Source organism: Pantoea sp. FN0302 (genome assembly GCF_050113775.1).
Classification (GTDB): domain Bacteria; phylum Pseudomonadota; class Gammaproteobacteria; order Enterobacterales; family Enterobacteriaceae; genus Mixta; species Mixta alhagi.
Window position 1 is genome coordinate 56,862 of record NZ_JBNJSM010000007.1, and the last position, 57,671, is coordinate 114,532.

Annotated in this window: 55 protein-coding genes (2 of these 55 cut by a window edge); 33 read left to right on the plus strand and 22 right to left on the minus strand. The window is 51.7% G+C overall.

Annotated elements, in window-relative coordinates:
- Positions 1–263, plus strand: partial view of a hypothetical protein gene (locus ACQE32_RS18280; RefSeq protein WP_427022215.1) — the 3' end only. It extends 646 nt beyond the left edge of the window; 263 of the gene's 909 nt are visible here — the last part of the coding sequence; its start codon lies beyond the left edge, outside the window; it ends in the stop codon at positions 261–263.
- A gap of 45 nt (positions 264–308) precedes the next feature.
- On the opposite strand, the gene tdh is transcribed toward ACQE32_RS18280, so the two are convergent.
- A complete protein-coding gene (gene tdh, locus ACQE32_RS18285) occupies positions 309–1,337 on the minus strand; it encodes an L-threonine 3-dehydrogenase (RefSeq protein ID WP_427022216.1) in 1,029 nt (342 codons plus the stop codon).
- A gap of 11 nt (positions 1,338–1,348) precedes the next feature.
- The gene (locus ACQE32_RS18290) at positions 1,349–2,545 is read right to left on the minus strand and encodes a glycine C-acetyltransferase (RefSeq protein ID WP_426982189.1); all 1,197 of its coding nucleotides are present in this window, start codon (positions 2,543–2,545) and stop codon (positions 1,349–1,351) included.
- Positions 2,546–2,773: 228 nt separating this feature from the next.
- On the opposite strand from ACQE32_RS18290, the gene rfaD reads away from it, so the two are divergent.
- From rfaD to ACQE32_RS18310, 4 genes are read left to right on the plus strand one after another with little or no spacing between them, the layout of a single operon-like run.
- Positions 2,774–3,706 carry an ADP-glyceromanno-heptose 6-epimerase gene (gene rfaD, locus ACQE32_RS18295; RefSeq protein WP_426974931.1) on the plus strand — a complete coding sequence of 311 codons (933 nt, stop codon included), beginning with the start codon at positions 2,774–2,776 and terminating at the stop codon, positions 3,704–3,706.
- 16 nt (positions 3,707–3,722) lie between these two features.
- A complete protein-coding gene (gene rfaF / locus ACQE32_RS18300; protein ID WP_426982190.1) occupies positions 3,723–4,772 on the plus strand; it encodes an ADP-heptose--LPS heptosyltransferase RfaF in 1,050 nt (349 codons plus the stop codon).
- A complete protein-coding gene (rfaC, locus tag ACQE32_RS18305) occupies positions 4,769–5,749 on the plus strand; it encodes a lipopolysaccharide heptosyltransferase RfaC (protein WP_427022217.1) in 981 nt (326 codons plus the stop codon). The genes rfaF and rfaC overlap by 4 nt, the downstream gene beginning before the upstream one ends.
- Positions 5,746–6,669 carry a glycosyltransferase family 2 protein gene (locus ACQE32_RS18310; RefSeq protein WP_427022218.1) on the plus strand — a complete coding sequence of 308 codons (924 nt, stop codon included), beginning with the start codon at positions 5,746–5,748 and terminating at the stop codon, positions 6,667–6,669. The genes rfaC and ACQE32_RS18310 overlap by 4 nt, the downstream gene beginning before the upstream one ends.
- Positions 6,670–6,684: 15 nt before the next feature.
- On the opposite strand, the gene ACQE32_RS18315 is transcribed toward ACQE32_RS18310, so the two are convergent.
- Both ACQE32_RS18315 and ACQE32_RS18320 read right to left on the minus strand, forming a co-directional pair.
- Positions 6,685–7,854 (minus strand): O-antigen ligase family protein, encoded by a 1,170-nt coding sequence (locus ACQE32_RS18315; RefSeq protein ID WP_427022219.1) that lies wholly within the window; start codon positions 7,852–7,854, stop codon positions 6,685–6,687.
- A gap of 104 nt (positions 7,855–7,958) precedes the next feature.
- Entirely contained in the window at positions 7,959–8,924 is a 966-nt protein-coding gene (locus ACQE32_RS18320) for a polysaccharide deacetylase family protein (RefSeq protein WP_427022220.1), read from the minus strand.
- A gap of 275 nt (positions 8,925–9,199) precedes the next feature.
- Here ACQE32_RS18320 and ACQE32_RS18325 point away from each other — a divergent pair, with 275 nt between their 5' ends.
- The 8 genes from ACQE32_RS18325 (at position 9,200) to coaD (ending at position 17,395) form a co-directional block, all read left to right on the plus strand.
- Positions 9,200–10,285: a glycosyltransferase gene (locus ACQE32_RS18325; protein WP_427022238.1), complete on the plus strand. Its 1,086-nt coding sequence runs from the start codon at positions 9,200–9,202 to the stop codon at positions 10,283–10,285.
- Between the two features lie 83 nt (positions 10,286–10,368).
- Positions 10,369–11,469, plus strand: a complete 1,101-nt coding sequence (locus ACQE32_RS18330; protein ID WP_427022221.1) for a glycosyltransferase family 9 protein — start codon at positions 10,369–10,371, stop codon at positions 11,467–11,469.
- A 2-nt stretch (positions 11,470–11,471) separates the two neighbouring features.
- Entirely contained in the window at positions 11,472–12,473 is a 1,002-nt protein-coding gene (locus ACQE32_RS18335) for a glycosyltransferase (RefSeq protein WP_427022239.1), read from the plus strand.
- A 93-nt stretch (positions 12,474–12,566) separates the two neighbouring features.
- On the plus strand, positions 12,567–13,643 hold the full coding sequence (rfaQ, locus tag ACQE32_RS18340; protein ID WP_427022222.1) for a putative lipopolysaccharide heptosyltransferase III: 1,077 nt from the start codon (positions 12,567–12,569) through the stop codon (positions 13,641–13,643).
- Positions 13,636–14,781, plus strand: a complete 1,146-nt coding sequence (locus tag ACQE32_RS18345) for a glycosyltransferase family 4 protein (protein WP_427022223.1) — start codon at positions 13,636–13,638, stop codon at positions 14,779–14,781. Before rfaQ ends, ACQE32_RS18345 begins: the two co-directional genes overlap by 8 nt.
- 80 nt (positions 14,782–14,861) lie before the next feature.
- Complete coding sequence (gene waaA, locus ACQE32_RS18350) at positions 14,862–16,136, plus strand: lipid IV(A) 3-deoxy-D-manno-octulosonic acid transferase (RefSeq protein WP_426982194.1); 1,275 nt, start codon at positions 14,862–14,864, stop codon at positions 16,134–16,136.
- On the plus strand, positions 16,137–16,916 hold the full coding sequence (locus tag ACQE32_RS18355; RefSeq protein ID WP_426974917.1) for a glycosyltransferase family 2 protein: 780 nt from the start codon (positions 16,137–16,139) through the stop codon (positions 16,914–16,916).
- Positions 16,913–17,395: a pantetheine-phosphate adenylyltransferase gene (gene coaD / locus ACQE32_RS18360; RefSeq protein ID WP_250651213.1), complete on the plus strand. Its 483-nt coding sequence runs from the start codon at positions 16,913–16,915 to the stop codon at positions 17,393–17,395. The genes ACQE32_RS18355 and coaD overlap by 4 nt, the downstream gene beginning before the upstream one ends.
- A gap of 10 nt (positions 17,396–17,405) precedes the next feature.
- Here the strand turns inward: coaD and mutM are convergent, their stop codons facing one another.
- From mutM to radC, 4 genes are all read right to left on the minus strand, one after another.
- On the minus strand, positions 17,406–18,215 hold the full coding sequence (gene mutM, locus ACQE32_RS18365; RefSeq protein ID WP_250651214.1) for a bifunctional DNA-formamidopyrimidine glycosylase/DNA-(apurinic or apyrimidinic site) lyase: 810 nt from the start codon (positions 18,213–18,215) through the stop codon (positions 17,406–17,408).
- Between the two features lie 75 nt (positions 18,216–18,290).
- Positions 18,291–18,458: a 50S ribosomal protein L33 gene (gene rpmG / locus ACQE32_RS18370; protein ID WP_013094893.1), complete on the minus strand. Its 168-nt coding sequence runs from the start codon at positions 18,456–18,458 to the stop codon at positions 18,291–18,293.
- 11 nt (positions 18,459–18,469) lie between these two features.
- Positions 18,470–18,706: a 50S ribosomal protein L28 gene (gene rpmB / locus ACQE32_RS18375; protein ID WP_038629143.1), complete on the minus strand. Its 237-nt coding sequence runs from the start codon at positions 18,704–18,706 to the stop codon at positions 18,470–18,472.
- Positions 18,707–18,945: 239 nt separating this feature from the next.
- A complete protein-coding gene (radC, locus tag ACQE32_RS18380) occupies positions 18,946–19,596 on the minus strand; it encodes a RadC family protein (protein WP_426974916.1) in 651 nt (216 codons plus the stop codon).
- A gap of 202 nt (positions 19,597–19,798) precedes the next feature.
- Here radC and coaBC point away from each other — a divergent pair, with 202 nt between their 5' ends.
- From coaBC to slmA, 3 genes are all read left to right on the plus strand, one after another.
- Positions 19,799–21,013: a bifunctional phosphopantothenoylcysteine decarboxylase/phosphopantothenate--cysteine ligase CoaBC gene (gene coaBC / locus ACQE32_RS18385; protein WP_427022224.1), complete on the plus strand. Its 1,215-nt coding sequence runs from the start codon at positions 19,799–19,801 to the stop codon at positions 21,011–21,013.
- Positions 20,991–21,449 (plus strand): dUTP diphosphatase, encoded by a 459-nt coding sequence (gene dut, locus ACQE32_RS18390; protein WP_426974914.1) that lies wholly within the window; start codon positions 20,991–20,993, stop codon positions 21,447–21,449. The genes coaBC and dut overlap by 23 nt, the downstream gene beginning before the upstream one ends.
- Positions 21,450–21,569: 120 nt before the next feature.
- The gene (slmA, locus tag ACQE32_RS18395) at positions 21,570–22,166 is read left to right on the plus strand and encodes a nucleoid occlusion factor SlmA (protein ID WP_085069285.1); all 597 of its coding nucleotides are present in this window, start codon (positions 21,570–21,572) and stop codon (positions 22,164–22,166) included.
- A gap of 59 nt (positions 22,167–22,225) precedes the next feature.
- Here the strand turns inward: slmA and pyrE are convergent, their stop codons facing one another.
- The 6 genes from pyrE to ACQE32_RS18425 form a co-directional block, all read right to left on the minus strand.
- Positions 22,226–22,867, minus strand: coding sequence for an orotate phosphoribosyltransferase (gene pyrE / locus ACQE32_RS18400; protein ID WP_426974913.1), 642 nt, complete (start codon positions 22,865–22,867; stop codon positions 22,226–22,228).
- A gap of 58 nt (positions 22,868–22,925) precedes the next feature.
- Complete coding sequence (rph, locus tag ACQE32_RS18405) at positions 22,926–23,642, minus strand: ribonuclease PH (protein ID WP_085069282.1); 717 nt, start codon at positions 23,640–23,642, stop codon at positions 22,926–22,928.
- A 108-nt stretch (positions 23,643–23,750) separates the two neighbouring features.
- Positions 23,751–24,893 carry an ABC transporter permease gene (locus ACQE32_RS18410; RefSeq protein WP_427022225.1) on the minus strand — a complete coding sequence of 381 codons (1,143 nt, stop codon included), beginning with the start codon at positions 24,891–24,893 and terminating at the stop codon, positions 23,751–23,753.
- Positions 24,871–25,794 carry an ABC transporter ATP-binding protein gene (locus ACQE32_RS18415; RefSeq protein ID WP_427022226.1) on the minus strand — a complete coding sequence of 308 codons (924 nt, stop codon included), beginning with the start codon at positions 25,792–25,794 and terminating at the stop codon, positions 24,871–24,873. The genes ACQE32_RS18410 and ACQE32_RS18415 overlap by 23 nt, the downstream gene beginning before the upstream one ends.
- On the minus strand, positions 25,787–26,749 hold the full coding sequence (locus ACQE32_RS18420; RefSeq protein ID WP_427022227.1) for an HlyD family secretion protein: 963 nt from the start codon (positions 26,747–26,749) through the stop codon (positions 25,787–25,789). Before ACQE32_RS18420 ends, ACQE32_RS18415 begins: the two co-directional genes overlap by 8 nt.
- A 111-nt stretch (positions 26,750–26,860) precedes the next feature.
- Positions 26,861–28,558, minus strand: coding sequence for a lysophospholipid acyltransferase family protein (locus ACQE32_RS18425; RefSeq protein ID WP_427022228.1), 1,698 nt, complete (start codon positions 28,556–28,558; stop codon positions 26,861–26,863).
- A 617-nt stretch (positions 28,559–29,175) separates the two neighbouring features.
- On the opposite strand from ACQE32_RS18425, the gene ACQE32_RS18430 reads away from it, so the two are divergent.
- The 5 genes from ACQE32_RS18430 to ACQE32_RS18450 all read left to right on the plus strand — a co-directional run bounded on the left by ACQE32_RS18430 (position 29,176) and on the right by ACQE32_RS18450 (position 33,952).
- Entirely contained in the window at positions 29,176–30,039 is an 864-nt protein-coding gene (locus ACQE32_RS18430) for a YicC/YloC family endoribonuclease (RefSeq protein ID WP_426982201.1), read from the plus strand.
- Between the two features lie 226 nt (positions 30,040–30,265).
- Positions 30,266–30,667, plus strand: coding sequence for a polyketide cyclase (locus ACQE32_RS18435; protein WP_426974907.1), 402 nt, complete (start codon positions 30,266–30,268; stop codon positions 30,665–30,667).
- A 604-nt stretch (positions 30,668–31,271) separates the two neighbouring features.
- Positions 31,272–31,547, plus strand: coding sequence for a bacteriocin immunity protein (locus tag ACQE32_RS18440; protein WP_427022229.1), 276 nt, complete (start codon positions 31,272–31,274; stop codon positions 31,545–31,547).
- Between the two features lie 87 nt (positions 31,548–31,634).
- Complete coding sequence (locus ACQE32_RS18445; protein ID WP_427022230.1) at positions 31,635–33,125, plus strand: MOP flippase family protein; 1,491 nt, start codon at positions 31,635–31,637, stop codon at positions 33,123–33,125.
- 209 nt (positions 33,126–33,334) lie between these two features.
- A complete protein-coding gene (locus ACQE32_RS18450; RefSeq protein ID WP_085069264.1) occupies positions 33,335–33,952 on the plus strand; it encodes a trimeric intracellular cation channel family protein in 618 nt (205 codons plus the stop codon).
- Here the strand turns inward: ACQE32_RS18450 and ligB are convergent.
- Positions 33,927–35,690 (minus strand): NAD-dependent DNA ligase LigB, encoded by a 1,764-nt coding sequence (ligB, locus tag ACQE32_RS18455; RefSeq protein WP_426974904.1) that lies wholly within the window; start codon positions 35,688–35,690, stop codon positions 33,927–33,929. The genes ACQE32_RS18450 and ligB overlap by 26 nt on opposite strands.
- Positions 35,691–35,941: 251 nt before the next feature.
- Between ligB and gmk the strand changes: the two genes are divergently transcribed.
- The 7 genes from gmk to ACQE32_RS18490 all read left to right on the plus strand — a co-directional run bounded on the left by gmk (position 35,942) and on the right by ACQE32_RS18490 (position 45,129).
- Complete coding sequence (gmk, locus tag ACQE32_RS18460) at positions 35,942–36,565, plus strand: guanylate kinase (RefSeq protein WP_250651225.1); 624 nt, start codon at positions 35,942–35,944, stop codon at positions 36,563–36,565.
- Between the two features lie 54 nt (positions 36,566–36,619).
- Entirely contained in the window at positions 36,620–36,895 is a 276-nt protein-coding gene (gene rpoZ, locus ACQE32_RS18465) for a DNA-directed RNA polymerase subunit omega (protein ID WP_085069262.1), read from the plus strand.
- Between the two features lie 19 nt (positions 36,896–36,914).
- On the plus strand, positions 36,915–39,023 hold the full coding sequence (gene spoT, locus ACQE32_RS18470) for a bifunctional GTP diphosphokinase/guanosine-3',5'-bis pyrophosphate 3'-pyrophosphohydrolase (RefSeq protein ID WP_250651226.1): 2,109 nt from the start codon (positions 36,915–36,917) through the stop codon (positions 39,021–39,023).
- A gap of 3 nt (positions 39,024–39,026) precedes the next feature.
- On the plus strand, positions 39,027–39,722 hold the full coding sequence (trmH, locus tag ACQE32_RS18475; protein ID WP_426974903.1) for a tRNA (guanosine(18)-2'-O)-methyltransferase TrmH: 696 nt from the start codon (positions 39,027–39,029) through the stop codon (positions 39,720–39,722).
- Positions 39,719–41,800 (plus strand): ATP-dependent DNA helicase RecG, encoded by a 2,082-nt coding sequence (gene recG / locus ACQE32_RS18480; protein ID WP_427022231.1) that lies wholly within the window; start codon positions 39,719–39,721, stop codon positions 41,798–41,800. The genes trmH and recG overlap by 4 nt, the downstream gene beginning before the upstream one ends.
- A gap of 132 nt (positions 41,801–41,932) precedes the next feature.
- Positions 41,933–43,318, plus strand: coding sequence for a nucleobase:cation symporter-2 family protein (locus ACQE32_RS18485; protein WP_426974901.1), 1,386 nt, complete (start codon positions 41,933–41,935; stop codon positions 43,316–43,318).
- Between the two features lie 128 nt (positions 43,319–43,446).
- Positions 43,447–45,129: an AsmA family protein gene (locus ACQE32_RS18490; protein WP_426974900.1), complete on the plus strand. Its 1,683-nt coding sequence runs from the start codon at positions 43,447–43,449 to the stop codon at positions 45,127–45,129.
- Here the strand turns inward: ACQE32_RS18490 and fabY are convergent.
- The 5 genes from fabY to typA form a co-directional block, all read right to left on the minus strand.
- The gene (gene fabY / locus ACQE32_RS18495) at positions 45,120–46,049 is read right to left on the minus strand and encodes a fatty acid biosynthesis protein FabY (RefSeq protein WP_085069251.1); all 930 of its coding nucleotides are present in this window, start codon (positions 46,047–46,049) and stop codon (positions 45,120–45,122) included. The genes ACQE32_RS18490 and fabY overlap by 10 nt on opposite strands.
- Positions 46,050–46,108: 59 nt before the next feature.
- Entirely contained in the window at positions 46,109–46,546 is a 438-nt protein-coding gene (dtd, locus tag ACQE32_RS18500) for a D-aminoacyl-tRNA deacylase (RefSeq protein WP_426974899.1), read from the minus strand.
- On the minus strand, positions 46,543–47,406 hold the full coding sequence (locus ACQE32_RS18505) for a virulence factor BrkB family protein (protein WP_427022232.1): 864 nt from the start codon (positions 47,404–47,406) through the stop codon (positions 46,543–46,545). The genes dtd and ACQE32_RS18505 overlap by 4 nt, the downstream gene beginning before the upstream one ends.
- A gap of 3 nt (positions 47,407–47,409) precedes the next feature.
- Entirely contained in the window at positions 47,410–48,006 is a 597-nt protein-coding gene (yihX, locus tag ACQE32_RS18510) for a glucose-1-phosphatase (RefSeq protein WP_427022233.1), read from the minus strand.
- 417 nt (positions 48,007–48,423) lie between these two features.
- Complete coding sequence (gene typA, locus ACQE32_RS18515) at positions 48,424–50,247, minus strand: ribosome-dependent GTPase TypA (RefSeq protein ID WP_426974896.1); 1,824 nt, start codon at positions 50,245–50,247, stop codon at positions 48,424–48,426.
- 435 nt (positions 50,248–50,682) lie between these two features.
- On the opposite strand from typA, the gene glnA reads away from it, so the two are divergent.
- The 4 genes from glnA to ACQE32_RS18535 all read left to right on the plus strand — a co-directional run bounded on the left by glnA (position 50,683) and on the right by ACQE32_RS18535 (position 54,913).
- A complete protein-coding gene (glnA, locus tag ACQE32_RS18520) occupies positions 50,683–52,092 on the plus strand; it encodes a glutamate--ammonia ligase (RefSeq protein WP_250651241.1) in 1,410 nt (469 codons plus the stop codon).
- 139 nt (positions 52,093–52,231) lie between these two features.
- On the plus strand, positions 52,232–53,281 hold the full coding sequence (gene glnL / locus ACQE32_RS18525) for a nitrogen regulation protein NR(II) (protein WP_427022234.1): 1,050 nt from the start codon (positions 52,232–52,234) through the stop codon (positions 53,279–53,281).
- Positions 53,282–53,289: 8 nt separating this feature from the next.
- Positions 53,290–54,699 carry a nitrogen regulation protein NR(I) gene (glnG, locus tag ACQE32_RS18530; protein WP_426974894.1) on the plus strand — a complete coding sequence of 470 codons (1,410 nt, stop codon included), beginning with the start codon at positions 53,290–53,292 and terminating at the stop codon, positions 54,697–54,699.
- 97 nt (positions 54,700–54,796) lie between these two features.
- Complete coding sequence (locus ACQE32_RS18535) at positions 54,797–54,913, plus strand: YshB family small membrane protein (protein ID WP_157130157.1); 117 nt, start codon at positions 54,797–54,799, stop codon at positions 54,911–54,913.
- Positions 54,914–54,957: 44 nt separating this feature from the next.
- On the opposite strand, the gene hemN is transcribed toward ACQE32_RS18535, so the two are convergent.
- Together hemN and yihI are read right to left on the minus strand one after the other, a co-directional pair.
- Positions 54,958–56,331: an oxygen-independent coproporphyrinogen III oxidase gene (hemN, locus tag ACQE32_RS18540; RefSeq protein WP_427022240.1), complete on the minus strand. Its 1,374-nt coding sequence runs from the start codon at positions 56,329–56,331 to the stop codon at positions 54,958–54,960.
- A gap of 246 nt (positions 56,332–56,577) precedes the next feature.
- Positions 56,578–57,096 carry a Der GTPase-activating protein YihI gene (gene yihI, locus ACQE32_RS18545; protein ID WP_426974967.1) on the minus strand — a complete coding sequence of 173 codons (519 nt, stop codon included), beginning with the start codon at positions 57,094–57,096 and terminating at the stop codon, positions 56,578–56,580.
- Positions 57,097–57,628: 532 nt separating this feature from the next.
- Between yihI and yihA the strand changes: the two genes are divergently transcribed.
- On the plus strand, positions 57,629–57,671 hold the 5' end (the start) of the coding sequence (gene yihA / locus ACQE32_RS18550) for a ribosome biogenesis GTP-binding protein YihA/YsxC (RefSeq protein ID WP_427022235.1). The gene runs 614 nt beyond the window's last position; 43 of the gene's 657 nt are visible here — the first part of the coding sequence; the start codon lies at positions 57,629–57,631; the stop codon falls past the right edge of the window.

Here is a 57,671-nt window from a genome sequence, read left to right on the forward strand (position 1 = left end):
CGGATCAGCTACCGCTGGCCGCCCTGCTGGATTTGCTGGATCTCAAAACCGTTAACCTGGGTGAATGGATGAACTGGCCAGTCTCCAAACGTATCGGCGGTCAGGAAGCCACTATTCCGAAAGAAGTGATTGGCGCGCATGGCGGATTTCCGCTGAGCGAATGGCAGAAATATCTTCAGTCTGCGGATGCGCCGCTGCTGTTTAAAGGTCAGGACTATACGCGTAAAGTGCGTTACCTGACCGATGCAGAAAAGAAACAGTAAGCGTGCGGCTGCCCGTAGCGTGCTGATGCGGGCAGCCGATCATCATTAATCCCAGCTCAGCACCACTTTGCCTGAGCGCCCCGAACGCATTTCGTCAAATCCCTGCTGGAACTCATCAATGCTATAGCGATGGGTAATTATCGGTGTCAGGTCAAGTCCAGACTGGATCAGCGCGGCCATTTTATACCAGGTTTCAAACATCTCACGGCCATAGATCCCTTTAATAAACAGCCCTTTAAATATCACCTGATTCCAGTCGATCGCCATATCCGATGGAGGAATGCCCAGCAGCGCAATACGCCCACCGTGATTCATTGCCTCCAGCATGGTGCGGAACGCAGGCGGCGCGCCTGACATCTCCAGCCCGACATCAAAGCCCTCGGTCATGCCCAGCTCGCTCATTACCTGCTTGAGTGATTCACTGCTGACGTTAACCGCACGCGTGACGCCCATCTGACGCGCCAGCCCCAGACGATACTCATTCACATCGGTAATCACTACGTGACGCGCGCCAACGTGCTTACATACCGCCGCCGCCATAATCCCGATCGGCCCGGCACCGGTAATCAATACATCCTCGCCGACCAAATCAAAGGAGAGCGCGGTATGCACCGCGTTGCCAAAGGGATCGAAAATCGCTGCCAGCTCATCAGAGATGTTATTGGGGATCTTAAAAGCGTTAAACGCTGGAATGACCAGATATTCCGCGAAACAGCCCTGACGATTAACCCCGACGCCAACGGTATTACGGCAGAGATGCGTGCGCCCAGCGCGACAGTTACGACAGTGGCCGCAGGTGATATGCCCTTCTCCCGAGACGCGATCGCCAACAGCGAAGCCTTTAACCTCTTGCCCAATCGCAACCACTTCACCCACATACTCATGACCGACAATCATCGGTACCGGAATGGTTTTTTGCGACCATTCATCCCAGTTATAAATATGAATATCGGTGCCGCAGATAGCGGTTTTACGGATTTTAATCAGCAGGTCGTTGTGGCCGGGTTCCGGGATCGGCGCATCGGTTACCATCCAGATCCCTTCTGTTGCTTTTAGTTTTGCCAGTGCTTTCATAGCGACTTTCCTCAGGCGATAACGCCAAGCTGTTTACCAATGCGCGTAAAGGCTTCCACCGCACGTTCAAGCTGCTGATGCGTATGCCCGGCTGAAATTTGCGTACGGATACGCGCCTGCCCCTGCGGCACTACCGGATAAAAAAATCCGGTTACGTAGATGCCTTCATCCTGCAGCAAACGCGCAAATTCCTGCGCCACCTTTGCTTCACCCAGCATCACCGGAATGATGGCGTGATCGGCACCGGCCAGGGTAAAACCTGCATCGGTTAACGCCTGACGGAAGTAGCGGGCGTTATCCCACAGGCGTTGCCGCAGGCCATCGCCGTCGCTCAGCATATCCAGTACCCGCAACGAGGCGCTAACGATCGCCGGTGCCAGCGAATTAGAAAACAGATAGGGCCGTGAGCGCTGGCGCAACCACTCTACTACCTCTTTTTTTGCCGCCGTATAGCCGCCGGAAGCGCCTCCAAGCGCTTTGCCCAGCGTGCCGGTAATAATATCGACGCGCCCCATCACCTCGCAGTATTCATGCGTTCCGCGACCACCCGCGCCCACAAAACCTACCGCGTGCGAATCATCCACCATCACTAACGCATCAAACTCATCGGCCAGATCGCAAATACCGCGCAGATTGGCGATAACGCCATCCATAGAGAAGACGCCATCCGTAGCGATAAGAATATGACGTGCGCCTGATGTACGTGCCTCTTCAAGGCGCGCGCGCAGCTCTGTCATATCGTTGTTGGCATAGCGATAGCGCCGCGCCTTGCACAGGCGCACACCGTCAATGATCGAAGCATGATTCAGCGCATCGGAAATCACCGCATCTTCCGGCCCCAGCAGAGTTTCAAACAGCCCGCCATTGGCGTCAAAACAGGAGGAGTAGAGGATCGCATCTTCCATACCGAGGAATTCAGCCAGTCGCTGCTCCAGTTGCTTATGGATATCCTGCGTGCCACAGATAAAGCGCACCGATGCCATGCCAAAACCGTGACTCTCCATCCCTTCCTGGGCTGCCAGGATTAATGCCGGGTGGTTAGCCAGCCCAAGATAGTTATTGGCGCAAAAGTTAACGACCTCCTGACCCGCCGCAAGGCGAATCTCAGCCTGCTGCGCCGAAGTAATAATCCGCTCCTGCTTAAACAAACCTTCCTGTTGCGTTACTGCCAGCTGTTGCTCAATTTGACGATAAAAATCCGCAGGCATTTTTATTCTCCGTGACCGGCTTATAGTCGGCACATCATACTGAACGCTGTCTCGCCAAACGATAATCGACGCAACAGAATGTGAATTTTGCAGCATATATCACGCCTGATGCTGGGGTTACATTTCGTTACGGACTCCTCTGGCTGCCTGTCTGCCAATGAAATGTTATGATGAGCGTTATTTAGGTGTGGAACCTCCCGTTCCGCCTCACTGTTTAAGGTTAAGCACATGATTATTGTGACTGGCGGCGCCGGTATGATCGGCAGCAATATTGTTAAAGCGCTCAATGATGAAGGTATTACCGATATTCTGGTGGTGGATAACCTGAAAGACGGCACCAAATTCGTTAATCTGGTTGACCTTGATATCACTGATTACATGGATAAAGAGGATTTCATTGCCAGCGCAATGGCCGGTGATGACCTGGGTGATATTGAAGCGGTTTTCCATGAAGGCGCCTGTTCCTCCACCACCGAGTGGGACGGCAAGTACATGATGGATAACAACTATCAGTACTCGAAAGAGCTGTTGCACTTCTGTCTGGAGCGCCAGATCCCCTTCCTGTACGCTTCCTCGGCGGCCACTTACGGCGGACGCAACGACAACTTTATTGAAGAGCGCCAGTATGAGCAGCCGCTGAACGTTTACGGCTACTCGAAAATGCTGTTCGATCACTATGTGCGTCAAATTCTGCCGGAAGCGGATTCTCAGGTGTGTGGCTTCCGCTATTTCAACGTTTACGGACCGCGTGAAGGTCATAAAGGCAGCATGGCAAGCGTTGCCTTCCATCTCAATACGCAGTTGAACAACGGCGAGAATCCCAAACTGTTTGAAGGCAGCGATAACTTCAAGCGCGACTTTATTCACGTCAGCGATGTGGCTGCGGTGAATCTGTGGTTCTGGAAAAAAGGCGTTTCCGGCATTTTTAACTGCGGAACCGGCCGTGCCGAATCTTTCCAGGCCGTAGCGGATGCCGCGCTGGCTTACCATCAAAAAGGGGCGATCGAGTACATTCCTTTCCCGGAAAAACTCAAAGGGCGCTATCAGGCTTATACCAAAGCGGATCTGACTAATCTGCGGGCAGCGGGCTATGACAAACCGTTTAAAACTGTGGCCGAAGGCGTAGCTGATTATATGGCCTGGCTGAACCGCGACGCATAAGGAAGGCGCACCCGGCATGAAAATACTGGTAATCGGCCCCTCATGGGTCGGCGATATGATGATGTCGCAAAGTCTCTATCGTACGCTGAAGGCCGAGCATCCTGATGCCGAGATTGATGTGATGGCGCCAGCCTGGTGCCGTCCATTACTGTCGCGCATGCCGGAAGTCAACGAGGCGCTGGCGATGCCGCTGGGTCACGGCGCGTTAGCGCTGGGCGAGCGCTATCGTCTTGGCAAAGCGCTGCGCCATAAAAAATATCAGCGCGCCTATGTGTTACCCGGATCGTTTAAATCGGCGCTGGTGCCTTTTTTTGCCGGTATCCCACAGCGTGTGGGCTGGCGTGGCGAAATGCGCTATGGCCTGTTAAACGATCTGCGCGTGCTGGATAAACCCGCTTTCCCGCTGATGGTAGAGCGCTATGTGGCGCTGGCCTATGACGCGTCGCGCATTAAAAGCGCCCGCGACCTGCCACAGCCGTTGCTGTGGCCGCGCCTGCAGGTAGAAGAGCAGGAAAAAATCGAAACCGCAGCGCAGTTTTCTCTGAACGCTGAAAGGCCAATCATTGGTTTCTGCCCAGGCGCGGAGTTTGGCCCGGCCAAACGCTGGCCGCACTATCACTATGCCACGCTGGCGCAGCAGCTCATTGCCGCTGGCTATCAGATTGTGCTGTTTGGCTCAGCAAAAGATCGCGAAACCGGTGAGCAGATCCGTCAAACGCTGGATGAAGCCGGACGTCACTACTGCCATAACCTGGCCGGTGAAACCAAACTGGAGCAGGCGGTTATTCTGCTGGCGCACTGCCATGCAGTAGTCACCAATGATTCAGGGCTGATGCATATCGCCGCCGCGCTAAATCGTCCGCTGGTAGCGCTATACGGGCCCAGCAGCCCCGATTTTACTCCGCCGCTCTCACAGCAGGCTCGCGTTATTCGCCTGATTACCGGCTATCATAAGGTGCGTAAAGGCGAGGCGGACCAGGGCTACCATCAGAGCCTAATCGATATCCAGCCTGCGCGCGTTATGGAAGAGCTTATGACGTTATTAAGTCAGCAGGAGCGTGCATGAAGGTGTTGATTGTTAAAACCTCTTCAATGGGGGATGTCCTTCATACGTTACCGGCGCTGACCGATGCCATGCGAGAAATCCCTGATATTCGCTTTGACTGGGTGGTTGAAGAAAACTTTGCACAGATTCCAGGCTGGCATCTGGCGGTAGACCGCGTATTGCCGGTGGCGATTCGCCGCTGGCGTAAACACTGGTTCGGCAGTCAACAGCGCGAAGAACGTGTCGCGTTCAAACGAGCACTGCAGGCGCGTGAATATGATGTGGTGATTGATGCTCAGGGTTTGATTAAAAGCGCAGCGCTGGTAACCCGCCTGGCAAAAGGCATTAAGCATGGTCAGGACAGCCGCAGCGCACGTGAGCCTTTCGCCAGCTGGTGGTATGACAAACGCCACGAAATTGATAAGCGACAGCATGCCGTAGAGCGCACTCGCGAGCTGTTTGCCAAAAGTCTTGGCTATGAGAAACCGCAAACGCAGGGCGATTATGCCATTGCCTCTCATTTTCTTGCTCACCCACCCGCTGATGCGGGGCGCTACCTGGTCTTTCTGCATGCCACCACGCGTGATAACAAACACTGGCCTGAAAGCCACTGGCGTGAGCTGATTACGTTAATCGAGCCGACCGGTTTGCGGATTAAACTCCCCTGGGGAGCGGAGCATGAGCATCAGCGGGCACAGCGTCTGGCTGCTGGTTTTGATCATGTTGACGTGCTGCCGAAGCTAACGCTGGAGCAGGTGGCGCAAACGCTGGCGGGCGCAAAAGCGGTGGTTTCAGTGGATACCGGCCTGAGCCATCTCACTGCCGCCCTCGATCGTCCTAATATTACACTCTACGGCCCGACCGATCCCGGTCTGATTGGCGGCTATGGACTGAATCAGCAGGCGCTGCGTGCGCCTGGCAGCACGGATATGGCGGCCATAACGCCTGACAATGTCAATGCTGCGCTGCAGCCGCTGCTGGGTACGAAACCACAATGAGGACGCCCTGCCGCCTGAGCGTTATTATCACTGCGCATAACTGCGCGCGCTGGCTTGAGGGGACGCTGGAAAGCGTTATTGCCTGTTTAGCTGATGCCTGGTCACGCTGCGAAATCATCATTATTAATGATGCCTCAACAGATGATTCGCAAAGCATCATTGAACGCTTTGCCGCTAATCATCCTCATGTTCGCTATCAGAAAACTCAACTGCGTAACATCGGTAAGGTCAGAAACCATGCCGTTTCGTTAGCTCAGGGCGATTACTTACTGATGCTTGATGGGGACGATCGTCTGCTGCCTGGCGCCATTGCTAACCATTTAGGCATACTGGATGCGCAAGCGCCTGATATCTATCTCAGTAAACTGATTGAACAACGCGGTGACAGGGGCGGTGCGCTTCCTGAGTGGCATTTTCATCCGCCAGTTTGTTTAACCGTTGATGATGCTATAACGCGTTTTCTCATCCACCGGGATTTTCAGGCTCACTTTATCGGGCAGTATTTCCGGCGCGATTTGTTGTTGGAAAACCCTTTTCCGCCCTTTATCTGTTACGAAGATGCCTGGCTCTTTCCGCTATTGTTAACCCGCAGTAGAAAAATCTTGTTTTCAGAAGCCGGTTTTTATCTCTACCGCAAACATGCCGTCAGCCTTTCAACCGTGATGACGCCTGAGAAAATTAGCTGTTTATTGGCCGCTACCGCGCATATGGACGAGGTGCTGCCTGATAATTTTAAGCCGCTTATTACCTGTCACTGGATTGATGTAATTAATCGTCATGCGGCTGTATTAAAGCAGCAGGGAGAGTGGGAGAAAGTAAAAACGCGGATCCATCAACAGCGCCTGGGCAGTTTCTTATTTAATGGCAAAATCAGGATGAGCTACAAGAGAAAAATGCTTAAGGTCAGGCGGCTAACCTAGCCGCCTGAGCAAGAACTAACGCAGCTTTTGGCGCGCAGCGTTGATGCTTTGCCATAGCTGGCTCAGGATCAGTAATAGCGCCACGCAAACTGTTAACTCGCGACTAATAAAAACAACATCCGTTAAGCCACTGACGACAACCACCAGCATTCCAGAAAGCAGCAATGCGTTCTTTTTTCGCAACGCATATATAATAATTGCCACATAAAACAACAGCATAATTAAAGCACCGGGAATACCCTGTAAAGTCGCGCTGTCGATTAGCTCATTATGTAAATGAATGGGTACAAACTCTAATGCGCTGGCATCGCGATGGTGCTCATTAACATAGTGCTTAAACCAGGCCGTCCGCTGCTCCATATTCATGCCAAGAGGATTAGCCGCGAAGCAGGCCGTACCGATATTCCACATAGCCAGTCGGCTGGTCAGTGAGCCATATTCATTACCACGATCGTGGCTATAACGGGCAAATTCAGCGATGGCGATATCAGCTCTGGGTTTGATCATGGGTTTATAACAGGCCGCAGCCAGCACGAAGATAGCAATGACAATACCTGCAGCACCCTTCCAGCCCAAATGGCGGAACTGCAATAGCCCCACCAAAAAGATAATCACGGGAAAGGCCGCAATCATGTTGCGGGTACCGGTCTGGATAATGATAAACCAGCCGATAATAAATATGCCCAGGCAAAGCAGCAGTTGGCTCTTCGCATGGCTTTTAGCCGCCAGCATAAACAGCACAACCGCCGTTAACATTGCATAGCCATAAGCAGAGATTGTGGCGCGATCAAGCGCAAACTCCACGCGGCGTGCGCTACTGAGGTATTGATAAAAACCATATGCCGTCGCGCCAATAAAAGCGATGATCAAGCCCCACTCAATCACACGTCGTGTAAGCTGCTGATTTTTTGCAAATTGACTTAACAGATAATAGCTAATGATGGCGGCGATCAGCAGACGTTTACCGGCGTTCAGGTAATCATTAAAGGGGTTATAGTCCGCATTGCCCAGGTAGTGCCAGTAAAACCAGACCACCTTGCTGCATCCCAGTAAAGCCAGTAATCCCGTAAACCAAAGATGGCGTCGATTAAGCTGTCTACCATTCGCGATAATCCCGATCAGGGAAAAATAAAAGGCCCAGTAAAAAGCAACTTTTGCTGTTTTTTCATGCAGAAAAGTAAACATTACCGCGAATAAAACCGCCGATAACGCCAACATATAAAATGCGTCACGCCAGTGTGCTTTTATAAGCGAACGGCTCATTGCACCTGAATATGAAATTTCCCTGGTCATTTTAACCTTGCCTGAAAGTATTGATAATATTCTGCCAGCGTCATGCCCTGCGTACGCTGCTGTAACCAGCTAAACAGCGCCTCTAAATCTTCATACAGCCGTTCAATATCTGCTTCAGTTTTAAACGTCGGGCTACCGTCCGGCATAAATTCTGAAGAGTGCAGCATAAACTCGACGTAATCATTGCCCTGCGCCAGGCTTAATTCTGCCACTCGCTTCATGGCAGCCAGATTTCCGCCGGAAGGGCGCAGCCAGTTCACCGATGGGCCACGTTTTTTGCCGCGTAACCGATCGTAACCCTGCTTCAGCTGATTCATAAATGCTGAATGTTTGTACTGGATACTCATCGGCACTTCCAGCAGCGTGGAATTACCGCTGCGTGAAATATCCTGCGGATCCAGAAAATAAGCGTGCTGCGGAAAATGGCTATAATCTGTGCCGCCCTGCCCCTGCGGCGCGCCGGGTGAATTACGCCAGCTAACGCGTGGCGTAACCGAACAGTCAACCTGATAGCCCAGCTCACGCAGTACTGCAGCATAGCGCTCATCAAATGCCCAACGTCCGGCGCGGTGACTGAGCATTTTGGTTTGAAATTTTTCCTCCAGCAGATCGGTCATAAACCTGACCTTGTCACGCAACAAAGCGTCTGGATACTCAATCAGGTAGGGCTGCCAGCGCCAGTCATCATCGGTTAACGGCGTCTCCGGCGGACTGTTCCACGCATGCAGATGCATACCCACTTCACCCTGACCGCGCTTAATCACATCAGCAGCGAACTCAATATAAGCTGGATCGCTTGCCATCTCATAGTTGGTCAGCCAGGTCGGCTTAAAGCCATATTTTTCACAGAGCGCCTGAAAGCGCGGCAAAAAAAGCGTGTTACGGGTGGTAATGGTCTGCCGATTGCGCCAAAGATTGTCGCCTTCAGTGTCAATTGTGATGAGAAAAGCCGGTTTATTCATCTTACTTCCAACGCTCCACAGGTTGTGGCCGTCATGTTACGCAGCCCCTTCAAACAGAGCAAAATTATTTCATTACGACAATTCCTCTTCATTTGCCGCCCATCGCAGGCTAAGCTTCGCTTGATTAACTGCCAACTGCGTTTCGTTGAACTTTAATCAAGTATTATCCAGTTGGTATGATTAGAAACTTAACTAACAACAAAATAACTCTTACACTTTTGCCAGTGACGTTGCTGCACACATAAGGATGTATAAAATTGTCCAGGCGTATTTTGATGGTCATCGATGGCTTACCAGGGGGCGGCGCAGAGAAAGTTGTGCTGACTCTGGCTAAGGGCTTGCTGTCGCTGGGACATCAGGTGTCGCTCTTTTCTTTACGCAGCGTATGTGACTATCCCTTGCCGGCCGGGCTGGACTATCAGGTAATCCAGGATCGCTGTGGTAAGCCATGGCGTAAAATTACCGAGCTGCAACGCCGGGCCCACCTGCTGGATCGGGCAATTGTCAAGGCTGAGCAGCAAAACGGCGCCTTCGATTTAGTGATTTCTCATTTACATAAAACCGACCGCATCGTCAGCCGTTGCCGCCATCTCGATCCCGCCAGAACCTGGTATTGTCTGCATGGCGTGTTCTCCGCCTCTTACCTGGCGCGACGTAAAGGCTTTTCCCGCTGGCTTAAAATTCAAAAAACGCGCCGGGTCTATGAAAATCGTAACGTTATCGGCGTTTCGCAGTTTGTCCTTGATGATTTGAAGCAGCACTACGCCATAAAACCGGCGAAAGAGGTTGTTATATATAATCCTTTCGATGTCGATTATATTCTGCAACAGGCGCAGGAAACGTGTGAGCTGGCAGGGCAGGATTATTTACTGCATGTAGGACGTTTCCATCCAACAAAACGTCACGATCGCCTGTTACAGGCTTACGCCCATAGCGGCTTACAGGCGCCTCTGGTGCTGATTGGTCAGGGCGATACCGCACGCCTTACTGAGTTAAAACAACTGGCGGAGCAACTGGGTATTTCCGATCGGGTGATTTTCAAAGGATTTACGCATAATCCCTATGCATGGATAAAACATGCCCGTATGCTGATTGTCAGCTCGGATAGCGAAGGATTTGGCAATGTGCTGGTTGAAGCGTTGCTGTGCCAGACGCCTGTGGTTAGCACCCGCTGCCCCGGTGGGCCGGAAACGATCCTACAGGGCGAGCTGGCTCGCGGTCTGGCGGAAATGACCAGCGAATCACTGGCGGAAAGGATCAAGGACATTTATCATCAGCCGCCGGCATTACAACAGCTCGACCTTTCAGCCTATTACATTGAGGCTATCTGTTTGCGTTATCTTGCGTTGATCAAACATTAACCATGATGCGCAACAATGGAATAATATTTTTAGCAGGGGATAGGTATGCTTTGCCCCGTTGCCAGTAGCGCTGAGGAAACGGTGTGAATTATATTTTCATTTTTATTTTACTGCTGCCGCTTAAATGGGTTCGAAAGCTTTTCTATAAAAAGCAAGGGCGTAACCTGGTGATTCAGACGGCCAAAATTGGTGACTTCGTTAATATCACCCCATTACTGGCGCACCTGCAACACAGCGATGCACTGCTTAGCCGTACCGTTGCGCCGCTGGCGCAGCACGATGATACACTGCTGAAAATTTGGTATGTCGAAGACCATAAAAGCGGCTTGCTCGCCAAAATCCGTCTGGCTTTGCAGTTAATGAATCGGTACGACAACGTCTATCTGCTGCACCCCAATAATCTTAACTTATTCTATGCGGCCTGCTGTAATGCCAGTAACAAACAATTTTTATCCAATTATCGTCGAAAATGGTACCAGAGGCTATTTTACTGGACGGCGGATGGTATCGTAGAACACAGCAAAATTTCTCTAACGATAGAGAGCTATCTGAAGCTGGCGGATCGTACACTCACCAAAGAAAGCTATAAGAAACATGCTACACGTCCGCTTTTTAAAAATAATGGGTTACCTAATGAGCTTTTTTGCCAGGACCATATAAAAATTGGCATTAGTATCTCCGCTGGCAATCAAGCTAAAACTATTCCGCCAGTGATTTGGAAGAAGCTGTTTGATCGCTTACAGGACTTACCCTGTTCTTATTACATTTTTGGTGCGCCAAATGAAATAGGTCACCTTGAAGAGCTTTATAAAGTTACAGGTAAAAGCCGTTGTTTCATCAATCTGATTGGGCAGCTAACATTAGAGACTGTGCCGTATGCTATCAGTCAGCTTGATTTCTATATTGCTTCTGATTCCGGAAATGTTTATATCGCGGACGCCCTTGGTATTCCTGTCGTGTTGCTCTATGGCCCTTGTGGTGTTGAAGAGCAACGTCCCCTGGGAGACGTTTTGCTGATTGGGCCAGATCATATTGCCCCATCATCTTTCATTTTTGCGGCACCTTATCAATTCCGTCATCCGGCAGAGCAGCTTTATGCGCTTGACCAACGCAAACTTGATGATATTCATGATTTTATTGCCGCCCGCCAGCCGGAGCGGCTGTGCCAAACCAAGCCTCATTGAACATGACTCAACAATCTAAAACCGCTTCGCCTTTACTGAGCGTCATTATTCCGATGTATAACGCCGGCAGCATGTTTGACACCTTTATGGCGTCTCTGCTGGCACAAACCTTTACTAACCTCGAAGTCATTATCGTAAATGACGGTTCCACGGACGGCAGCGCCGAACGGGCTGCCGAGTATGCGGCACGTTATGAGCATATCAGCGTGATTAATCAGGAAAACGGCGGCGTTTCGCGCGCGCGCAACGCAGGACTGGCGGTGGCACGCGGTAAGTATGTGACCTTTCCCGATGCCGATGACACCCTGTCGCCTGCAATGTATCAGACGCTGGTTGAGATGGCCGAACAGGACGATTTGGATGCCGCTCAATGCAACGCAGAGTGCTTTTATGCTGGCAGCCAGCGGGTCAAAACGCTGATCCCGCTCGACAGGCTGACCTCGACCGACGTCATGGATGGCGCAGCCTGGCTGAGTAAAGCGCTGGCCACACGACGCTATCTTCATGTTGTCTGGATGGGAATTTATCGCTTATCACTGATTAAATCCCGTGAGCTGATGTTTGAGCCGGGGCTACACCATCAGGATATCCCCTGGACTACGGAATTTATGCTCAACGCTCGCCGGGTGCGTTATACCGATACCGCGCTCTATCGCTATTATGTCCACGATCGGTCGATCAGCAACCGTAAGCGCACCGGGCAGCGTAACGTAGAGTATCAGCGTCACTACCTGAAGATTGCGCGTATGCTGGAAGAGCTCAATCAGCGCTATCACGGCAAGGTAAAAATCTATCCGCAATTTCACTATCAGATAACTCACGAAGCGCTTAGCGTCTGTCATTCAGTACGTCGGGAGCCAGAAACCGAGGCGCGTCAGGCGATTATTGCGGATATATTTTCAACCCAAACCCACCGAAGAATGCTGCGTAATGCGCGCGGCCTGAAACAGTGGTATCAGCTCCTGCTCTGGCTGAGCCGTATTTATCGCTGGCGTAAACATTAAGCGGGCAAGGTCGGGGAAATGTCGCAGGCTGCGCTTTCTCTCCCAACCGCTTTGCCCTAAGATCGGCTCACTTCATTCTAAGACAGGTTTTGTATGGTAAGTCAGATTCCTGCATCTTTTACTCCCCGTAATATTCTGGTGATTAAACTGCGTCACCATGGCGATATGCTCCTGACTACACCAGTCATTAATGCGCTGCATCAGCGTTATCCCAACGCTGCAATCGATGTGCTGCTTTATCAGGAAACGCGCCCGATGCTGCAGGCGCATCCGGCAATCCGTAAGCTACATTTGATAGATCGTAAGTGGAAAAAACAGGGCATCTGGCATCAGGCTAAACAAGAACTGAAGCTGGTAAACGCGATTCGGGACAGCCATTATGATGTGGTAATTAATCTGGCCGATCAGTGGCGCAGCGCGTTAATTGCACGCCTTTCAGACGCTCCGGTACGCATTGGTTTTGCTTTCAACAAACGTGATAATCATTTTTGGCACTACTGCCATAATCATCTGGTTTCCACGCAAAATTTCAGCCAGCTCCACACGGTAGAGCAAAATCTGCTGGCGCTGTCGCCGCTGGATGTACCAACCGATAGCGCGCCCGTCTCGATGTATTATGCCGATGAAGACTGGCAGGCGGCGCAAAAACAGCTGCATGAGCAAGGCGTTAACGGCCCTTATGTCGTTATTCAGCCAACCTCTCGCTGGACATTCAAGTGCTGGGATGATGAAAAGGTCGCGGCGTTAGTCAACCAGTTGAATCAACCCGGCCTGCAGATTGTATTAACCGCGGCGCCCGACCGGAAAGAAATGGCGATGATCGCGCACATACTTTCCCTGTGCCAGAATCCGCAGGTAACCACCATTGCTGGCCAGCTCAGCCTGACCCAACTGGCGGCGCTTATCGATCACGCCCGGCTGTTTATCGGCGTCGACTCCGCCCCAATGCATATGGCGGCGGCGCTGCAAACTCCCTGCGTCGCCCTGTTTGGCCCAACCAAACTGCAACAGTGGCGGCCCTGGGGGGCTAATAACCGGATTATCTGGGCGGGCGATTACGGTTCGCTGCCAACGCCGGACTCGATTGATACGAAAACCGAACAACGCTATTTAAGCGCCATCCCGGTTGAAGATGTGGTTGCTGCGGCAAGGAGCTATCTGGATGCGTAAAATACGGCTGGCGATTGTGCGCCAAAAATACCGACCCGACGGCGGTGCTGAACGCTTTATCGCACGGGCACTGGAAGCGTTGGATAGCGAGCAGCTCGATCTGAATATTATCACCCGCAGCTGGCAAGGCACGCCCAAACCCGACTGGCACCTACATATTTGTAACCCGCCTAAGCTGGGGCGCATATCCCGGGAGCGGGGCTTTGCATCGGCAGCACGTGCCTGCTGGCAGCGCGAGAAATTTGATCTTGTGCAGAGCCATGAGCGCATTGCAGGCTGTGATATTTTTCGGGCCGGCGACGGTGTGCATCGCGTCTGGCTGGAACAGCGCGCGCGTATTGTTTCGCCGCTGCAACGATTAAGCGCCTCGCTTAGTCCTTATCATCGCTACGTGCTGAAGGCGGAAGAAGAGATGTTTCATTCCGCCTCGCTGAAAAAGGTTATTTGCAACTCCGAGATGGTGAAGCGGGATATTATCCGCTGTTTTAACCTGCCTGAAGATCGCATTACCGTTATTTATAACGCTATCGACTCCCAGCGTTTTCAACCGGCTACCGAAGCGACGCGTCATGCTACCCGACAGCAGCTGGCGATACCGCAGCAGGCCGTCGCGCTGATCTATGTCGGATCCGGTTTTGAACGTAAAGGCCTGAAGGCGGCGATTCAGGCGATCGCTAATAGCGATCGCTATTTGATCGTGGTGGGTCAGGACAAACACCAGTCTCGTTATCAACAGTTGGCGAATCAGTTGAACTGCCTGGACCGTTTACGTTTTGTTGGGGTGCAGCAGGATGTACAGCCGTTTTATCATGCCGCTGATGGTTTGATCTTGCCAACGCTGTACGATCCTTTTCCGAACGTTATTCTGGAAGCGATGGCCTGCGGCCTGCCAGTTATCACCAGCACCGGCTGCGGCGGCGCGGAGTTTATTATTCAGGAGCAGCAGGGTTTTGTTTGTGATGCGCTGGATATCAAGGCGTTACATGAAGCCGTACAGGCTATTCCTGCAAAAACGCAGGATGCAGCCATGGGCGATGCCGCACGTGCCAGAATAGCGCCTTATACGCCACAGCGATTAGGTGCAGAACTGCACGCGCTTTATCTACAGCTGCTGGCGGGCGCGGCGGAAGAAAGATGAGTGCAGGCAAGTTATCTGCTAACATGCCGCATTCCGCATATTTTGCTTAAGTCTGACGCATCAGTGTCGTAAAGATCGGTATGACAACGATTTACACCGCCCTGCTTTACCTCATACAGCCTCTGATCTGGCTGCGCCTGTGGCTGCGCGGCCGCAAAGCACCTGCCTATCGCAAACGCTGGGCGGAGCGCTACGGCTTTTGTGAAGGCAAAGTGAGCCCTGGCGGCATCCTGCTGCATTCGGTTTCAGTGGGGGAAACGCTGGCTGCCGTACCGCTGGTGCGGGCGCTGCGTCATCGTTACCCAACGCTGCCCATCACCGTCACCACCATGACGCCCACCGGCTCGGAACGTGCCCAGTCCGCCTTTGGGAAAGATGTTCATCACGTCTATCTGCCTTACGATTTGCCCGACGCAATCAACCGTTTTCTCAATACTGTCGATCCCAGACTGGTCATCATTATGGAGACCGAACTGTGGCCCAACTTTATTAAAGCGCTGCATGAACGTCAGGTGCCGCTGGTTATCGCGAATGCGCGTCTGTCGGCCCGTTCAGCGAAGGGCTATAAAAAACTGGGGAAATTTATGCGCCAGTTGTTGCAGCGCATTACGCTTATCGCAGCGCAGAATGAAGAGGACGGCGCGCGCTTTGTCGAGCTGGGGCTGAAGCGGTCTCAGCTGGCAATTACCGGCAGCCTGAAATTTGATATTTCCGTTACGCCCGAACTGGCGGCACGCGCAGTTACGCTACGTCGCCAGTGGGCGCCCCGTCGCCCTGTGTGGATCGCCACCAGTACTCATGAAGGGGAAGAGGCGATCGTACTGGATGCACATCGTCGCCTGCTGGCACATTTTCCCGATCTGCTCTTGATTCTGGTTCCGCGTCATCCGGAACGCTTTGATACCGCGCGGGAAATGACGCAGAAAAGCGGCTTCAGCTATACCTTGCGCAGCAGCGGCGAAATTCCTTCCAGCGGCACACAGGTGGTTATCGGCGATACCATGGGCGAGCTGATGTTACTGTACGGTATTGCCGATCTGGCCTTTGTTGGCGGCAGCCTGGTAGAGCGCGGCGGCCATAATCCTCTGGAGCCTGCGGCACATGCTATTCCGGTGCTGATGGGCCCGCACACATTTAATTTCAAAGATATCTGCAGCAAGCTGAAGCAGGCGGATGGTCTGATTACGGTAACCGATACCGCTACGCTGGTGCATGAAGTGGGTAATTTGCTGATTGATGATGATTATCGACGCTATCATGGTCGTCACGCTGTTGATGTACTGCATCAGAACCAGGGCGCGCTGCAACGCCTGCTGCAGTTGCTTGAACCTTATTTGCCGCCACGGAATCATTAAATGACCGTACGCCAACGCCTGTCAGTGGTCATGATCGTGAAAAACGAAGCGGAGCTGCTGCCGGATTGCCTGGCTTCAGTGAGCTGGGCCGATGAAATTATCCTGCTGGATTCCGGCAGTCAGGACGCCACGCCTGCCGTAGCGGAACAGTATGGCGCTAAGGTTTTTCGCTCCCAGGAGTGGCCCGGTTATGGCCAGCAGCGCCAGCGCGCGCAGGCATACGCCAGTGGTGAAATGATTTTGATGATTGATGCGGATGAGCGTGTCACGCCGGAACTGCGCGCTGAGATAGAACAGGTGCTGCAGGCTGCGCCGCAGCCGGATAAGGTTTACAGCCTTGGGCGACTGAACCTGTTTTTAGGACGCTTTATGCGTCACAGCGGCTGGTATCCCGATCGCGTGGTGCGTCTCTATCCACGTACCTATAGTTATAACGATCATCAGGTACATGAATCTCTGGAGACGGAGCAGGCGCAGGTTGTGCCGCTGGCGGGACATCTACAACATCTCACCTGTCGCGATTTTTGCGCCTTTCAGCGTAAACAACTCGCCTATGCGGAAGCCTGGGCGCTGCAGCGTCATCAGCAGGGTAAACGCTGCGGCATTTTCTCTGTGTTCAGCCATACGCTGGGCGCATTCTGCAAAACGCTGCTGCTGCGCGCCGGTTTCCTTGACGGAAGCCAGGGCTGGCTGCTGGCGGTAGTGAATGCGCAATACACCTTTAATAAGTACGCGGCGCTGTGGGCGCTGGGTCAGTCGACTAGCGGAGACAACAAATGAGTACCAGGGCTATCTATCCCGGCACCTTTGATCCTTTTACTCTGGGTCATCTGGATATTCTGAGCCGCGCAGCGCTGATGTTTGATCATATTATTCTGGCTATCGCCGCCAGCCCAGGCAAGAAACCGCTATTCAGCCTGGAAGAGCGCGTTGCGCTGGCGCAGCAGGCCACGGCCCATTTACCCAATGTGGAAGTCACCGGCTTTAGCGATCTGATGGCGAATTTCGCCCGCGATCGCCAGGCCAATGTTCTGGTGCGCGGCCTGCGGGCGGTATCTGATTTTGAATATGAAATGCAGCTGGCGCATATGAACCGCCACCTTCTCCCGACCCTGGAAAGCGTTTTTCTGATGCCTGCGGAAGAGTACTCTTTCATCTCTTCTTCGCTGGTAAAAGAAGTGGCCCGGCACGGCGGCGAAGTAAAAGCTTTTCTGCCAGAGTCAGTCTGGCAGGCGCTACTGGCAAAACTGGCCAGCTAAGTCGCCAGCGTTATTTCTGGCAGCTACGGCAGAAAAAGGTGCTGCGCTGCCCATGTTTAGCGCTTTCGATCGGCGTACCACATACGCGGCAAGGCTCACCGGCGCGGCCATAAACCTGTAGCTCCTGAGCAAAGTAACCTGGCTTGCCATCGCTCTGCAGAAAATCACGTAGCGTGGTGCCGCCCTGCTCAATTGAGCGCAGCAGTACGGCTTTAATCACCTTAACCAGCAGCGCGATCTCTTCATGATTCAGCGACATGGCCGGTCGATCGGGCAAGATCCCGGCGGCAAACAGCGACTCGCTGGCATAAATATTACCTACGCCCACCACCAGCTTATTATCCATCAGCCAGGGTTTGATAGCGGTACGTTTTCCGCGTGACTTTTCCAACAGATAGTCGGTATTAAACTGCTCGCTTAACGGCTCAGGACCCAGATGCGCCAGCACATTGCTCGCCTGCAAATCCTTACTCCACAGCCAGGCGCCAAAGCGGCGAGGATCGGTATAGCGCAGCACTTTACCATTGCTCATCACCAAATCGACATGATCGTGCTTTGCCGCAGGAATTGCCTCTGGCAGTACGCGCAGGCTGCCCGACATGCCAAGGTGAATAATAATCCAGCCTTCAGGCAGCTCCAGCAGCAGGTATTTTGCGCGACGCTGTACGCTCAGCACCGGCTGATCGCTCAATGCATGAATCTCCTGCGACACAGGCCAGCGTAAACGCGGATTACGCACCACCGCGTGCAGAATGGTTTCGCCTACCAGGTGCGGTTCAATGCCGCGACGGCTGGTTTCTACCTCAGGTAATTCAGGCATGACAGCTCCTCACGTTTTACGGTTTCATAAAAACAAAAAACCCGGCCGAAGCCGGGTTTTTCATGGAAGCTGCAATTATTTAATTTTAGCTTCTTTGTACATCACGTGCTGACGTACAACCGGATCGAACTTTTTCAGTTCCAGTTTTTCCGGCTTAGTACGTTTGTTCTTCGTGGTGGTATAGAAGTGACCTGTACCAGCAGAGGAAACCAGCTTGATCTTCTCACGAATACCTTTAGCCATGATTCAGTTCCTTAGTACTTCTCACCACGGGCACGCAGATCGGCCAGAACCGTATCGATGCCCTTCTTATCAATTACACGCATACCTTTAGCAGATACACGCAGAGTAACGAAACGTTTCTCGCTCTCAACCCAGAAACGGTGAGAGTGCAGGTTCGGCAGGAAACGGCGTTTCGTCGCGTTCATTGCGTGGGAACGGTTGTTACCGGTCACCGGACGCTTGCCAGTTACTTGGCAGACTCGTGACATGTCAATTCTCCAAAAATCAAATCAGCTCGAGCTTTAAAAATTAGGTCTTGGCCGCCTCGTCAGGCTTGTAGCCCATCCAGGCGAGTTCCATGTGAACCCGCTGAGCAGGCCTAAACGCCAAACCCGAGATTCTCAAAGGTGGCGTAGTATACGCCTTGTATTGCCAGCGCTCAAGTCCCGAACAGATAAAGATCCCTCTGGATCGCCGAAATAGCACAGAAAACAGGCATTTTTTGCTCTTAAAGCCAGCCGCGCTCGGCGAAAGAAACGTATTCTCCCCTGCCAATCACTAAATGGTCGAGCACACGAATATTCATCAGCAGGCAGGCTTGCTTTATACGCTGGGTAATATCCCGATCGGCGGCGCTTGGCTCGGCATGGCCAGACGGGTGATTGTGCGCCAGAATCAGCGCCGCGGCATTAAGTTTTAGCGCCACACGCACAATTTCGCGTGGATGTACCTCTACGCTGGCGATGGTGCCGGTAAACATCTGCTGAGCCTGCAGCACCCGATGCTGATTATCGAGAAAGATAGCCATAAAAATTTCGCGCTCCTGATGTGCCAGCACGCTTTGCAGATACTGCTGCGTCAGTTGAGGATTCTCCAGTACGTTTTCCCGCGCCAGCTGCGCATGGAAAAAACGTCGACCCAGCTCTGCTACGGCATGCAGCTGTGCCAGTTTGGCATTTCCCACGCCTTTAATTGTATCGAATGCGCTTTTTTCAGCGCTCATTAGCAAATAGAGAGAGCCAAACGTCGCCAGCAATTCATGCGCCAGGGCCATAACCGGCTTGCCGCATGTGCCGGTACGTAAAAAAATAGCCAGCAACTCCGCATCGCTTAGTGCTGATGCACCCATCTGCTCTAACTTTTCCCGGGGTTTTAACACGCGCCTCTCCTGCTGGCTGTTGTTACTATCTGGCCACTACTCTGCGCCTGCCAAAGCGATGCAGCCAGCGGCAGGATTTAACTTTTCGGGACAACTCGCAAAGGTGGCTGGATGCTAAACAGCATGGTCAACAGAATGTGTTAAAATCGCGCCATTGTGGCAGGCCTGGTTCGTCAAGAGGTCAATAAGGGCAGAAGCGAATATGATGGGATTAACCGGTAAACATATTGTATTGGGCGTCAGCGGCGGCATTGCGGCGTATAAAACGCCTGAACTGGTGCGGCGCTTGCGCGATCGCGGCGCGGAAGTTCGCGTGGTGATGACCGAGGCCGCTAAAGCCTTTATCACACCGCTGTCGCTTCAGGCGGTTTCCGGTTACCCGGTTTATGATGATCTGCTTGATCCGGCGGCAGAGGCCGCAATGGGTCATATTGAGCTGGGTAAATGGGCAGACCTGGTGATCCTGGCACCCGCTACGGCGGATTTAATTGCACGCGTAGCGGCAGGCATGGCTAACGATCTGGTTACCACGCTCTGCCTGGCCACCGCTGCACCCATTGCCGTGGTGCCCGCCATGAATCAGCAAATGTACCGCGCCCTGGCCACCCAGGAAAACTTGCAGCGCCTCGCGGGACGCGGTGTGTTGATCTGGGGGCCGGATAGCGGCAGCCAGGCGTGCGGCGATGTGGGGCCGGGCCGCATGCTCGACCCGCTGGCAATAGTTGACCGCGCGGTAGCCTGGTCAATGCCCGTCAACGATCTGCAACACCTTAATATTATGATTACCGCTGGCCCAACGCGCGAAGCGCTGGACCCGGTGCGTTATATCTCTAATCACAGCTCGGGTAAGATGGGCTTCGCTATTGCCGCCGCTGCGGCCGCGCGTGGCGCCAATGTTACCCTGGTCGCTGGTCCGGTCGCGATGGCGACGCCCGCAGGCGTAACGCGTATCGACGTTACCAGCGCGCTAGAGATGGAAAAGGCGGTAATGTTGCATATTACGCAGCAAGATATTTTCATTGGCAGCGCAGCCGTGGCAGACTACCGCGCAGCAGAGGTCGCGTCAGAAAAAATCAAAAAGCAGGGTGATGAAATTACGCTGAAAATGGTAAAAAACCCCGATATTGTCGCAGGCGTTGGCGCTATGCAGGAAGGACGCCCCTATGTTGTAGGGTTTGCTGCTGAAACCCGTAATGTGGAAGAATACGCTCAACAAAAACGGGCGCGGAAAAATCTGGACCTGATCTGCGCCAATGATGTATCCAAATCCGGGCAAGGTTTCAACAGCGATACTAATGCTCTTCACCTTTTCTGGCAGGAGGGAGAAAAAGTTTTGCCTCTCGCAGATAAAACTCTCCTTGGCCAGCAATTATTAGACGAGATTGTCAGCCGTTATGATGAAAAAAATCGACGTTAAGATTATTGATGCGCGCGTAGGTAAAGAATTCCCTCTGCCGACCTATGCCACTTCCGGCTCCGCAGGCCTGGATTTGCGCGCCTGTCTTGATGCCCCGCAGGAGTTGGCGCCCGGCGCCACAACGCTACTGCCAACCGGCCTGGCGATTCATATTGCCGATCCCTCTCTGGCCGCCGTTATTTTGCCGCGCTCAGGCCTGGGTCATAAGCATGGCATTGTACTGGGCAACCTGGTTGGGCTGATTGACTCTGATTATCAGGGGCAGCTAATGGTTTCCGTATGGAACCGCAGCCAGGAGAGCTTTACTGTCCAGCCTGGCGAGCGCATTGCTCAACTGGTTTTCGTGCCGGTCGTGCAGGCAGAATTTAATCTGGTTGAAGATTTTGATGCCAGCGCGCGTGGTGAAGGCGGTTTCGGTCACTCCGGCCGGAATTAAACGCACAGCAACACCCTCCGCAACCCGACTTGTTTATTTTTCAGCACCGTGAGATGCCTTCTCACGGATGTTGCGTGGGCCTTTGCCCGTTTATGATAAATCTCAGGGGTTTATAACGTCATGGCAGAAAAAAAGAGCGCGAAAAGGAATCGTCGCGATGAAATCCTGCAGGCTCTGGCGCAAATGCTGGAATCCAGCGACGGGAGTCAGCGTATTACTACCGCTAAGCTGGCCGCTACGGTAGGCGTCTCCGAAGCTGCGCTTTACCGTCATTTTCCCAGTAAAACGCGCATGTTTGATAGCCTGATCGAGTTTATTGAAGATAGCCTGATTACCCGCATCAACGCGATTCTGAAAGATGAAAAAGAGACCATGACGCGTTTGCGTATGATCGTGCAGCTAATTTTAGGTTTTGGCGAGCTTAACCCTGGTCTGACGCGTATTCTTACCGGTCATGCGCTGATGTTCGAACAGGATCGTTTGCAGGGCCGCATTAACCAGCTTTTCGAGCGTATCGAAGCGCAGTTGAGGCAGGTGATGCGCGAGCGCAAAATGCGTGAAGGGCAAGGCTTTGCCACCGACGAAACGCTGCTTGCCAGCCAACTGCTGGCTTTTTGTGAAGGTATGCTGTCGCGCTTTGTGCGCTCAGAGTTCCGCTATCTGCCTACACAGGAGTTTGACGTACGCTGGCCGCTGTTAGCAGCACAGCTGGTATAGCGCGAGTGCATAAATGTCGCCGGGTCAGCACAAGCCCGGCGACACAGTAGCATCTACGCTTAGATACCGTAGGTTTGACGATAGCTACGTACTGCAGCCAGATGGTCAGCCATTTCAGGCTTTTCTTCGAGATATTCGATCAAATCACTTAGGGTGATAATGGCGGTAACGTGGCATTGATAGTCGCGCTCTACTTCCTGAATCGCTGATATTTCACCACGCCCCCGCTCCTGACGATCCAGTGAAATCAACACGCCGGCCAGGCTGGCCCCGTTAGTCGCGATAATTTCCATTGATTCACGGATGGCAGTGCCAGCGGTGATGACATCATCGACCAGCATTACGCGTCCCTGTAACGGACTGCCTACTAACGTTCCGCCCTCGCCGTGATCTTTGGCTTCCTTACGGTTAAAGCAGTAAGGCACGTCGCGCTGGTGATGATCCGCGAGCGCAACGGCCGTGGTCGTGGCGATGGGAATGCCTTTGTAAGCCGGGCCAAACAGCAAATCGAAGTCGACGCCGGAATCAACCAGCGCCTGCGCGTAAAAGCGGCCCAACAGTGCCAAGTCGCGTCCGGTATTAAACAGGCCAGCATTAAAGAAGTAGGGGCTTTTACGTCCCGATTTCAGGGTAAATTCGCCAAACTTTAATACCTGCTTGTTTAATGCAAACTCAATAAACTCACGCTGCCAGGCTTTCATCTTTACTCTCCTCGAAATTTAACGATAAAAAAGGCGACTCTCTGGTCGCCTGAAATAATTAGTTGCTTAGCGCCGCCTTCTGCGCCTGAATCAAGGTATCGATGCCGTCTCGCGCTAACGCCAGCAGCGTCAGCAATTCTTCGTGGCTGAAAGGTTCGCCTTCGGCTGTGCCCTGAACTTCAATCATGCGGCCATCTTCCATCATCACCACATTCATATCGGTTTCAGCCGCAGAGTCTTCGACATATTCCAGATCGCACAGCGCTTCGCCGTTAACAATGCCAACGGAAATCGCCGCTACCATGCCTTTCATCGGATTTTTTGCCAGCTTGCCGGCAGCAACCAGTGCATTCAGCGCATCTGCTAACGCCACACAGGCACCGGTAATGGAAGCTGTACGGGTACCGCCATCAGCCTGCAGCACATCGCAATCAAGAGTAATGGTATATTCACCCAGTGCTTTGAGATCCACTGCGGCGCGCAGCGAGCGCGCAATCAGACGCTGGATCTCAAGCGTACGTCCACCCTGTTTACCTTTTGCGGCTTCACGCGCATTGCGGCTGTGGGTTGAACGCGGCAGCATGCCGTATTCGGCGGTAATCCAGCCCTGTCCCTGACCTTTAAGGAAGCGCGGCACGCCCTCTTCTACGGTCGCGTTACAAAGCACTTTGGTATCGCCGAATTCAACCAGTACAGAACCTTCTGCATGTTTGGTGTAGTGACGAGTCAGGGTAACGGGACGCACCTGCTGTGTGAGACGGCCTGCTGGACGCATGGTTTTTCTCCGGCTTGCTAATATTGGCTGCGCATTATACGGTTTTAGCGCTGCTCTGCCTACCGGCCCCGGGCAAGCTTCCGGCTTAATAATTATCACAGCCCGCTGTCAGTCCAGCGTTTTACGGAAGGATTTCAACGCAATTCCTACCACAATAAGCGTAAGCAGACCCAGCGGCAGCAGATCGGTAAGCAGATCGCTAAAGCCATAACCTTTCAACATAATTCCCTTAGTCAAACGAATAAAATAGGTTAAGGGAAGGCATGACCCTATCCATTGCGCCCAGAATGGCATGCTAATAAAAGGGCTAATGAAACCGGAAAGCATAACGGAAGGAATAAAATAGAAAGAGGACATCTGCAAAGCCTGAAGTTGGTTTTGCGCGAGGCTTGAGATAGTAATGCCAATCGACAGACAGAGAAAAACGTAGATAAAGAGCACAAAAAAAAGCAAAAGAACACTTCCCAGCAGCGGAATATCAAATAGATAAACGGCAAAGAGAAGAATCAGCAATGACTGAAAAATGCCGATTAGAACATAGGGAATAATCTTACCGGTAATAATTTCAAAGCTGGTCAAAGGTGAAATAAGCAGGTTCTCAATAGCACCGTTTTCCCGCTCTCGGGTAATCGCCAGCGCGGTCATTAGCACCAGCGTTGTACTGAGTATCGAGCCGATGATACCGGGGATAGTATTATATTGCGTGATCCCTTCTGGATTAAACATACGATGAATAACTAATTCAATATCATCTGGCTTTAATTCATTACGCAGCGAAGGGGGAAGATCATGCTGAAACATTGTTATTGCCGCCTGCGTCACTGCACTTAACGCACTGCCGATGGTTAATGGATCGATAGCGTCGCCCTGTATCAGTATCTGCGGCTTTTCTCCCCGCAGCATTTTATGAGTGAATCCCTGTGGAATAGTGATTATAAATATAACATTGCCCCGAACAAATGCAGAACGCGCCTCTATCTCTGACTCAACCGGAATCATCGAAAAATAGCCTGTATTTTGTGCCGCAGAAACAAAAACCTGGCTCAATTGCCCTGTATCATAATTTAACAGTGCGGTGGGAATATTCCGCGCATCCATATTAACCGCATAGCCAAGAATGGTTAGCTGAAGCAGCGGTGTAATTACTACCATAGCCATACTGATTTTATCGCGTCGCAGCTCATGAATTTCTTTAATCACTACGCCTATCCAGCGTAAAAAGGAAAAATTAGTACTTATTGTTTTTAGCATTGTTTTTCATTAACCAGGTAAAGGCATCTTCCAGCGTCGTTTGCACTTTGCAAAACTCATAATCAGAAGCAACAGCGTGTGACAGTATTAGGTTTAATACCTTTTCATCTTTCGCCGTAACAAAGAGGCTATTACCGAAAATAACCGTTTGTTCAATACCTGGCATTTTCAGCAGCTCATTCTCCAGTTCCGTCAACCTTTTCCCGCTTATTTTGACCGTGGTTAAATTTTGCTGATGGATAATTGACCCAACGCTACCGTTAGCTAACAGATGCCCATAAGAAAGGTAGGCGACTTTATGGCATCGTTCAGCCTCATCCATATAATGCGTACTGACAAGGGTTGAGATACCCCGATCGGAAAGCTGATGAAGAATTTGCCAGAACTCGCGGCGCGCTTTGGGATCGACGCCGGCGGTGGGCTCATCCAGAAAAAGCAAAGCGGGATGATGCAGCGTGCAGGCAGCAAGTGCCAAACGCTGCTTCCAGCCGCCGGACAGAAATTTTGCCAACTGATGCTGGCGCGAGGTAAGCCCCAGCTCCTCTAATGTTTGATCCACACGCGCTTTACCCCGGACCAGATTATAAATGCGCGTGATAAACAAAAGATTTTCCCGGATTGTTAAGTTGCCCCACATGGAAAAATGCTGGGTCATATAGCCGATATGATGTTTAATCTGTTCCCGCTGGGTAAATATATCCATGCCAAGGCAGTGGCCTTTCCCTGAATCAGGGGTAATCAGCCCGCACATCATACGTATTGATGTTGTTTTCCCGCTGCCGTTTGGCCCTAGAAAACCATATATTTCGCCTTTCCTGACCGTCAGTGAAAAATCTTTTACTACATGATTAGCGCCAAAATATTTGTTCAAATTACTGACTTCAATGCATACATCACTCATTAAAAACAACCTCTATATTTACAGGCTGTCCTGTTTTTATATAGGGAAGATCTTCTTTCACGGGAATGGCCTCAGCCATAAACAAAAGCGTCTCTCTGCGCTGAGTACTGTAAATAACGGGCGGGGAAAACTCTGCCTGAGAGCTAATATAGTTGATATGAGCTGATAACGTTTTGCTACAGCCGTCGCAGTAAATCTTTAATTTCTTTCCACTATTTAATTCGCCCAGTCGATTTTCCGGCACATAAAAGCGCACCTTAATACTCTCAGGCGAGAGTAAGCTCATAACGGGCTTACCCGCTGCAGGACGCTCTCCCGGCTGATAAAGAATGTCATAAACGGTCGCATTCTGTGGAGCAAACAGCGTTCTTTGTTGCAGATCCCAGCGCGCCTTATCGCGTTGTAATTTAGCCGACTCAACGCGCGATTTTTGATTATTAATTTCAGCCTGACGAGCAGGTAGCGCTTTTGCTTCCAGCTGGTATAGCAGCTCCTTAACCTGCGCTTTTTTTTGAACATACTCCTCTTTCGCGCGTTCCCATTCAGCAGTAGATATCATCTCTTCCGTATAAAGCCTCTGCTGCCTGTTAAATTGCCTCCTGGCCAGACTGGCAGCCGACTTTGCTTTCTCAAGCTGTGCATAGATGACTTTCAGGGCAGACTCCCGCTCGCCCGTTTCTAAATTGTGCAGCATCGCCTCTTCAGCGCGGACCTCTTCTTGCGCTATGCGAAGCGCATTTTCTGCTGGAAAATCATCCAGATGCATTAATTTCTGACCTCTATTTACCGTTTGGCCTTTACTAACGAACAGCTCTTTTACTTCGCCGCTGAAAGGAAAAGAGAGATAAGTAAATTCTCCATAGGTATAGCCTGACAGAACAAAAGAGCTGGAATCCTTACATCCGAGTAACAAGAATAAATAACACAAAAAAACAACAAGCTTTTTCTTTATCATATTTATGATCCGGACACGCTATCGGGGAGAATAGCAAGTCTGTCTTAATGGCTTTTAAAAATTGGGGCAGAGTTTGATCGCATCCAAAACTTATCCTTACTAAAGATATATTTATTCTTGAATCAAATAACGCTTCCCATAGTTTTCCTTAAGCTTATTTATTTCACAGATATTTAGCCCAGCAATAGAATTAAAGCTTTCATCCTCAACAAAACATAATAATTTCGATCCGCCTGTGCTATACCACTTAGCCGCTTGCTTATAAGGCCAGGGAAGATCACAACCCTGCTCGCGCAACGTTGTATTAAGCTTTTTCCACTCCTCATTAAAGTTCTCACCGCTAAAAAAGTTAGCAATCTCCTCATCATCAACATTACAGTATTTCCGGGATGGCGAACAAAAATCCTCATCTGAAGAGAGATAGCTTTGAAAGAAAGCCATCATCAGTTTTTTGGCATATTCTGGGAAATATTGAGGGATAGTAAGGACACCCAGAAGGTACTTATAGTTTTTATGCTTTAACGCAACATGGAAGATGCCTTTCCAAAGCGCATCAAGAACATGGGTTTTTTGATATTGTTTTTGAATGAAACCCCGGCCAATTTCAATACTCTGACTCGCTATTAGTAAGAAGCTCTCTTTATAATTAAATAGTTCGTTACTATAGAGCCCTTTGAGTCCTTTTTTGGAAAGCTGCTCACCCGCCAGTACAAACCGATATGACCCAGCAATTTCTTGCTGTTCAGGATCCCAAACTATAATATGTTGATAATCCTTATCATAAACATCATTGTCATAACTATTTCCTGTTCCAGCCCCTATGTCACGGAAAGATATTTCTCGCAGGCGGCCCAACTCACGCAGAACAGGGGAATATTCCTCACCCTGATGGCGATACAGTAAAACGCTTTTCCCATCACGCAATGTTTTTAACACCTCACACTCTGTCAGCATCGCATTTAATCGTTGTTTGTCTACCGGAGCGGCAACCGGGGCGAGAACCGGCAAAGTGCCGGGAAGATTTTTGCCTGCTTTTTCGATGTGCTCCGGAAAGGATGCAGCAATAACTGCTGCAGACTCTCTATTAATGTCGAGCCTGGATACGTTTATCGGCTGAAGGATCTTTATTTGCAATGATTTACCTTTATGACGCAAGCATTCCCTGATAATCATCAAGTTAGAAAAAGGACGCCAGATCTTTGCCGTCATATAGTAGCGCCAGCTATTTAAGCCTTTGATGTTTACCGGAACTAAAATTGCATTATTTTTTTTCGCCAGGTGAAGGAAGCCAGAGTACCAGGGAGCTTCCTGTAATCCTGATCTTTGTAAGCCAGCTAATCTGCCCGAAGGAAAAATAATCAGCACGCCGCCTTTTTTAAGATGCGTATTCATTTCGCGGTACTGACCTGCGCTCATTTTTCCCTGCATATTCCTGATGCCAATCGTAAGATCGCCTGTTTTTGGCAGCATATAGGTAAGCACATGATTAGCCACTATTTTAATATCGTGCCTTACGCTGGAAACAGCCACTATCAAACCCAGACCATCTATAACTGTAGGATGATTAGCCACGATAATAACAGGCCCTTTGCGGGGCAGGTTGTTATAGCCTTTCGGATCCACATCCAGATGAATACGTAGCCTCTCAGCTACGGCCACTAACCACTCGATGCCGTTTTTGCTTTCAGCCTCTTTTATGCAGCGATAAAGTATATCTTGACCCACGGCCCACTTTGCTAATTTACGCAGAATAAAAGATAATTTTTTCCCGGGGAAGAACTCCTTGAGAATACTATCAGTTACATCCATTGTATTGTTGTCTCCTTAACATCCCTTTCATTTATTCATCTAACTCCCTTCAATTCATTTAATAATAAATCTTTAACCTTATCTGCATCCAACAAATTATTAGCCATTACTTATTTATTATCAGAAAAATATCCTTGAAGAAAAATACTTCAATAAAAAATATTTTTAAATCATAAATTTATTAAATCTCATTTAAAAACCGAAAGCAGGATCACTATTTATCAAGTAATGATTTCAGGCATCTGCACGATAAAGAAACAAGTCATTAAATCATTACTGACGCTTTCTAATAATGGGAATTTGGCAATCCATTTCACTCTTCACTAAACATGAATTTATTCATCCGCTATAAAATATATTCTCACCATTGTCATCCATTTTATTAAAAAGCACTATATCAGATCACTTCTATTTATTATCTTTACCTGCTTGTCAGGCTTATCATGTTCTTTTATTTAAGTCATCGATTGGCCTTCCGGTAGTAACACAGAATATAAACGCTCTGCTTAACTTTACTGCCACTTTTCACTTACTGTTTATAATTCCTATTTTTACCTGTTAAGAAGGAAGAGGCGTCGCTATAATCTATTAAACTTTCTTTAATACGGGTATGCAAAATGATTCGCAGTATGACCGCCTACGCCCGGCGTGAAACCAAAGGCGCATGGGGCAGCGCAGCATGGGAGCTGCGTTCCGTGAACCAGCGCTATCTTGAAACGTATATTCGCCTGCCGGAGCAGTTCCGCAGCCTGGAGCCGGTAATTCGGGAGCGCCTGCGTAATCGTCTGACGCGCGGAAAAATTGAATGCAATCTTCGCTTCGATGCCGATCCAGGCGCGCAAAGCGCATTAATCCTGAATCAGCCGCTGGCAAAGCAGCTACTGGAAGCCGCACAGTGGGTGAAACAGCAAAATGTTGATGGTGAGATTAACCCGGTTGATATATTGCGCTGGCCTGGCGTGATGTCCGCTCAGGAACAGGATTTAGATGCGATTAATGCGGAACTGATAGCCACCCTGGAGCTGGCGATTGATGATTTTATCGCCGCGCGTGAAAGCGAAGGCGCCGCGCTGAAAGGCATGATTGAGCAGCGCCTTGAGGGCGTGAACACTGAAGTGAAGAAAGTACGCGCCTGGATGCCGGAGGTGCTGAAATGGCAGCGCGAGCGGCTGGTGACTAAGCTTGAAGAGGCGGAGTTACAGTTGGACAACAATCGCGTTGAACAGGAGCTGTTGATGATGGCTCAGCGCATTGATGTTGCCGAGGAGCTTGACCGCCTCGAAGCGCACGTTAAAGAAACTTTTAACATCCTGAAAAAGAAAGAGGCCGTTGGCCGCCGTCTCGACTTCATGATGCAAGAGTTCAACCGTGAATCGAACACGCTGGCATCAAAATCAATTAACGCTGATATTACTGCTTCAGCAATTGAACTGAAGGTGCTGATTGAGCAGATGCGTGAGCAGATTCAGAATATTGAATAACGCCGCCAATTAGCGAACCTGGTAACAGCTACCTTCATTGCCCGCTTTAATCGCGGGCTTTTTTATTTTCAATGGTTACCGCGTTACTCGCTTCAATCTGCGTTTGCTGACAAATAACCAGCAAACGGGACGTGAATGATTTCTGCACAAGATTTTACGCCTTTGCCTCATTCCCTTACGCTTTACGCAATGCTTAAATCGTTTCAGGCCCAATTTCGGAGGTAACATGCTGCCATCACACACACTAAGTCTGACCATTACACGCCATTGGCTGGATCTCTATGAAACTATCTGGAAACCAGAATATTTCCCAAAATGGGTTTCCCAGTTAGGCGAAGCGCCGTTACAGGCAGAAGGCAGTTACTGGAAAGCCAAAGGCACTGATGGAGCGTTAAAGGTCCGCTTTTCCGAGCACAACACCTATGGGGTAATGGATTACTGGATTGATAATGGTTTTGGTAAGGAGATCTATATGCCGATGCGTATTGTCCCTAATCAGGAAGGTGCGCAGGTGCTGCTGACCCATTTTCGTCAACCTTTAACCTCCGATGAAAAATTCCAACAGGAATTAGCACTACTGGAGCAGAACCTGCAGCGGCTTTATCAAGGCGTAACGGCCAGTTCCTGATATCGAAGCGCCAGAAAGCGTCATCCTGTTGACGCTTTTCCGCGTTATTAAGAAAGCAGCCCTGACGTCGCGTTTTATAAATATAATCAGTCGCGATACCAGATGCTCTTATCCTGCTGATTTTATCCAGGGCTGGGTTGGTAAAGAGTAATGTCATGACTCTGTTATACCGCCCTTATCAGATGGCACAGACGGCATTCAGGCTGCTTTTTAACCACTCTTTTTAGCTACCTCCGGATCTGATAAAAACTTAGCATGGAATAACCGTGCAGAAAAATTACACATTTCCATGTAAAATACAGGGATTTTGTTAACTCAACTTATCTATGAAGAATGCGATAAATCTGAAGTCTCAACTAAAAAAAATCAAATAATCAATAAACTAAACTCAAAACCCATGAATTTCCTCTCAACTCATTAAAGACTACTTAAGCGTTACTATTCCTTTTCTTAGCTATTTTTTTTAATACATTCATTTCTAACATCCATTTACTACTGGATCTTTAGTTTCAGATATTTCTCATGGTGATTCTTAACAGGAAAAAAGTTATAAATCTTCCTGCACACAGCAATTTCTAATAATCAGACATTCCAGGAATTTCCTATGGAACGCATATCGCTGCAAGACTTTACTGAGCAAGAATTTGTTAATATTGCACGTAAAATATTATCAGCTGATTTCGAAACTACCGAAGGACTATTGCAAGCAGTGACGGAATTTGTTCTGTTAGCAGGACATCCAGCTGGTACCGATCTTATTCTTTATCCTCAGGATTTTAATATCAGCACACCACAAAGCATGGTGGATGTGATAAAAAGCTGGCGGACTCAGCATGGACTGCCTGGTTTCAGGGATGATTACCTTACTATAGCCTTATAATAAAAAGCATTTTCATTTCTATAAAATAAAAATAATTTTAGGGTGTTACCTTTCCAACACCGCTCTTTTTAGCACCACGGATATACGATGTCTTTGAAACAAAAAGCAATTAATGGCGCAAAATGGTCAGCCATTTCTTCAGTAATGACGATTGGGCTTGGCATTTTGCAGCTAGCTCTGCTTGCCAGAATGATTGATCCGAAACAATTTGGTTTATTAACTATTGCTTTGGTTATTTTGACGCTGGTCGATACGCTTTCCGACTTTGGTTTATCCAACTCAGTTATACAGCGGAAAAGTATGTCTGAAACGGAGCTATCAACTTTATACTGGCTAAATATTTTTATTGGTCTGGCCGTTTTCGCCATTATCTATTTGAGTAGCCATGCTATTAGCGTATTACTTCAGCAACCAGAACTGAATGAGCTTATTGAGACGCTATCTGTTGCCTTTCTTATCATTCCGCAGGGACAGCAGTTTCGGGCTTTATTGCAAAAAGAGCTGGCCTTTACACTTATAGGGCGTACCGAGGTTATAGCAGCAATATCAGGTTTTGCTGTGACGTTACTTTCTGCTGTATGGTCACCCTCGGCACTTTGCGCTATCTGGGGATACCTGACCATGGTTTCCATACGCATGCTGCTGTTTTGTTACTACGGTGGAAAAATATACCGCCCTCAATTTGTTTTTGAGTTGAAGAGCGTACGCAGTAATTTACGTTACGGCGGCTATCTGACGGCAGATAGTTTGATTAACCAGCTTGGTATGAATATGCCTACTATACTGCTGTCACGCCTGCTGGGTGCGGTTGCAACCGGAGGATATAACCTGGCTTATAACCTTGCCGTTATGCCGCCTGCAAAGATCAACCCTATTCTGTCACGCGTGTTATTTCCCGCCTTTGCGCAGATGCAGGATGACCAGCCACGTTTACGACATAACTTCTATAAGATGTTATCAATCATGAGCCTGCTGAATTTCGTTGCGCTGTTGGGTATGGCTGGCATCGCTCATAATTTAGTGCTGAGCTTGTTTGGCGAGCGCTGGTTGTTTATTGCTCCGGTCCTGCAGATATTGTGTATCGCAGGCATTATGCGAGCCATTAACAACCCTGTAGGCGCCCTGGTAATGGCAAAAGGTGCGGTTGATATCAGTTCAAAGCTTAATGCGCTTCGGTTGGCGCTTTCTGTACCGGTTATCTGGGTAGGCGCGCAGTGGGGCGGGCTGACAGGTGCCACTATCGGTTTTACTGCGTTACAAATTTTCACCGCGCTAACAAACTATTTTGTATTAATACGCCCAATTCTGGGTGCCAGCGCTAAAGCTTATTTAACCAGCCAGTGGCTGCCGCTGCGTATGGCGCTGCCAACGCTTTGCATCAGCTACGCGCTTGGCTACGGATTAGAAGAGCTGCTGCCGGTTGCGCTTACGCTTACCATTCAAATTGCCGCTGGCGGACTGGTTTGGGTTTTAATGCTCTTAAGGAGTCAGGATCCGCTGATACTTGAACTCAAACAGATTGTGTTGCGTAAAACGAGCACAGCCAGGACGTTAAAAAACAATGAAAAATTAATATAATAATAAAAGCTGTTAATGGGTGGATAAATGCCTGTAAACAGGTATTTTTATTAAGCGCGCTACTACAGCGCGCTTTTTTTATTTTTTGGCGTTCTTTCTCCCCGCTTCGCATAAACAAAGATAATCCGAAAGCGAATGCCTTAGAAATTTTCACTCGTCTACACTCAGAGAAGCGCTGTAGGCTTGCCACCGTTTCCCTGGAGCTGGCTATGTTACTGACCGTACTCTATATCATTGGCATTACTGCCGAAGCCATGACCGGCGCGCTTGCTGCCGGACGACGAAAAATGGATCTCTTCGGCGTTATTATTATTGCGTCGGTAACCGCCATTGGCGGTGGTTCAGTGCGTGACATGCTGTTAGGTCATTACCCGCTCGGTTGGGTAAAGCATCCTGAATACATCATGATTGTTGCTGCCGCAGCCGTAGTTACCACGGTTGTTGCTCCTCTGATGACCCATCTTCGCAAGGTATTTCTGGTGCTGGACGCATTAGGGTTAGTGGTTTTTTCCATTATTGGCGCTCAGGTTGCGCTTGATATGGGACACGCTTCCATTATTGCTGCTATTAGCGCGGTCATTACCGGTGTGTTCGGCGGCGTGCTGCGTGATATGTTTTGCAACCGGATTCCGCTGGTGTTTCAGAAAGAACTGTATGCCGGGATCGCTTTTGCCGCAGGCTGGCTCTATATCTTGCTGCTAAAAACGCCGCTATCTCATGAAACGGTCATCCTTATTACCTTGCTGTTCGGTTTTCTTTCCCGTCTATTGGCGCTGCGCTTTCGTCTGGGGCTGCCCATTTTCAATTATCCACATCCGGAACATTAGCAGGCTGACTTACCGGCAACGCCAGCGGTTCGGAATCAGGTAACGACGCCTCTCCCTTGCCTTTTCGTGCCGCTTGCCACTGCTGAATAATATCGATCATTTCTTTTACCTGCTTATCCTTTAGCCAGAGATCAATGCGCTGTGCCAGCGTTTTGCCGACGCCAGGCAACTGTTGCCAGCTTTGCAGGCTGCGCGACAGCAGCTGAGGCCAGTTATTATCCGGTAACACGTTGAGCGCGGCAGTGGGTAAAGGAACACCAAGCGCCTTTACCCAACGGCGAAAAGGCTGATGCTGCACCTGGTTAAAGTAATGTACGATTTGCCTGGCTCGTTGCGGCGTTATACCCGGCACGGCTGAAAGCTGCTCACTACTCATATTGAGCCAGGAAAAAAGATGTACGAAATCCGGATGCAGCAGCAGGCGCTGCCAGGTGCTGCGCTGAATTCCCGGTAAATCGAGCCCTTCTCGCTGGCTTAACCAGCTCAGACGGGAAAGCAGCTGTTTCCGACACTCCGCACTGTTATAAAAGCAGCTCAGGCTGTGATAATTCTGCGAATCGGGTGGTTCCGGCCGATGACGATGCATAACTCGCCAGATCACTTTTTCAAGATGCGGGATGCCCTGTCCTGCCAGACTGATTGCTACCTGATCGCCGGGAACAATATCTAATGCCTGCCATCGCGCCAAAGAACCCAGGCTCACTCGACGCACGGTTTTATCATCCAACTGCACGGGCACAACGTTTAACACTACCGAGATTTTCCCGGTGCGTCCTATCGGAAAATCAATGGACTGCACTTCGCTGCTGATAATCGGCGGGTTATATTTCCAGGCAGCCACTTCTTCACTGTTTCCGGGCAACCATTGCTTACCGGCTGAACGGCGATCCTGATGAATCACCACGCCATCAGTGACAAAGGGCAGCGGCGCGCGAAACCAACGCGCACGCCACAGGGCCACCTCTTCTTCACTGTTTACCGGCTGCGTCCAGGCGCTGGCTAAGCCAAAGCCTAACTGCTTAAGTGCCGTTTGCCGCTGCGCCATGGTTTGTGGCCCATCTGGCCACGCCCAAATAAAGATACCCAGCCGTGAAAGCAAGGGCGAAGGCTGCTGGCGCATTAGCGCGCCCGCGACCTGAGCACGCGCATTTTTCCCGCCATCTGTGGCCTGTTGATGATCGGTCACGGTTAAGAAGAGTTCACCCTGCAGTACCAGCACGGGCCTTTTATCGGGAATGACCTGCGGAAGCGTGGGAATATAAGCGGCTTTATTCAGCCAGTTCTGCCCTTTTACTCCATCGCCACGGCTAATCAACGAGGCCAGTTTTCCCTGACGATAAACTAACGTTACGGCGACGCCATCAACTTTCGGCTGTATCCATAACGGTCCTTTGCCCTGCATCCAGTAGGCTACCGCCAGCTTATCCGGTAGTTTTTTTACTCCTGTATGAGCAACAGGATGATCGACCGTACCGTTATCTGCCCAGACCGAACGATCTGGCGCTGTTGCGGGTTGAAAACAGCGCTGCCATTGCCGTAACCGCTGTTGCAGGCTGTCATAAAGCGCATCATCAATCAGCGTCTGGCCGTCACGATAGTAAGCATTGTCCCAGTTGCGTAGCTGCTGCTGAAGATGAGCGATCTCTTCCGATGCCCTTGCTGGCGTCCAGCGAGGGCACAGCGCCTGCGCTGTGCCGGCAAACAGACACAGCAGCCATAAGGCCGTCTTTCCTGACATAGTTCCTCCTTGCTTTCAACGGCCTCAGTAAAACGGATTAAAGGCAACGCAGCGAGAAGCAAAGAATGAAACTGGAAAACCATGCAGGGATTTTTACTGCAAAGCGTGCAAACCGCTCCGCTTTACGCGGCATACTTTCCATAAAACAAGAAAAACCACAGCGGAACGGCGCAAACGCTGCATGGCGGCGGCAAGCCGTGTATACTGTGCAGGAAACAGACTCCGCTCTTTCACACACTTCAAGAACTATCATGGCTCAAGGCACGCTTTATATAATTTCCGCCCCCAGCGGCGCAGGCAAATCCAGTCTGATTCAGGCTATGCTGAAAACGCAGCCGCTCTACGATACCCAGGTATCCATTTCGCATACCACGCGCGGAATGCGTCCCGGCGAGCAGCACGGCGAGCACTACTATTTCGTTTCTAAACAAGAGTTTGAAACGATGATTGCGCAGGATGCTTTTCTTGAGCATGCTGAAGTGTTTGGCAATTATTACGGCACTTCGCGTGTGGCCATTGATCAAGTGCTGGCAACCGGCGTTGATGTCTTTCTGGATATTGACTGGCAGGGCGCGCAGCAGATTCGGCAAAAAATGCCTTCGGCACGCAGTATTTTTGTTTTGCCGCCTTCAAAAGAGGAGCTGGATCGCCGCTTACGCGGTCGCGGTCAGGATAGCGAAGAGGTTATTGCCCGCCGCATGGCCCAGGCCGTAGCCGAAATGAGCCACTATGCCGAGTACGACTATTTAATTGTTAATGATGATTTTGATCTGGCGCTATCGGATCTCAAAACCATTATTCGCGCTGAGCGTCTGCGTATGGGCCGTCAAAAAGCCCGGCATGATGCATTAATCAGCAAACTATTGGCAGACTGAAGTCACTTTCAGTATTATGCCCAGTCATTTCTTCACCTGTGGAGTAGCACACTTATGGCACGCGTAACCGTTCAGGACGCAGTAGAGAAAATTGGTAACCGTTTTGACCTGGTTCTGGTCGCCGCACGTCGCGCACGTCAGATGCAGGTGAGCGGTAAAGATCCGCTGGTACCGGAAGAGAACGATAAACCGACCGTTATCGCTCTGCGTGAAATCGAAGAAGGCCTGATCACCAATCAGATCCTTGATGTTCGTGAGCGCCAGGAACAGCATGAGCAAGAAGCCGCCGAGTTGCAGGCTGTTACCGCTATCGCTGAAGGTCGTCGTTAATTAGCCGGAAGGCTCGCCCTTGTATCTTTTTGAAAGCCTCAATCAGCTGATTGAACAATACTTGCCTGAGGAGCAGATCAAGCGCCTCAAGCAAGCTTACCTTGTCGCACGTGATGCTCACGAGGGGCAGACTCGCTCCAGCGGTGAGCCTTATATCACCCATCCCGTCGCCGTCGCCTGTATCCTGGCGGAAATGAAGCTCGACTATGAAACGCTCATGGCCGCGCTACTGCATGACGTGATTGAAGACACTCCCGCCACCTATCAGGACATGGAACAGCTGTTCGGCAAAAGCGTCGCCGAACTGGTTGAAGGCGTATCCAAGCTGGATAAGCTGAAGTTCCGTGATAAAAAAGAGGCGCAGGCGGAGAACTTCCGCAAAATGATCATGGCGATGGTGCAGGACATTCGCGTCATCCTGATCAAGCTGGCCGACCGTACGCATAATATGCGCACGCTGGGCTCGCTGCGGCCCGATAAACGGCGACGCATCGCACGTGAAACGCTGGAAATTTACAGTCCGCTGGCGCACCGCCTGGGTATTCACCATCTGAAAACCGAGCTGGAAGAGCTGGGTTTTGAAGCGCTCTATCCCAACCGTTATCGCGTGATAAAAGAAGTGGTGAAAGCCGCGCGCGGTAACCGTAAGGAGATGATCCAGAAAATCCTGGCGGAGATTGAAGGGCGTTTGCAGGAAGCCGGTGTTCCCTGTCGCGTTTTTGGCCGTGAAAAGCATCTCTATTCCATATACTGCAAAATGCACCTGAAAGAGCAGCGCTTCCACTCCATTATGGATATTTACGCGTTTCGCGTGATCGTCTGCGATGTGGATACCTGTTATCGCGTGCTGGGTCAGATGCACAGCCTGTATAAGCCGCGTCCGGGGCGGGTGAAAGATTATATCGCCATCCCGAAGGCAAACGGCTATCAGTCGCTGCATACCTCGATGATTGGTCCGCACGGCGTGCCGGTTGAGGTGCAAATCCGTACGGAAGATATGGATCAGATGGCGGAAATGGGGGTGGCGGCGCACTGGGCTTACAAAGAGCAAGGCGAGAGCGGCACCACAGCCCAGATTCGCGCGCAGCGCTGGTTACAAAGCCTGCTGGAATTGCAGCAAAGCGCCGGCAGCTCCTTTGAATTTATCGAAAGCGTTAAATCCGATCTTTTCCCGGATGAGATTTACGTTTTCACCCCGGAAGGGCGCATTGTCGAACTGCCTGCTGGCGCCACGCCGGTGGACTTTGCCTATGCGGTGCATACCGATATTGGTCATGCCTGCGTGGGCGCCCGCGTCGATCGTCAGCCCTATCCCCTTTCGCAGCCGCTGGCCAGCGGCCAGACGGTGGAAATCATTACCGCGCCCGGCGCGCGTCCCAATGCCGCCTGGCTTAACTTTGTTGTCAGTTCGAAAGCGCGCGCCAAAATCCGTCAACTGCTGAAAAACCTCAAGCGCGAAGACTCAGTGAGTCTGGGACGACGCCTGCTTAACCATGCGCTGGGCGGTAGCCGTAAACTGGCTGAGATTGCGCCGGAAAGCATTGAGCAAGAGCTGGAGCGGATGAAGCTGGCGTCGCTGGACGACCTGCTGGCGGAAATCGGCCTGGGCAACGCGATGAGCGTTGTGGTGGCGAAAAATCTGCTGGATACGGCAGGCGGCGCTTCCACCAACTCCACATCGCGCAGCAAGCTGCCTATTAAAGGCGCTGATGGCGTGCTGATTACCTTTGCCAAGTGCTGCCGTCCTATTCCTGGCGACCCGATTGTGGCGCATGTCAGTCCCGGTAAGGGATTGGTGGTTCATCATGAATCGTGCCGTAACATTCGTGGCTATCAAAAAGAGCCCGAGAAGTTTATGGCGGTGGAATGGGATAAGGTGACCGAGCAAGAGTTCGTCGCTGAGATCAAAGTTGATATGTTTAACCATCAGGGCGCGCTGGCGAACCTGACGGCGGCAATTAACACAGCCAAATCGAATATTCAAAGCCTGAACACAGAAGAGCGTGACGGCCGCGTTTACAGCGCCTTTATTCGTTTGACGGCACGCGATCGCGTTCATTTGGCAAATATTATGCGCAAAATTCGCGTAATGCCGGACGTGATCAAAGTTCACCGTAACCGAAACTAACGCATGAATGCTCAACGTTTTGCTCGTATACGCGAGATGCTGGCCGCGCGCCAGCATGATCTTACCGTATGCATGGAGCAGGTACATAAACCCCATAACGTGTCCGCCATCATTCGTACGGCGGACGCGGTGGGCGTGCATGAAGTTCACGCCATCTGGCCTGCTAACCGGATGCGCACCGTGGTTTCCTCTGCTGCCGGCAGCAACAGCTGGGTACAGGTGAAAACCCACCGTACGATTGCTGATGCGATAACCCATCTGAAGCAGCAGGATATGCAGATTCTGGCGACCAACCTTTCCGCTAAAGCGGTCGATTTTCGTGAAATCGACTATACGCGGCCAACCTGTATTTTAATGGGTCAGGAAAAAACTGGCATCACGCAGGAAGCGCTGGCACTGGCCGATCGGGATATCATTATTCCTATGGTGGGCATGGTGCAGTCGCTGAACGTTTCAGTCGCCTCCGCGCTGATTCTGTATGAGGCACAGCGCCAGCGGCAAAACGCTGGCATGTACCAGCGCGATATCAGTACGCTGCCGCATTCAGAACAGCAGCGCCTGTTGTTTGAAGGCGGTTATCCGGTACTGGCGCGCGTGGCGAAACAAAAAGGGCTGCCCCGCCCCGAGATCGACGACAACGGCGAGGTGGTTGCCGATGCCGGGTGGTGGGCCGCCATGCAGTCAACGGCGAAACGATGAAAGGCCGCCTGCTGGATGCCGTTCCGCTCAGCACGCTTTCCGGCGTAGGCGCCAGCCAGGCCGGAAAGCTGGCGAAAATCGGGCTGCATACTGTGCAGGATTTGCTGCTGCATCTGCCGCTGCGCTATGAAGATCGCACACAACTCTATCGCATTAATGACCTGCTGCCGGGGATCTGGGCGACGGTTGAAGGCGAAGTGTTGCATACCGACGTAACCTTTGGTCGTCGCCGGATGCTGGTCAGCCAGATTAGCGATGGTTCTGGCGTAGTGACATTGCGCTTTTTCAATTTCAACGCAGGTATGAAAAATGGACTTTCACCCGGCGCGCGCGTGACGGCTTATGGCGAGATCAAACGCGGCCAGCGCGGTGCCGAGATGATCCATCCGGAGTATCGTATTCAGGGCGAGCACAGCATCACTGAGCTACAGGAAACGCTGACGCCGGTTTATCCCACTACAGAAGGAATTCGCCAGGCCACGCTGCGTAGCCTGACCGATCAGGCGCTTCAGTTACTGGATACCTGCCCGATTGCTGAGCTGCTGCCTGCCGAATTAAGCGGCGGTCTGCTTAGCCTGCCTGATGCGTTACGCACGCTGCATCGACCACCGCCAGATATCCAGTTGGTTGATCTGGAAAGCGGTCGCCATCCCGCTCAACGTCGTTTAATCCTTGAAGAATTGCTGGCGCACAATCTGAGTATGCTGGCGGTGCGCGCTGGCGCTCAACGCTATCATGCACTGGCAATGCCGCCGCGCCACGCATTGCGCGATCGTCTGCTGGCGGCGCTGCCTTTTAAACCGACCGCTGCCCAGCAACGGGTGGTTAAAGAGATTGAGCAAGATCTTACCCACGATTATCCCATGATGCGGCTGGTTCAGGGCGATGTTGGCTCTGGCAAAACGCTGGTTGCGGCTCTGGCTGCGCTGGATGTGATTGCGCATGGTAAGCAAGTTGCGCTGATGGCACCGACCGAGCTACTGGCTGAACAGCATGCTAACAATTTCCGGCAGTGGTTTGCCCCGCTGGGCATCGAGGTAGGCTGGCTGGCGGGCAAACAAAAAGGCAAAGCGCGGCTGGCGCAGCAGGAAGCGATTGCCAGCGGCCAGGTTTCCATGGTGGTGGGCACGCACGCTATTTTTCAGGAGCAGGTGCAGTTTAACGGTCTGGCGCTGGTGATTATCGATGAGCAGCATCGCTTCGGCGTCCACCAGCGGCTCGCGCTGTGGGAAAAAGGCGAGGAGCAAGGGTTCCATCCTCATCAGTTAATTATGACCGCAACACCGATCCCGCGTACGCTGGCAATGACCGCCTATGCCGATCTGGATACCTCGGTTATTGATGAACTTCCTCCGGGACGCACGCCGGTCACCACGGTGGCCATCCCTGATTCGCGACGCGCTGAGATTATTGAACGGGTAAAAAGCGCCTGTCACACAGAGGGCCGCCAGGCTTACTGGGTATGCACCCTGATTGAAGAGTCCGACCTGCTGGAAGCGCAGGCGGCGGAAGCCACCTGGGAAGAGTTAAAGCTGGCGCTGCCTGATTTACAGGTAGGCCTGGTTCATGGCCGCATGAAGCCGCAGGAAAAGCAGGATGTGATGCAGGCTTTCAAACAGGGCAAGATGCAATTGCTGGTCGCGACCACGGTCATTGAAGTCGGCGTGGATGTCCCCAACGCCAGCCTGATGATTATTGAAAACCCGGAGCGTCTGGGCCTTGCTCAGTTGCATCAGCTTCGTGGCCGCGTTGGCCGTGGTGCGGTTGCCTCTCATTGTGTACTGCTCTATAAATCCCCACTGAGCAAAACGGCGCAAAAGCGCCTGCAGGTACTGCGCGACAGCAATGACGGCTTCGTTATCGCCCAGTGCGATCTGGAAATTCGTGGGCCTGGAGAGCTGTTGGGCACACGGCAAACCGGCAACGCGGCGTTTAAAGTGGCCGACCTGCTGCGCGACCAGGCCCTGATCCCTGAAGTACAGCGTATTGCACGCCATATCCACCAGCATTATCCACAACAGGCGCAGGCGTTAATTGAACGCTGGCTGCCGGAAACCGATCGCTACACTAACGCCTGACCTCTCTTTTCTGATCCCGGACAACTCCTGTTTAAATAACCGGTGTGCCATAGATGCGGTTGCTGAGCAAACGATTGCTTTTAACATGCAGTGAATTACAATCGCCACTTTGTTTCTCAGGGAACCCTAATCATGTCCGCCAATCCTCATGAAATCGCCCCGTCCGCCGCCGGCGTGACGCCGAAGAGCGAACTCATTTATCGTCTGGAAGATCGCCCACCGCTGGCGCAAACCCTCTTTGCCGCCTGCCAGCATCTGCTGGCAATGTTCGTGGCGGTGATTACTCCTGCACTGCTGATTTGTCAGGCCCTTGGGCTGCCTGCTCAGGATACGCAGCACATTATCAGCATGTCGCTGTTTGCCTCTGGCGTGGCGTCGATTTTGCAGATTAAAACCTGGGGACCGGTAGGCTCAGGGCTCCTCTCTATTCAGGGCACCAGCTTTAATTTTGTAAGCCCACTGATTATGGGCGGTCTGGCATTAAAAAATGGCGGTGCCGATGTCCCCACGATGATGGCCGCGTTATTCGGCACGCTGATGGTCGCCTCCTGCACTGAAATGATTATTTCCCGTGTACTGCATCTGGCGCGCCGGATTATCACGCCGCTGGTTTCCGGTATCGTGGTAATGATTATCGGTCTGTCGCTGATTCAGGTGGGCTTAACTTCTATTGGCGGCGGCTTTGCCGCGATGAACGATCACACCTTTGGCGCGCCGAAAAACCTGCTGTTGGCAGGCGCGGTTCTGGCGGTGATCATTATCCTTAATCGTCAGCGGAACCCTTACCTGCGCGTTGCCTCACTGGTGATTGCAATGGCGGTGGGCTATTTGCTGGCATGGGCGCTGGACATGCTGCCGGAAAACACCGCACCAGCCAACAGTGCGCTGGTGGCTGTGCCGATGCCGCTCTATTATGGCCTGGGCTTTGACTGGAACCTGCTGATTCCGCTGATGCTGGTATTTATGGTGACCTCGCTGGAAACCATCGGCGATATTACCGCCACCTCTGATGTCTCAGAGCAGCCGGTTAGCGGACCGCTTTATATGAAACGTCTGAAAGGCGGCGTGCTGGCGAATGGTTTTAACTCTTTTGTCTCTGCGCTGTTTAACACTTTTCCTAACTCCTGCTTCGGGCAGAACAACGGCGTTATCCAGCTGACCGGCGTTGCCAGCCGTTACGTCGGCTTTGTGGTGGCGTTAATGCTGATCGTGCTGGGTCTGTTTCCTGCGGTAAGCGGCTTTGTACAACATATTCCGGAGCCGGTACTGGGCGGCGCGACGATTGTGATGTTCGGCACCATTGCCGCATCCGGCGTGCGTATTGTCTCGCGCGAGCCGCTAAATCGTCGGGCAATTATGATTATGGCGCTCTCGCTGGCAGTAGGGCTTGGCGTGTCGCAGCAGCCGCTGATCCTGCAGTTTGCGCCAGAGTGGTTAAAAACCCTGCTCTCCTCCGGTATCGCCGCCGGCGGTATTACCGCAATCTTACTGAACCTGTTTTTCCCTCACGAGAAGTAACCCTGGCGGGGCGGGCTTTGGCTCGCCCTCCGCCACGTATTTATTCCGGCTTTACAACCAGGCGGTTGAGCTATGCCAGTAATTAAGGCATAACAGGCGATACCGGAAATTCATACGGAAGGATGCAAATGAAATTTATCGGAAAGTTAACGCTTTCGCTGCTGTTGCTACTGCTGCTGACGCTGGTAACAATCTATCTTTTGCTGCAAACCCGTTGGGGTGCGGAGTGGGTCAGCAGACGCATAAGCGACGATACCGCCTGGCATCTCTCCGTCAGTAAAATAGAGCATAACTTTTCCGCGCCTGGTCTGCTGACCTTACGTAATGTGAGTTTTGGTCACGATGGCCAGCCCGCCGTGATGGTGGCAAAAACTGTTAATCTTGGTTTGACCTTCTCTCTGTTTAGCGAAGCGCCACGCTTTACGCGCATTGAGTTGCAGGATGGCGCGCTGAACGCCGCCAATATGTCAGCAAATATGACCTTGCCGTTACAGGCCGATCGCCTTCAACTACGCAATATGCAACTCCATAGCCCCCGGCAGGCGTTCAACGCGATAGCGTTAAACGGCGGCGTGATCCCCTGGCAGCCGCGCGCGGGTAATATTTTGGGTGATAAGGCCAGCTTTCAGGCCAGTGCAGAACGCGTAACGTTACAGGGAGTGAAGGTGACCAATGCACTGGTACAGGGAAAAATAAACGACAACGTGCTGGTGATTAATAATTTCGGCGGCGACCTGGCACGTGGCTCGGTAACCGGCAGCGCCCAACGTGATGCACAAGGTAAATGGGATGTATCTGCGCTGCGCCTGAATGATATTCGCCTGCAAACAGACAAATCACTTAGCGCATTCTTACAGCCGCTACGTAGCTTGCCTGCGGTATACTTTTCTCGCGTGGATGTGACGAATACCCATCTGCAGGGGCCGGACTGGGCAGTAGCCGATCTCGATTTGCTGTTGAAAAGCGTCACGTTAAGCAATGGCGACTGGCAAAGCGATGACGGCTCGCTGGCGCTGAATGCCGACAACTTTATCAACGGTCAGCTGACGTTAAACGATCCGATTCTGAATCTCGACTTTTCTCCACAAGGCATTACGGACGCACGGTTTAGTTCACGCTGGGTTAACGGCTTAATCCGTGCACAAGGCAGTTGGCAACGTCAGACCAAGCGGCTTACGCTGGATGAGGTGGTGCTGGCCGGGCTGGAATACACGCTGCCGGAAAACTGGCGCGAGCGCTGGATGGCATCTCTGCCAGCCTGGCTTGATAGCGTGTTGGTGAAAAAGCTAAGCGGTAACCGTAATCTGATTATCGATGTAAACCCTCAGTATCCCTTTCAGATAACCGCACTGGATACCAACGGTTCCGATCTGTTACTGGCGCAGCATCGTCAGTGGGGTATCTGGCAAGGCTCTCTTAATCTGAATGCGGCGGAAGCCACATTCAACCGAACCGACGTTCGACATCCTTCGCTGGCGTTAAATGCCGATGCTGAACAGATCGCGGTAACGGAGATGAGCGCGTTTGTGGATAAAGGCATGCTGGAAGGTGTGGCAACGCTGGATCAAACGCCGGCGCGCCATCTTTCGTTAACGCTGAATGGCCGGGCTGTACCGGCGGATGTGTTACAAAACTGGGGTTGGCCAGCGCCGCCGCTCACCGGTCAGGCCACACTACAGTTGCAGCTGAATGCGCGCCTGGCGGCAAAGACGCCGTTAAAAAGCAGCGCTAACGGCACATTAACGCTTTCCACAGACGGCAAAACCTTGCAACAGTCAATGACTCAGGGCGAAGTCAGCACTCATCCGTGAGGCTCCAGCGGCCCGTCGGGATCGGCGGGCAGCACAATATAGACACCGCTAAAGACCGCCCCGCACTCCTCGTTCCCAAACAGCTCCACTTCCAGCTGCACGCGCGCTTTACGTCCGCGCGCCAGACGGTCAAGGTCACCGCTGAGTGAGCCGAGATCGGCAGAAGCGCTGGGCTTGCCGCTGACAGGCTTGCTGTAACGGATATGGGCATCGGCCAGGATAATCGTGCCGCCTAAATGACGCTCACGCAGCAGCAGCCAGATCAATCCCCAGCCGGTGAGCGTGGCCAGGGAAAAAAGACTGCCTGCAAAAAGCGTATGGTGTGGGTTTTGATTGCCGGTTTCCGGCATGGTGGTCATAAATTTTTGACCGGTATATTGCGTAATGCGCACGCCCATTTTTTCACTGAGCGGAATGTGCTCATACCAGGCCTGTTGCAGTTGCCCGCACCAGTCAGCGCGATGCAGGATATCATCCAGCGTGATCACGGGTTTAATCATTAAAAAGTGGCGTACCGGCGTGCTGAGCGGTGCGGTAATCTCGCCCTGATTAACGTAGCCCAGCTTGGCAAAGAATTCGACCGCATCCTCACGCGCGCTACACACCACTCGCTTAACGCCTTCCTGACGGGCGACCGATTCCAGCGTCATCGCCACCAGCGTACCCAAACCCTTGCCCTGTACGGTAGGATGTACAGCCAGAAAGCGAATAGAGGCTTCATTGTCCGCATTGATATAAAGACGCCCCGCAGCGACAGGTTTTCCCTGTTCATCCACCACCATTTGATGATGCGCCATCGCATCCCAGGCGTCCCGCTCGGAACCCTGCGGCTGACGCAGCGGCTTACGTAACATTTCCCAGCGGAACTGGTAATACATTTCCAGCTCTTCGGCAGTTTCCGGCACTCGTAGGTGATACATAAAAGGATTCTCTCATTCGGCGTAGGCGTGGTTGTTCCAGACGGCTATGACTATCGGCATTATACCTGTAGCCAGAAGGTCACCGGTCCATCATTCACTAAGGCGACCTGCATATCTGCGGCAAAGCGCCCGTTCTCTACGGGTAGATTTTTCTGTCGGCAGCAGTCGCTGAAATAGTGGTAGAGGCGTTCCGCCTCCTGCGGCTCAGCGCCACGGGAGAAGCTGGGCCGCATGCCCTTTTGTGTGTCGGCAGCCAGCGTAAACTGCGAAACCACCAGAACGCTCCCGCCCGCCTGCTGGACATTGAGGTTCATTTTGCCATTTTCATCGCTAAAAATACGATAGCCCAACACGCGATCGCACAGGCGTTGCGCTTTTTGCTCATCATCTTCTTTTTCCACACCCAGCAATATCAGCAAACCGGGACCAATCTTGCCCACCGTTTCATCTGCTACCGTAACGCTGGCGCTCAGCACCCGCTGAATTAATGCAATCATGTTTCCTCGCTGCCTTTTTCTTGTTGCTGCTGCTGACGATACTCGCCCAGCGTGACGGTTATCTCCGCCCCTAATAATACGATACACCACGTCCAGTAAACCCACAGGAACAGGATCGGGATCACAGCCAACACGCCGTAAATCAGCTGATACGAAGGGAACATGGTGACGTAAAGCGCAAACGCTTTTTTACCTAATTCAAACAGCAAGCCCGCAACCAGCGCTCCGATTAAGGCGTCGCGCTGCGGCACCCGCGTGGTTGGTACCAGACTATATAACAGCCAGAAGGCCAGCCATGAAAGCAGTAGAGGGAAAAGACGCAGCGTCTGATCGATAAGCCCGGTTACCCCGCTCACGGCCATCCATTTTAACGACAAAAGCCAGGTGCTAATTGCCAGACTGGCCCCAGCCAACAGCGGCCCCAGCGTCAGGATCATCCAATAGACCGCAAAAGAGTAAACCAACGGGCGCTTTTTCTGGCTACGCCAGATGGCATTCAGCGCGCTGTCGATAGAGTGCATCAGCAGCAGCGCAGTGACTATCAGCCCAACCGCGCCTACCACCGTCATTTTATTCACGTTGGCGACAAACTGATCGAGGTAATCCTGCACCACATTGCCTGCAGCCGGGACAAAATTATTAAAAATAAAGTGCTTTAGCTGTACGCTGATCTCGGCGAACACCGGGAAAGCGGCAAACAGCGAAAAGACCACCGCCACCAGCGGCACCAGGGCCAGTAAAGAAACAAAGGCCAGGTTGCCCGCTTCGGTGGTCATGCCATCGTGTTCGATACGATGCCAGAGGAGTTTGAGCCAGGTACCCGCAGCGCGGATACGTGGACGTAAAAAAAATTGCGCCATCAGCTAACCACGATGGGCAAACCAGTTCGGCACGACCTGCGCATCGGTAACATGCACGGCGGTTATACCCACCTGGCGCGCCGCCTCAATGTTCTCAAGATTATCATCAAAGAACATGGCCTCATCAGGCTTAAAGCCCTCTTCTTGCAGCACCCGCTGGAAAATACGCGCTTCCGGTTTGCGCATTCCCAGATCCTGCGAGAGATAGAGCTTATCAGCAGCCTGCTGCACTTCCGGATACTGTGAAGGCCAGTAATCGCAGTGCAGTCGGTTGGTGTTAGAGAGGATGACCACGCGTTCGCCACGGCTGCGCAGTTGTTGCATCAGGGTAATCACTTCTGGTCGCAGACCCACAAACACCGCCTGCCAGCCCGCCGTAAACTGTTCGTAACTGAGCGCGATATCCAGCTCAGCACAAAGGTTAGCAGCGAACTGCTCATCGCTTATTTCGCCACGCTCATGCTGCTCAAAATTTTCGCCCATCTGAAAACGACTTTTTAACAACGCCAGCGGAACGCGACCCAGATCGCTCCAGACGCCTAATACCCGGCTAAAGTCGATATCTACAATGACATTACCTAAATCAAAGATATACAGCATAGCCATCTCCTTCCCGTCGTAGAGGAGTAACTTTAGCGGGAAAGCATCACTTTGACTATGCGGCATTGCGCATCATGCTCACACAAGGTGAGGAAACCGCGCCGGGTAAAGGGTCACCTGACCGGCCGAAAAGGGGAATTATGTTTCGGTTAATTCCTCACTGGCTGAAGTCGTGACGGGCACGATTTCAACCCGGCTGGATTTCAGCAGATGCTGTAAGGCAGGCCCCGGCAATACAGCTCCCATTATCACGCATGATACTGATAAGGCTGGTGGGCAGGCAAAAGCCATTCTTCATTAGCCAGCCCGTGGCCTGTTTTGCTTATCGGGAACAAAGGTGGATTACGGCACCCGTAATCGTCAGGCATAAAAAAGCCCCGCCTTTACAGGCAGGGCTTTTGCGTAGCAGACAAGATCTTAAGCGTCTTTGCTGCCGCGTGAAGCGCGTTTACGATCGTTTTCCGTCAGGTGACGTTTACGAATACGTACGGAAGTTGGCGTTACTTCAACCAGTTCGTCATCATCGATGAACTCGATCGCTTGCTCCAGCGTCATCTTGATCGGCGGTACCAGCGTAGTCGCTTCGTCCGTACCGGATGCACGCATGTTGGTCAGTTTCTTACCGGTCAGACAGTTTACAGTCAGGTCATTAGAACGGCTGTGAATGCCGATAATCTGTCCTTCATAAACTTCCGCACCGTGACCCAGGAACAGCTTGCCGCGATCCTGCAGACCAAACAGCGCAAAGGCAACAGCTTTGCCCTGACCGTTAGAGATCAGAACGCCGTTCTGACGCTGACCCACTTCGCCCGGACGCACATCGTCGTAATGGCTGAAGGTAGAGTACAGCAGGCCAGTACCGGAGGTCATGGTCATGAATTCGTTACGGAAACCGATCAGACCACGGCTTGGGATCACGTAGTCAAGACGTACGCGGCCTTTGCCATCCGGATCCATGTTTTTCATGTCGCCTTTACGTTCGCCCATCGCCTGCATGACCGCGCCCTGATGCTGTTCTTCGATATCCAGCGTCACGTTTTCAAACGGTTCCTGCTTACGACCGTCAACTTCGCGGAAGATAACTTTCGGACGGGATACCGCCAGCTCAAAGCCTTCACGACGCATGTTTTCGATCAGTACGGAGAGGTGCAGCTCGCCACGACCAGAAACACGGAAAGCATCCGCATCTTCGGTTTCTTCAACGCGCAGCGCAACGTTATGTACCAGCTCTTTCTTCAGACGATCCAGGATCTGACGTGAAGTAACGTATTTACCTTCTTTACCGCAGAACGGAGAGGTGTTGACGTTAAAGAACATGGTTACGGTCGGCTCATCCACGCTCAGCGGCGGCAGCGCTTCTACGTTCTGCGTGTCGCAGATCGTATCAGAGATGTTCAGCTCGCCCAGACCGGTGATAGCGATAATGTCACCTGCTTCAGCCAGATCGGTGTCGATACGCTCCAGACCAAGGTGACCCAGCACTTTGCCGACTTTCGCGTTACGCGTTTTGCCGGTGCTGTCGATAATGGTTACCTGCTGGTTCGGTTTCACCTTGCCACGCTTGATACGACCGATACCGATAACGCCCAGGTAGTTGTTATAGTCCAGCTGAGAGATCTGCATCTGCAGCGGGCCGTCCAAATCAACATTCGGAGCCGGAACGTGCTTAACAATCGCCTCATACAGCGGGGTCATGTCGTCAGCCATATCGCCGTGCTCAAGGCCAGCAATACCCTGCAGCGCTGAAGCATAAATAATCGGGAAATCGAGCTGCTCGTCGGTAGCATCCAGGTTTACGAACAGGTCAAACACCTGATCAACAACCCAGTCAGGACGCGCGCCCGGACGGTCGATTTTGTTGATAACCACAATCGGCTTCAGGCCATGAGCAAAGGCTTTTTTGGTCACGAAACGCGTCTGCGGCATTGGGCCATCCATCGCGTCGACAACCAGCAGCACTGAATCAACCATGGACATAACGCGCTCAACTTCACCACCGAAGTCGGCGTGTCCCGGGGTATCAACGATGTTGATACGATAGTCGTTCCATTTGATGGCGGTATTTTTCGCGAGGATGGTAATCCCACGCTCTTTCTCCAAATCGTTGGAGTCCATTACACGCTCAGTTGCTTCAGTACGGGCATCAAAAGTACCAGACTGTTGCAACAGTTTATCAACCAGGGTGGTTTTCCCATGGTCAACGTGCGCAATAATGGCGATGTTACGCAAATTTTCGATCACAGCTTTGCCTCAGGCATTAGAAATAGCGCGCTATTGTACACGGATTAATCGAAGGACTGAACAGGATCACAAATATCAAAGAAAGAATGCTGCAAGGCTTGCCTTAAACACCACTTTCAGTGCAAAAAATGCACCTGATTGATCAACTGCACCATAACAGTGCCCAAACTCTACTCAATTGCACTACAATGGTGCGCGATATCCATCATGGTGCATCCCTCGTTTGACGAGAGCGCTTATAATAGCGCTTTTTAGCCAAAAGAAGAAAGTTGGCACAAAATTCGCTTTAATCAGTTCAAGCCAAAACGACAGTTTCCACAACGGTTGATAGCTTGTCTGAGATCTTTATTGCCTACTGTACGCTGATCTTTACGCGCCTGGCGGGGTGAAGTTCTCTTTCCACGACGACAATGACAATTACCAGGAGAGTTGAGTATGTCTGCTGAACACGTTCTCTCGATGATGAACGAACACGAAGTGAAGTTTGTTGACCTGCGTTTTACCGATACCAAAGGTAAAGAGCAACATGTGACCATTCCGGCGCATCAGGTTAACGCAGACTTCTTCGAAGAAGGCAAAATGTTCGATGGTTCCTCCATCGGCGGCTGGAAAGGTATTAACGAGTCAGACATGGTGCTGATGCCGGACGCGTCCACAGCAGTATTGGATCCTTTCTTCGAAGACTCCACGCTGATCATCCGTTGTGACATTCTGGAGCCTGGCACCATGCAGGGCTATGATCGCGACCCACGTTCAATCGCCAAGCGCGCTGAAGATTTCCTGCGCTCTTCAGGCATCGCCGATACCGTACTGTTTGGCCCTGAGCCTGAGTTCTTCCTGTTCGACGATATCCGTTTTGGCAGCAGCACATCCGGTTCTCACGTTGCTATCGATGATATCGAAGCGGCCTGGAACACCGGCAAAGAATATGAAGGCGGCAACAAAGGTCACCGTCCGGGTCTGAAAGGCGGCTATTTCCCGGTACCGCCGGTTGACTCCGCACAGGACATCCGTTCTGCCATGTGTCTGACCATGGAGCAGATGGGTCTGGTTGTTGAAGCGCATCACCATGAAGTGGCCACCGCAGGCCAGAACGAAGTGGCAACCCGCTTCAATACCATGGTGAAAAAAGCCGACGAAATTCAGATCTACAAATATGTCGTGCATAACGTGGCGCACGCCTACGGCAAAACCGCGACCTTTATGCCGAAGCCGATGTTTGGCGATAACGGTTCTGGCATGCACTGCCATATGTCCCTGTCAAAAGGTGGCACAAACCTGTTCGCAGGCGATAAATACGGCGGCCTGTCTGAAATGGCGCTGTTCTATATCGGCGGCGTAATCAAACATGCGAAAGCCATTAACGCCCTGGCTAACCCAACCACCAACTCTTATAAGCGTCTGGTTCCGGGTTACGAAGCGCCGGTTATGCTGGCCTACTCAGCGCGTAACCGCTCAGCATCTATCCGTATTCCAGTGGTCGCCAGCCCGAAAGCACGCCGTATCGAAGCACGCTTCCCGGATCCAGCGGCTAACCCGTACCTGGCGTTCGCTGCGCTGCTGATGGCAGGCCTGGACGGTATCATCAACAAGATCCATCCTGGCGACGCCATGGATAAAAACCTGTATGACCTGCCGCCGGAAGAAGAAGCTGAAATTCCAAAAGTGGCCGGTTCGCTGGAAGAAGCGCTGAACGCGCTGAACGAAGACCGCGAGTTCCTGACCCGTGGCGGCGTGTTTACCGATGATGCTATCGAAGCTTACATCGAGCTGCGTAAGGCTGAAATGGATCGCGTGCGTATGACGCCGCATCCGGTAGAGTTCGAGCTTTACTACAGCGTTTAATTGGTTTGCGTTTTTTGTTGCCGTGGAAACTTTCAGCCCATCTTCGGATGGGCTTTTTTCTCCACCTGATCAACGGTCGGAATATCGCGTTATCGAACCTGAAACTATAATGCACTGATTTGGTGCAGGAGAACGCTGTATGGCAACTGGCCTGTTGCCCGATGCCGGGCAGATTCTCAATTCCCTGATTAACAGTATCCTGCTGATCGATAACGAGCTGGTTATTCATTATGCCAATCCAGCGGCACAGCAGCTGTTAGCACAAAGTTCCCGTAAGCTTTTTGGCACGCCGTTGCCTGAACTGATTGGCTATTTCTCTTTAAATATCGCTGTTATGCAGGAAAGCCTTGACGCTGGCCAGGGGTTTACCGACAGCGAGGTAACGCTGGTAGTGGATGGGCGCGCCCATATCATGTCATTAACGGCGCAGCGACTGCCGGATGGTCTTATCCTGCTGGAAATGGCGCCGATGGATAATCAACGCCGCCTCAGTCAGGAACAGATCCAGCATGCGCAGCAGGTTGCCGCCCGCGATCTGGTTCGGGGCCTGGCCCATGAGATTAAAAATCCGCTGGGCGGGCTACGTGGCGCCGCACAGCTACTGGCTAAAGCCTTGCCCGAGCCGTCGCTGACGGAATATACCAAAGTCATTATTGAGCAGGCAGATCGGCTGCGTAATCTGGTAGACCGTCTGTTAGGGCCGCAGCAGCCCGGTATGCACGTCACGCAAAGCATTCATCAGGTGGCGGAGCGTGTGGTTAACCTGGTCACTATGGAGCTGCCGGACAACATCTCTTTGGTACGTGATTACGATCCCAGCCTGCCGGAACTGCCCCACGATCCCGATCAGATAGAACAGGTTTTACTGAATATAGTCCGTAATGCGTTACAGGCGCTGGGCGAGGAAGGCGGCACCATTACCTTGCGCACCCGCACCGCTTTCCAGCTTACTTTGCACGGTACCCGTTACCGGCTGGTGGCGCGCATCGATGTGGAAGATGACGGACCAGGCATACCGGGAAGGCTGCAGGATACGCTGTTTTACCCCATGGTTAGCGGTAGAGAGGGCGGCACCGGATTAGGGCTTTCCATTGCCCGCAGCCTGATCGATCAACATTCCGGAAAAATAGAATTTAGCAGTTGGCCAGGCCATACCGAATTTTCGATTTACCTGCCGATTCGTAAGTAGAGGTTTCTATGCAACGAGGGATAGTTTGGATCGTCGATGACGATAGCTCCATCCGCTGGGTACTTGAACGCGCACTTACGGGAGCTGGTTTAAGCTGCGCCACTTTTGAGAGTGGCAACGACGTGCTGGAAGCACTCGCAAGCAAAACCCCAGATGTTTTATTGTCAGATATTCGTATGCCCGGAATGGATGGCCTGGCGTTACTAAAACAAATTAAACAGCGGCATCCGATGCTGCCGGTCATCATTATGACCGCCCACTCCGATCTGGATGCGGCGGTGAGCGCTTATCAGCAGGGCGCGTTCGATTATTTGCCCAAGCCGTTTGATATTGATGAGTCCGTCGCGCTGGTTGAACGCGCAATTAGCCATTATCAGGAGCAGCAGCAACCACGAGACCGACCGGTCAGCGGTCCGACAACCGATATTATTGGCGAAGCGCCAGCGATGCAGGATGTGTTTCGTATTATCGGCAGGCTTTCACGCTCGTCGATTAGCGTGCTGATTAATGGCGAGTCGGGGACCGGCAAGGAGCTGGTAGCGCATGCCCTGCATCGCCACAGCCCGCGTGCTAAGGCTCCCTTTATCGCCCTGAACATGGCGGCGATCCCTAAAGACCTGATTGAGTCTGAGCTGTTCGGCCATGAAAAAGGCGCATTTACCGGCGCAAATCAGATCCGTCAGGGCCGTTTTGAACAGGCGGACGGCGGTACGCTGTTTCTGGATGAGATCGGCGATATGCCGCTGGATGTGCAAACACGTCTGCTGCGTGTGCTGGCGGACGGGCAATTTTATCGTGTCGGTGGCTATGCGCCGGTAAAGGTTGACGTGCGTATTATTGCGGCCACGCACCAGAATCTGGAGCTGCGCGTACAGGAAGGCAAATTCAGGGAGGACCTGTTCCATCGCCTGAATGTGATCCGCGTACATCTGCCGCCGCTGCGTGAGCGACGTGAAGATATTCCCCGGCTGGCGCGTTATTTTTTACAGGTTGCCGCGCGTGAACTGGGTGTGGAGGCCAAGATCCTGCATCCTGAGACTGAAGCGGCACTGACACGTTTGCACTGGTCAGGTAACGTACGACAGCTGGAGAATACCTGCCGCTGGCTGACAGTGATGGCTGCCGGTCAGGAGGTACTGATCCAGGATCTGCCGCCGGAACTGTTTGAAAGCACCACCAGCGATACGGCAGTACAATCATTGCCCGATAGCTGGGCCACGCTGTTAGCGCAGTGGGCCGATCGGGCGCTGCGTTCCGGTCATCAAAATTTGCTGTCTGAGGCGCAACCGGAGATGGAGCGCACTTTGCTGACCACGGCACTACGCCATACGCAAGGACACAAGCAGGAAGCGGCGCGCTTACTCGGCTGGGGACGCAATACCCTGACGCGTAAACTGAAAGAGCTGGGAATGGAGTAAGCAAGAAAAGCATATTTTTTGCACAATTTTTTATGCTTTGCTCTTTACACCTCGATGCCGTTCAGTATCATTTTGAGCGGTTATCGGGAGGCTTATCATGCTCGAATCACTATTGGTTTCATTGAGCGCTGCAGGCGATGCAGCTGTCGGCCATCCACCGCAAACCGCTTTAGCGGCGGTGCTATGTGCCGTAATGGTTAGTTTTTTCAGCTAATTAAAAAGGCCGGCGCATACCGGCCTTTTTGCTGTGCCGCATCGTTAGATCACGCGAGAAAACTGCTGCTGTCGCGCCTTCTGTCGCATATAGACATCAAAACACATGCAGATATTACGAATCAGCAATCGCCCTTTTGGCGTAACCCGTATCCCGCTCTTCTGAATCTCCACCAGCCCATCGGCGGCCAGAGGCGCAAGCAAAGCCAGATCCTCGGCAAAATAGTCGGTAAAGGTTATGCCGTTAACCGCTTCAATATCGCAAAAAGAAAGCGAAAAGTTACAGATAAGCGACTTGATAACGTCACGACGCAGGCAGTCATCCTGGCTTAGCGTCAGGCCACGCCATAACGCGTTGCCCTGCTGTTCCACGCTGGCATAGTATGCCTTCAGCTCTTTTTGATTTTGAGCATAACAGTCTCCCAGCATACTGATCGCCGAGACACCCATTCCCAGCAAATCGGTCTCGCCCTGGGTGGTATAGCCCTGGAAATTGCGATGAAGTTTCCCCTCGCGCTGGGCGATAGCCAGTTCATCTTCCGGCCGGGCAAAATGATCCATACCAATGTAGTGATAACCCTGCGCGGTCAGGGTAGCGATAGTTTGCTGCAGGATTACCAGCTTTTGCGCCGGGGTGGGCAACTCTTCATCTTTAATTTTACGCTGAGCGGCAAACAGCGTTGGCAAGTGCGCATAATTGAAAACGCTTAGGCGATCGGGCCGTAACGTGGCCACTTTTTGCAGCGTATAATCGAAGCTTTCCGGCGTTTGCATCGGCAAGCCGTAAATCAGATCGATATTACTGGAGGTAAAACCCAGTTTGCGCGCGCGTTCGATCAACGCAAAAATAAAGCCTTCGTCCTGAACGCGATTGACACGCTCCTGCACCGCTTTATTAAAATCCTGCACGCCCATACTCAGACGGTTAAAGCCCAGCGCCCGCAGGTGATCGAGCACATCTAATTCCAGCTCACGCGGGTCAACTTCAATGGAAATTTCTACTTCGCTGTTGAAGTGAAAACATTCCCGCAATACCGCCATCAGGCGACTCAGCTGCGCCTTGCTTAACCAGGTTGGCGTTCCGCCGCCCCAGTGCATTTGGGTAACGGTTCTGTTGCTGAATAGCGCAGCACGCTGGCGGATTTCCAGTTCCAGGACATCCAGATAACGATCGCCTTTATGCGACTGGCGCGTTACCTTCTTGTTACAGCCGCAGAAATAACAAAGGCGGTGACAGAAAGGAATATGGAGATAAAGGGAAAGAGGTCGCGTGGGATAACGCTGGGCCGCCTGCTGAAATGCCGCTTCGCTCCAGCCTTCGTTAAACTCCAGCGCGGTGGGATAAGAGGTATAGCGCGGCCCGGCATAGTTGTACTTTTCGATCAGGGCCTGATCCCACTCGGTTAACGGCATTGGCATGTTCACTCCTTCCATTTACGACGCCTTACGGGCCGCGTCAAGGGCAAGGAGGCCTGGCGCTGCCGGTTAGCGGTAGCACGGCGCAACCGTGATTTCAGCTGCGTCAGGCGGCGTAGTTTAACAAACAGCCAAAACAGATAACATGCCAATAGAATGGCGATGATTGATCCAGGCCAAAACATAGTCGAATACCTGACTGACGGGAGCAAAGCCAGCGCCCGTTCCCGTCAATTTAGGTCAGCGAGCTTATTTCTCGCCTTTCAGCAGACGATACATATCTTCATCTGCCTCATCTTCTTCATCATCGTCCAGACCGATACCGAGCTGTTCCATCAGCACATCAATACGATCCAGCGTCTGATCGAGCCAGGCCTGATCTTCTGCTGATAAGACTTCGCCGTTCTCCAGGCGATCCAGCAGCCCGTCAAGACGCTCATCATTTTCCAGCATCGCCAGTTCATCTGCCGGCTCCATGAAAGGCTTCTGCTCAACGGGCGCCTTCTTGATCGGTTTCGCTGCCGTGACCGCAACGCCTTCTTTTAATAACGGCACCGGTTTTTTACTGCCAATACGCGGATCTTTCTCTTTGGCCGCGCTGTTTTTGTCACTCTGAGACATAACAGGGTTCGCGCGGCTACCTGCTGCATGGCCGCGGCGCTTTTTATCGCGCTTCCGATCGCGCGCTTCCTGATTTTTATCTTCGTGCGATTTGCGTTTTACTTTTGGCGCAGCGCTACTTTGTGGCTTACGTGCAGGTTTCATGATCGTTTATCCGGGGTTTTTCTTTAGTATAGAATTGCGGCGGAATCTAGCAGAAAGCGCACAAAGAAAAAAGGCGGCAGGTCACCCTGTCGCCTTTTTTCGTACCTTCCGTAGAAGGACAACCTTCCTTTACATCCCTGCTGCAGTCAACATCCCGGTTTTTCCATGTGCATTACGCTCTCGTCCTGAGCGTTTCCTTTTCCCTGACGGCGCATTCCAACGCACCTTGTCCTGTTCCCAGCTCTCTGTTTTCCTGACTACTCCGTGAGCGCTTCATCCTGAAGTGAGCCATCCAAACTCTGTGAATTACTTTAGACGAATAAGTAAAACTAACAAGGTACCTAAGGGATTTCCTGGACTCTTTTTCACACCCTTCCGAGTAAAACTTTGAATTTATTTAGAATATTTATTTGAATGGCGTTTAAAAACGTCAATAACTGGCAATAGTTATGGCAAATATCTTACAATTTTATTAGTCAACTGTACCAGGAAGCGCTTTACGTGCTTTAAGGGTATAATCACGCCATTAAACCCAATGAACTCTTCAGGAGTCACTATTTTGTCTGGCTGGAATTATC

Coding starts and splice junctions, on each gene's coding strand:
- ACQE32_RS18415 (WP_427022226.1), bottom strand. CDS start 25,794: ATGAGTGATGTATGCATTGAAGTCAGTAATTTGAACAAATATTTTGGC.
- ACQE32_RS18440 (WP_427022229.1), top strand. CDS start 31,272: ATGGAACGCATATCGCTGCAAGACTTTACTGAGCAAGAATTTGTTAAT.
- recG (WP_427022231.1), top strand. CDS start 39,719: ATGAAAGGCCGCCTGCTGGATGCCGTTCCGCTCAGCACGCTTTCCGGC.
- ACQE32_RS18325 (WP_427022238.1), top strand. CDS start 9,200: ATGGTCATCGATGGCTTACCAGGGGGCGGCGCAGAGAAAGTTGTGCTG.
- ACQE32_RS18450 (WP_085069264.1), top strand. CDS start 33,335: ATGTTACTGACCGTACTCTATATCATTGGCATTACTGCCGAAGCCATG.
- dtd (WP_426974899.1), bottom strand. CDS start 46,546: ATGATTGCATTAATTCAGCGGGTGCTGAGCGCCAGCGTTACGGTAGCA.
- dut (WP_426974914.1), top strand. CDS start 20,991: ATGATGAAAAAAATCGACGTTAAGATTATTGATGCGCGCGTAGGTAAA.
- slmA (WP_085069285.1), top strand. CDS start 21,570: ATGGCAGAAAAAAAGAGCGCGAAAAGGAATCGTCGCGATGAAATCCTG.
- coaBC (WP_427022224.1), top strand. CDS start 19,799: ATGATGGGATTAACCGGTAAACATATTGTATTGGGCGTCAGCGGCGGC.
- rfaQ (WP_427022222.1), top strand. CDS start 12,567: ATGGTAAGTCAGATTCCTGCATCTTTTACTCCCCGTAATATTCTGGTG.
- pyrE (WP_426974913.1), bottom strand. CDS start 22,867: ATGAAAGCCTGGCAGCGTGAGTTTATTGAGTTTGCATTAAACAAGCAG.
- waaA (WP_426982194.1), top strand. CDS start 14,862: ATGACAACGATTTACACCGCCCTGCTTTACCTCATACAGCCTCTGATC.
- ACQE32_RS18445 (WP_427022230.1), top strand. CDS start 31,635: ATGTCTTTGAAACAAAAAGCAATTAATGGCGCAAAATGGTCAGCCATT.
- ACQE32_RS18410 (WP_427022225.1), bottom strand. CDS start 24,893: ATGCTAAAAACAATAAGTACTAATTTTTCCTTTTTACGCTGGATAGGC.
- ACQE32_RS18420 (WP_427022227.1), bottom strand. CDS start 26,749: ATGATAAAGAAAAAGCTTGTTGTTTTTTTGTGTTATTTATTCTTGTTA.
- ACQE32_RS18425 (WP_427022228.1), bottom strand. CDS start 28,558: ATGGATGTAACTGATAGTATTCTCAAGGAGTTCTTCCCCGGGAAAAAA.
- ACQE32_RS18315 (WP_427022219.1), bottom strand. CDS start 7,854: ATGTTTACTTTTCTGCATGAAAAAACAGCAAAAGTTGCTTTTTACTGG.
- fabY (WP_085069251.1), bottom strand. CDS start 46,049: ATGTATCACCTACGAGTGCCGGAAACTGCCGAAGAGCTGGAAATGTAT.
- trmH (WP_426974903.1), top strand. CDS start 39,027: ATGAATGCTCAACGTTTTGCTCGTATACGCGAGATGCTGGCCGCGCGC.
- mutM (WP_250651214.1), bottom strand. CDS start 18,215: ATGCCTGAATTACCTGAGGTAGAAACCAGCCGTCGCGGCATTGAACCG.
- rpmG (WP_013094893.1), bottom strand. CDS start 18,458: ATGGCTAAAGGTATTCGTGAGAAGATCAAGCTGGTTTCCTCTGCTGGT.
- ACQE32_RS18335 (WP_427022239.1), top strand. CDS start 11,472: ATGACTCAACAATCTAAAACCGCTTCGCCTTTACTGAGCGTCATTATT.
- tdh (WP_427022216.1), bottom strand. CDS start 1,337: ATGAAAGCACTGGCAAAACTAAAAGCAACAGAAGGGATCTGGATGGTA.
- ACQE32_RS18355 (WP_426974917.1), top strand. CDS start 16,137: ATGACCGTACGCCAACGCCTGTCAGTGGTCATGATCGTGAAAAACGAA.
- ACQE32_RS18310 (WP_427022218.1), top strand. CDS start 5,746: ATGAGGACGCCCTGCCGCCTGAGCGTTATTATCACTGCGCATAACTGC.
- ligB (WP_426974904.1), bottom strand. CDS start 35,690: ATGTCAGGAAAGACGGCCTTATGGCTGCTGTGTCTGTTTGCCGGCACA.
- hemN (WP_427022240.1), bottom strand. CDS start 56,331: ATGCCAATGCCGTTAACCGAGTGGGATCAGGCCCTGATCGAAAAGTAC.
- gmk (WP_250651225.1), top strand. CDS start 35,942: ATGGCTCAAGGCACGCTTTATATAATTTCCGCCCCCAGCGGCGCAGGC.
- glnL (WP_427022234.1), top strand. CDS start 52,232: ATGGCAACTGGCCTGTTGCCCGATGCCGGGCAGATTCTCAATTCCCTG.
- rpmB (WP_038629143.1), bottom strand. CDS start 18,706: ATGTCACGAGTCTGCCAAGTAACTGGCAAGCGTCCGGTGACCGGTAAC.
- ACQE32_RS18430 (WP_426982201.1), top strand. CDS start 29,176: ATGATTCGCAGTATGACCGCCTACGCCCGGCGTGAAACCAAAGGCGCA.
- ACQE32_RS18345 (WP_427022223.1), top strand. CDS start 13,636: ATGCGTAAAATACGGCTGGCGATTGTGCGCCAAAAATACCGACCCGAC.
- ACQE32_RS18435 (WP_426974907.1), top strand. CDS start 30,266: ATGCTGCCATCACACACACTAAGTCTGACCATTACACGCCATTGGCTG.
- glnG (WP_426974894.1), top strand. CDS start 53,290: ATGCAACGAGGGATAGTTTGGATCGTCGATGACGATAGCTCCATCCGC.
- rph (WP_085069282.1), bottom strand. CDS start 23,642: ATGCGTCCAGCAGGCCGTCTCACACAGCAGGTGCGTCCCGTTACCCTG.
- glnA (WP_250651241.1), top strand. CDS start 50,683: ATGTCTGCTGAACACGTTCTCTCGATGATGAACGAACACGAAGTGAAG.
- ACQE32_RS18535 (WP_157130157.1), top strand. CDS start 54,797: ATGCTCGAATCACTATTGGTTTCATTGAGCGCTGCAGGCGATGCAGCT.
- coaD (WP_250651213.1), top strand. CDS start 16,913: ATGAGTACCAGGGCTATCTATCCCGGCACCTTTGATCCTTTTACTCTG.
- yihX (WP_427022233.1), bottom strand. CDS start 48,006: ATGCTGTATATCTTTGATTTAGGTAATGTCATTGTAGATATCGACTTT.
- ACQE32_RS18490 (WP_426974900.1), top strand. CDS start 43,447: ATGAAATTTATCGGAAAGTTAACGCTTTCGCTGCTGTTGCTACTGCTG.
- rfaD (WP_426974931.1), top strand. CDS start 2,774: ATGATTATTGTGACTGGCGGCGCCGGTATGATCGGCAGCAATATTGTT.
- ACQE32_RS18290 (WP_426982189.1), bottom strand. CDS start 2,545: ATGCCTGCGGATTTTTATCGTCAAATTGAGCAACAGCTGGCAGTAACG.
- ACQE32_RS18320 (WP_427022220.1), bottom strand. CDS start 8,924: ATGAATAAACCGGCTTTTCTCATCACAATTGACACTGAAGGCGACAAT.
- rpoZ (WP_085069262.1), top strand. CDS start 36,620: ATGGCACGCGTAACCGTTCAGGACGCAGTAGAGAAAATTGGTAACCGT.
- ACQE32_RS18505 (WP_427022232.1), bottom strand. CDS start 47,406: ATGGCGCAATTTTTTTTACGTCCACGTATCCGCGCTGCGGGTACCTGG.
- rfaC (WP_427022217.1), top strand. CDS start 4,769: ATGAAGGTGTTGATTGTTAAAACCTCTTCAATGGGGGATGTCCTTCAT.
- ACQE32_RS18485 (WP_426974901.1), top strand. CDS start 41,933: ATGTCCGCCAATCCTCATGAAATCGCCCCGTCCGCCGCCGGCGTGACG.
- rfaF (WP_426982190.1), top strand. CDS start 3,723: ATGAAAATACTGGTAATCGGCCCCTCATGGGTCGGCGATATGATGATG.